Here is a 55,290-nt window from a genome sequence, read left to right as displayed (position 1 = left end):
GTGGTCTGCGGCTGCTCAACCCGGGCTCTCCGACCGACCGTCGGCGGCAGCCCCACTGCACGTACATGACTGCAGAAGTGGTCGACGGGCGGCTGGCTGAAGTTCGCCTGCATTGCCTGTGACCCGGAAAGAACGCGGCGTGCTGGGCAATCGCCCTCATCGAAATTCAGCCAGAAGCGCCGGGCCGACTGTGCACAATCGACAGTCTCGAGAGCCGTTTCCTCGCGCCCGTGCCCTCGGGGCACGGCGGAGTGGGACATCCCAGTTCCACCATGAATCGACCACGACCGGGCGCAACCCCTCAGGGAAGTTCTGCTATTGAGGCACCGCCGATGCATGCACGCCGGCATTCAGTCGCCATTTCGATCGCTGTTTTTCGGCCATCACACACGGCAACCCTTCATGAGCGACGAGTGGTGATCATCACAGGCCGGCAGCGTGAGGCCTCCGCGAGCGGTGCGCTAACGTCATCGAGCAGCGCATCCGATGTCCGGGACTCCATGAAGCGGGACCAGGCCGGACCGGCGGTGAAACCAGAATGTATTGAGGCCTTCACCGGAAACCAACGCGACACAGATAGAGGTTTCCTGACACCTGTTCACCTTCCATCGCCTCGGTGCGCCGCGTGAAGAAGAAACCATCAGGAGAGGTTTGTGTACAACAGTCGCTTGGAGTCCATCGGGGTGTATCTCCCCCCGGCGGTCATGAGTACTCCGGAACTCCTCACTCGCATGGAGAAAGCGCCGGAATTCGACCTCTTCAAAATTACCGGAATGGCCGAGCGCCGTGTCGCGGACGACACCGCTGACGTTCCCGAGGACTGCCTCACCATGGCAGTCTCGGCAGCCCGCGACTGCCTGGACCGCTCGCGCTACGCTCCCGAGGAGATCGACATCGTGATCTCCTGCTCCATCAGCCGCACGACGGACGGCCGACGCCAACAGTTCGAGCCGTCGCTCGCCCACCGGGTCGCTCAGGAGCTCGGCGCGAGCAGTGCCATCCACTTCGACGTCTCCAACGCCTGCGCGGGCATGATGACCGGCGTCTATCTGCTGGACCGGATGATCCGTGCCGGCGAGGTACGCAGCGGCCTGGTGCTCAGCGGGGAGCACATCACCCCGATCGCTCTCACCGCCGCGCGCGAGATGGAGGACAGCCGGGATCCCCAGTTCGCGTCCCTCTCCGTCGGCGACTCGGCCGTCGCCGTGGTCGTCGACCGGGCCACCGACGACGCGGACGTCATTCACGACGTCGAGCTGATGACCTGCTCGGAGTACTCACATCTGTGTCTGGGCATGCCCAGCGACGACACCGGCGATATGGCCATGTACACGAACAACCACGAGATGCACGCCGAGGACCGCCTGTCGCTGTGGCCGACGTTCCACCGCGACAAGCTGGCCGACGGCGGTCGTCAATTCGCCGACGAGGGATACGACTTCATCGTCCAGCACCAGGTCGGCAGCCGGTTCATCGACTTCATGAACCGCGTGGGCGAGAACATCTTCGGCACGCCGATGCCCCAGTCGCTCTCGGTCGTCGAGAGGTTCGCCAACACCGCGACCACGTCCCACTACCTGGTGCTGCATCAGGCACTCGCGGAACGCCGTATACCCAAGGGGTCCAAGATCCTCCTGGTGCCCGCCGCCTCGGGCGTGGTGACCGGATTCCTCTCCGCGACCGTCTCCTCCCTGGAGGTATGACCATGGCCACCGTCATCACCTCCACCGCACTCGTCCCGGCCGACGACAGCGGCAGCGCGATCGGGTACGCGGCCTCGGCCGGCAGCGCGTGCCTCCAACACGCCGGGCTCACGCCCGCGGACGTCGACGTTCTGATCAACGTCGGTGTCTATCGCGATTCCAACATCTCCGAGCCGTCCGTCGCGGCTCTCATCCAGAAGCGCATCGGCATCAACCTGGACTACCTGCATGCCACCGACAGTCGGGCCGCGTTCTCGTTCGACCTGATGAACGGTGCGTGCGGCGTGCTCAACGCAGTCCAGGCCGGCAGTGCGCTGCTGGCAGCCGGCAGCGCCCGTCGGGTGCTGGTGGTCTCGGCCGACACACACCCCTCGATGGACCCGGCCAAGGCGGGCACTACCGAGTTCCCGTACGCGAGCACGGGCGCGGCACTGCTGCTGGAACGCAGCGACGACGCCCGGGGCTTCGGCCGGGTGCACCACCGCTCGCTGCCGGGCGCGCTCGGTGTCAACGGGTACCTGCCACTCCACGAGGCCGCCGGCGAGGGCCGGAACACCGTTGTCGTCCACCGCGACGGCGGGGTGCTGGAGCGGATGCTCGATCTGGCCGTCCACTCGGTACGCGGTGCCCTGGCAGCCGAGTGCGGCGGGGACGCCGCGCAGGCTCCGACGGCCCTGGACCGCACGCTGCTGATCACCTCTCAGCCGTCGCCCGACTTCGCGTCCCGCCTCTCCAAGCGCCTGGGACTGGCCTCCGATGCCGCCGTCACCGTCGAAGGCCTCACAGGCGACCCGCACACCTCGGCACTCACCTACGGCTTCCGGCAGGCGCAGGACTCAGGCAGGTTCGCGGGCCATGACCGGATCCTCTTCCTCGCCGTCGGCGCGGGCCTGAGCTCGGCCGCCTCCCTCTACCGCCTGACCGGCGACACCGAGAAAGTCGCGCACTGATGCCCGGCACCAGGACCGGAGTGCGCCCGGACGCGTCCTTGGCCGAACTGCTCGCGCGGCACGCCGGCCGTACGCCCGACAAGGCAGCCGTCATCCATCCCGACGACCGGCCCGCGTCGGCCGGCCGAGGCACCTACACCTCGATCGACTACGCCGGGCTCGCCGCCCAGGTCACCTCGTGCGCCGCAGGTCTCAGGGCCCACGGCATCGGCCGCGGTACCCGTACAGCCCTGCTGGTGACTCCCGGCGCCGACCTGCTCACCCTGGTCTTCGCGTTGATGCACATCGGCGCGGTTCCGGTGGTGGTCGACCCCGGCATGGGGCTGGGCCGCATGCTGGACTGCATCCGCCGGGTTGGGGTCCAGGCCTTCATCGGCGTAGCGTCCGCACACGTCCTGCGGCGTCTGCGCCCACGTGCCTTCGCCGGAGTGCGGAGCCTGATCAAGGTGGGCCGCGGGAGCGGTAACGGCCTCGAGAAGCTGATCGCCCTCGGTGCACGCATGCCGCAGCTGCCTCCGCCGGACTCCGGGCCGGACGACCTGGCGCTGATCGGCTACACCACCGGCAGTACCGGCCCGGCCAAGCCGGTCGAGATCACCGTCGGCATGCTGCAGGGAATGGCGTACGGCATCGAGGCCGGCCACTTCACCGCCGACATGACCACCACCCTGGTCACGCTGCCGCTGATGGGTGTGTTCGACCTCGCGGCGGGCCGCACGGTGGTGGTGCCGAAGATGAACATGGGCCGGGTCGGCGCCGCCGATCCCGCGCTGCTCACCGACGCGATCCAACGCTTCGGCGTGAACGCCATGTTCGCCTCCCCAGCAGTGCTGGGCCCGTTCTCGGCCCATCTGGCGGGGACGGACGCCCGAGTGCCCTCACTGCGCCTGATCGTCTCCGGTGGCGCTCCCGTGACACCTGGGCTGATGAGCGCGCTTCGCGCCGTACTGCCGGACGAGGCACGGGTGTTCAGCACCTACGGCTCCACCGAGGCGCTCCCGATGGCACTTGTCGAGAGCAGGGAGGTCCTGGCAGGACCGGCCGAAGGACCGGCGGAGGGCCTGGGGGTCTGTGTGGGCCGGCCCGCACCCGGCACATCGGTCCGCACCATCGAGGTGAACGACGGGCCGGTCCCCCACTGGACGCCCGAACTGGCGTTGGCAGGCGATGAACTGGGCGAGATCGTGGTCAGTGGACGGGCGGTCAGCCCGCGCTACTTCCAGTCCCCCGAGGCCGACGCCGAGCACAAGATCCGGGACGGCGGGCGCCGTTGGCACCGCACCGGTGACGTCGGATGGATCGACGGTGAGGGACGCATCTGGTTCTGCGGACGCAAGAGCCACCGTGTCCGCACCGCGAGCGGCGACCTGCACACGGTGCGCTGCGAAGGCGTCTTCCATACCCATCCGCAGGTGAAGCGCACGGCACTGGTGGGCTTCGGCCCGCACGGCGAGCAGCGGCCCGTGCTGTGCGTGGAGCTCGCACCGGGCACCGAGCGGGAGCAGTGGCCCCGGATCGAGGGCGAGTTGCGGGCGTTGGGCGCGAACAACGCGGCGACCAAGGCGATCTCGGACTTCCTGCCGCACCCCGCGTTCCCCGTCGACGTCCGCCACAACTCCAAGATCCGCAGGGAGTTGCTGGCCGGCTGGGCCGAGGACCAGCTCACCGGAAGCCGTCGCCCGAGCGCCACCGACCGGGCACTGCGCGTCGTCCCGTTGCTCGGGTGGGCCTACCTGGCGGCCTGGCCCCTGCTCCCCTGGGACCATGTGGCGCTGACCGCCCTGTGGTGGGTCGACGCCTTCCTGAGCGTCGTCGTCCATGCGGCCCAGATACCGTCCGCGCTGCGCGCGGAGCAGGAACTCGCGACCGGCCGCAGGCCAGGGGCGACGGCCGCGCTCACGATGCTGTTCGGAGCGACGTGGTGGCGCCGGCGCGGCCGCACGGCAGAGGAGGTTGCCGCGTGAAGGTGCTGGTGACGGGCGCGTCCGGATTCCTGGGCAGCCACATCGTCGATGCCTGCGTACGCGCCGGCGACGAGGTGCGGGTCCTTGTCCGCGAAGAGAGTGATCCGAGCTATCTGCACACCGTCCCCGGCGTCGAGTTCGCGTACGGGGATCTGCGTGACGCCACATCCCTGCGCCGGGCCACGGACGGCATCGATGCCGTGCACCACAGCGCGGCCCGGGTCACGGACCGGGGCACCCGGGCACAGTTCCGGGACGAGAACGTCGCGGGCACCGAGCGCCTCATGTCGGCGGCTCAGCAGGCCGGGGTACGACGCTTCGTGTTCATCAGCAGCCCGAGCGCACTGATGGGCATACGCGGCGGCGATCAGCTGGACATCGACGAGAGCGAGCCCTTCCCCGCGCGCCACCTCAACCTCTACTCCGAGACCAAGGCCGCCGCGGAGCGTCTGGTCCTGGCTGCGGATCGCCCGGACTTCACCACTGTCGCGCTGCGCCCCCGCGCCGTGTGGGGCCCGCGTGACCACTCCGGCTTCATGCCACGCCTGATCGCGAAGATGATGACAGGAAGTCTGCCCGATCTCTCCGGCGGCAGACCGGTGTACGCCTCACTGTGCTACTGCGAGAACGCCGCCGATGCCTGTGTGCGGGCGGCGCGCGTCGACGGTGTGGGCGGCCGGGCGTACTTCGTCGCCGACGAGAAGCCGGTGGAGATCTGGAGCATGCTCGCGCTCCTCGCCGACCGTTTCGGCGGCAGGCGGCCGACCCGACAGGTTCCCCAAGGTCTGCTGCGCGCGCTCGCCTTCACGGCGGACATGGTCTGGAAACTGCCGCCGCTCGCCAAGCGCTCCTCGCCACCGCTCTCCCGTTACACGCTGGCCCTGCTGACCCGTTCGGCGACGTACGACACATCGGCGGCGCGGCGGGATCTGACTCCGCCGCTCGTGGACCACGAAGCCGGGATGGCCCAGCTGGAGTCCTGGATCGACAGCATCGGCGGCGTCGGCGAGTTCATCAGAAAGGTGCAGTAGTCATGAGCGCGCAGCATGCCGTCACGGGCAGCGGTACCGGCGTCCGGGCCGGCTTCCGCCGGCCTGTCTCCGCGACCGAGTGGTCCTATCTGGCCGCCACCCGCCTGGGTGAGCTGCTGGTGCTCCAGCTGGTGGTCGAGGGCACCGGGCCGATCGACGCCCTCGCCCTGAGCCGGGCCGTGGCCGAGGCCTCGGCGACCTGCCCGGGATCGCGGCTGGTACGGCGCGGCAGGATGTGGGTGGACAGTGGACGTCCGGCCCGGGTCGTGGTGGCCGAGGGCAGGGGCTTCGACCGCACAGCACTCACGGGACTTCCGGAACTCACCGGCCCGCTGGCCGAGTCGGAGGGCAGCCCCGGATGCGAAGTGCTGCTGCTCGCGGGAGAGCCGAGCACCGTGATCTTCCGCGCCTCCCACGCCGTGATGGACCTCAAGGGTGCGGCAATGTGGGCGGCCGAGGTGTTCCGCGCTCTGCGCGGTGAACCGCTGCACGGCGCCGCGGACTTGCTGGCCGACTACGCGTTGCTGGACAGGGTGGGCCGGACCGGGTGGCGGCCTCGCCTCGGGCTCGACCAGCGCTCACCGCTGGGCGGCCGCGCGGGGAACGGCTCGGTGTGGCGGCGGCGTACGGTTGCGGGCCGGCACTCGGCCCTGGCCGCGAAGGTGGCGGCCGCGGTCGCCGGAACCGTCACAGGCCCGGCGGCCCGGATCATGGTCCCGGTGGATCTGCGGCGTCATGCTCCCGGCGTGTCGTCGACGGCCAATCTGGCCCTGCCGGTTTTCCTCGACATCCCGGCCGGCCAGAGCACGGACGCGGTCCAGGGGCGGTTGCTCACAGCGCTGGCGTCCCGGCAGGAACTGGCGGCCGGGGCGGAAGCGGCACTGGCCCGCCTGCCGCTGCCCGCGGCCGCGGCGTTGGTCGGCGCCTCGCGTGCCGCAGCCTCGGCACGGCACCGGTATCTGGCATCGGCCATCGTGTCCAACGCCGGCCGGCTGGCACCCGCGGATTTCAGCACCGGGGAGTTCATCGCGAGCACCGTGTACGCCCTTCCGGTGCATGCGCCCCTGATTCCGGTCAGCATCGCGCTGCTGGAACTGCCCGAGCACACCGAGCTGGTGATCTCCGCCCGGGGGGCGGCGGACGTCGGCGAGCGCTGCGAGGTGCTGCTGGACCGCATCGAGTCCGCGCTGGGCACCGCCGCACCCGCCCCGTACCCACGGCCCATGGCACGGCAGCAGGAACCCGGCGCTGCCGAACTCCTGCTCGCACCCGGCCCCGGCGGGTTTCCTTCGCTGGACACCACAGTGGTGCGGCTCTTCCGGGAACAGGCCGCCCGCCGTCCGGACGCACCCGCTGTGCTCGGCGACGACCTGCAATGGTCGTACACGGATCTGGATCGCCGCTCCGACGCCGTCGCGGCCGAACTGCTCACCCGGGGAGTCGGGCGCGGCGAGGTCGTCGGTGTCCTGGCGGACCGGTCGGCGCTCGGTCTGGCCGGAGTGTGGGGCGTTCTCAAAGCCGGCGCGGCCTTCCTTCCCATCGACGTACGCAATCCCGCGCGCCGGGTCGAGGAGTTGCTGCACGACGCGCAGGCCCGCTTCTGTCTCGCGGAGGCGAGCGCGTGTGCCAAGGCTGGGGGAAGCGACTGCACGACGATTCTCCTCGAGGACGTCGCACGTGCCGACGCGACCGTCGACGAGCGACAAGGAGCGATCCTCACGGCTGCCGCTCCCGGCCCGGACGATCTGGCGTACGTCATCTACACCTCGGGTTCCACCGGCAAGCCCAAGGGCGTCCAGATCGAGCACCGCAGCCTGGTCAACGTCGTCGGCTGGATATCCCCCTTCATGCGCTGTGACGAGGAGACCCGGGCCGCGTACTCCTTCTCCCCCGGCTTCGACCTCTCGGTCATGCAGATCTTCCCGCCCCTGCTGCACGGCGGTGCCGTCGTACCGGTGCCCGGCGAACTCGACCACGTCAAGCTGCGCGAGATGTTCTCCGGACGGCAGGCCAACACCCTCGGGTTGACACCGACCCACCTCGACCTGGCCGCACGCCTCGGCATCCGCCCCGCGGGCATCCGAGCCCTCCAGGTCGGCGGCGAGAACCTCACGACCGCCGCCGGCAGCCGGGCACGCGCGTCCTTCGGACCCGACTGTCTGTTCGTCAACATCTACGGCCCCACCGAAGCGACGGTGGCCTGCACTGTCGCCGTCGTCGGCGACAGCACCGGGCGCGCGTCCACACCGATCGGCGTACCGGTGCACCGCACCTCCGTGGCCGTACTGGACGAGCAGGGCAACGAGGTCCCGGACGGCGAGTTGGGCGAACTCCATGTGACCGGCGTCCAACTGGCTCGCGGCTACCTCCGCCGCCCCGACCTGACGGCCGACCGGTTCGTGCACCTCCCGGACGGTCGGCGCGCCTACCGCACGGGCGACCTGGTGCTCCGCCTGCCCGACGGGCAGCTGGAGTACGCGGGCCGGATCGACTCCCAGGTGAAGATCCGCGGTCACCGGGTCGAGCCGGGCGAGGTCGAGGCAGCGCTCACCGCTCTGCCGGACATCGCGCAGGCCGCGGTGGTCGCCCGCCGCAGGAACGACACCGGCGCGCAAGCGCTGTGCGCCTTCGTGGTGCCGGCCGGTGGTGCGGCTGCCCTCGACGAGGCGGCCGTACGGGCGGATCTGGAGCAGTCGTTGCCTTCCCACCTGGTGCCCTCGGTGGTGCGTGCGCTCCCCTCGCTGCCGGAGACATCCAGCGGCAAGACGGACCGCAATGCGCTGCCGAATCCTTTCGACGCGGTCGCCGAGCCGGACACGTCCCACGCCGGGGAAACGCCCGATACGGCACCGAAGCCTCCCCGGGCCGACGACGGTCCGGGACCCGGGATCGCAGCGGTGACGGCCGTGATCTGGGCCCGCATCCTGCACTGCGAAGCGACGGACCTCGATTCCTCGTCCGACTTCCACACGCTGGGCGGCGACTCACTCGCCGTCCTGGAGATGCTGTCGGCAATCGGCGAAGAGTTGCTGGGGCGAGACGTGGAGCAGCAGTTCCTGGTCCAGCTCGGGTCCCTCAGTGAGAAACTGACGCTCGGCCGGGTCGTCGAGAGCGTCGAAGCGCTGCGGAGCACGTCGTGATCTTCGTCGGAGAGGGCGCGCTGCTCTGGCGCGCCGTGCAGCACACACTCGACAGCAACCTGCCCGTGGACCTGGTCTGCGGCCCTCCATCCGCCGCACGGGCCGCTCGGCCTGATGTTCCCTTTCGTGCGGTCGCGAACGTCAATTCCATCGCCGCCGAACTGGTCGCCGCCGGCACGGACGGCGTCGTCTGGTCGCTCAACAACCGAATGATCTTCCGCGCGCCGGTGCTGTCCTCCGGACTGCGCATCCTCAACATCCATCACGGCCCCCTGCCCGCCTATCGGGGGCTGCCCGAAGTGGCGCTGGTGTACGCGATGCTGAACGGTGAGCGGGAGTTCGCCGCGACACTCCACCAGGTGGACGAGGGCATCGACACCGGCCCCACTCTGGCCGCGGACTCCTATCCGATCGGCCCGGACGAGCCGTACCACGTGGTGCTGCGCCGCGGACTGCGAACCTGCCACCGGCTTTTCGAGCGCTGTATGCCCCTCGTGGCGGCCGATCCCGCCTGGGCCGGCGAGCCCACCCGGCCCGTCGGCGCCGACGACGGCGGCTACTTCGGCCGCAAGGCATTGGACCGCCTGCCCCAGCACCGCAGCCACCCGAACTTCACGCGCGCCACCGACCTGGGTTTCCTGGCCGGGTACTTCCCGGAGCTCGCCACAGCCCTGCGATGAACTGGGGCTCTGCCGGCTCATATCGAACGGCTGAGGAACGAGCCGGACGTCGAAAGGCGGTCCCGGCGGGTGGACTCGGAGAGCGTCCCCACGACCCGGGTGTGGCCGGTATGGCGCGGGCGGGCAGCCGGAAGCCTGTTGCGCCGGCTGCGGCCGGGCGTACGCACCATCAACGGCATCGTCCGGCGGCAGCTGCGGCACCGCCCGCACACAGCCGCGGGCCGACGGCCGCGGGCGGGGACGGCGGCAGACCGTTGCGACGCGGTCAGGGGCGGACTACTGGAGGGGTCCGCCGGGCCGGTGACCCTGTGCGCGGTAGAGGTCGCGGATCAGGGCGATCTCCGCTCCGTGGTGCAGCAGTTCCTGGTTGACCCACCAGACGATGTCCATGAAGAGGTCGTCCGGGTCACTGCCGTGGGGGTAGCTGCAGTGCCCGACGGTGTCGAGCGCGGCGTCGTCGACGCCCAGCAGCGCGTTCCGCCACGCCGCCGCGCCCTCCTCGAAGGCTGTGATCGCCCCGGCGGCGGCCGCCCTGACGTGATAGTCGTCCCGTGTCAGCGTGGCGCTGCCGGCCGTATGGTCCGCGCGAAGGGTCAGCAGTTCGCTGAGGTGGCTCAAGCGCCACGCGATGGTGGTGAACGGCGGCGGCGAAGGGTGTGGGGCGGGCGTGGCATCGCGTCCCCATTCGCCCGCGCCGACCAGGACGGTCGCGCGTGGTCCCGGCCCTGCCGAGCGTCGGCGGACCGACCAGCAGTCGGGCACCGGTTCCCAGAGGTACTCCTCGTCCGTCATGAGGCCGACTTCGACATCCACGCCGTTTCCGCTGTCCATGACCGGACCGCCCATACGGTCGACGAGTCGCTTGCGTGCGAAGTCGAACTGCTCCAGCAACGGGATCAGGCGTGGCGGTGTCGACATCGGAGGACTCCTGTGGTGGCCGGCCGGGCTGGAGGCGCTCTTGATCTGCCCGTCCGCACCCTGTCACAGCAGCTTCGACACCGCGCTTCATTTTCTGCCCACCGGCCATCGCCCCGCTGGGTCAAGGATGCTGACGCTCACTCAGGTGCGCGGGGCGGTCCTACGAGGCGTCGTCCACCGGTTCCACGACGAACACCGGGATCTTGCGGTCCGTCTTGTTCTGGTAGGCGGCGTAGTCGGGGTACGCGGCGACCGCGCGCTCCCACCACAGGGCCTTCTCGTCTCCGCTGACCTCCCGGGCGATCATGTCCTGGCGCACCGGGCCGTCCTGCAGTTCGACCCGGGGGTCGGCGACCACGTTGTGGTACCAGACGGGATGTTTCGGCGCGCCACCGAGCGACGCGACCACCGCGTAGCGGCCGTCGTGCTCCACCCGCATGAGCGGCGTCTTGCGGATCTTGCCGCTCTTGGCGCCACGGGTGGTCAGCACGATGACGGGCATGCCCCGCATCGTCGTCCCCTTGGTGCCGCCCGAGCTCTCGTACAGCTCGACCTGATCGCGCACCCACTTCTCGGTGCTCGGCTCGTACTCACCCTCGAGAGGCATGACATGCTCCCCATCGGTTGTCGGAGACGGTCATTCTAGGTTCGTTCACGGCCTGAGGCTGCCGACCACGTCGGCGGTGGCGGCGATGCCCTCCTGGATGCTCGGCGCCATGCTGGTGCCGGCGAGGAAGAAGCCGAGCAGGGCGCAGACCACCGCATGCGACATCTTCAGGCCGCCGTTACGCAGAAAGATCACTGCGAGTACGAGCAGGAACAGCACCAATGAGATCGAAATGGCCATCGCCAACCTCCTTTGCCGCGTCGGGAATGCGGCATTCGGCGGCCAGTGTCGCGTAGTTGAGGGCCCGTACGGCCGACTGGCGTGTCCGCCGTACGGGTGACTGTTCTCAGTGGTCGTGGACGCGCAGGAAGGTTTCGAGACCGGCGAGGTCGTCGGTGTTGAGGTGGTCGACTCCAGCGGCGAGCAGCTCGAGCCACAGCGCGTCACGTTCGGGTCCGGGCGCGTCGGGGGTGGCCCAGAAACGGACGCGCCGGCCGTCGGCGTGGGCGGTGTCGACGAGCGTGCGCAGCTTCTCGCGCTCGGCGGCCGGGAAGGGGCCGCTGCCGAGCCAGCTGAAACTCTGCGTCCAGTTGCTCGAGATCAGCGGAATGAAGGAAGCCGGTGCGGGTTCGGCGGCGGTCAGGTCGTCGAGGCGGCCGTCGTAGAACGCGTAGCGGACCGGCTGCGCCTCCATGGGAGCGCGGGCCGTGCGGTCGCCGGAGACGACCGCGGTCACTGCGCCGAGGCGGACGTGCCCGTACGCGTAGCCGCTCAGCATCCTCCGGTAGGAGCGCAGCTGACGGTCGAGTTCGAGGTAGGCGGCGACCCCGTCGGTCTTGATGTCGATCAGCAGCTGCACGGGACGCCGGTAACCGCGGTGAACGAGGCCGTGGTTGGCGCGAACCCGGGCGAGCAGCGGGTCGAGGTAGAGGGAGCGCAGGGTGCGGGTGGGGTCGAGGCCGGCCGGTTCATGGGCGACGAGCAGGTCCCCGTTCACCAGGAAGATGTCGGCCTCGACGCTGGTGAAACCGTGTGCCAGGGCGTTGTGCAGGGGCCGTTCGTGCAGATAGTCGTTGTGCGCGTGGGCCCGGCGCAGGGGCTGCGGGCGGGCACTGCGGTCGCTGCGCTCGGCGGCCTCGGCGTAGGCGGGCGCTGCGACTGCTCCGGCCAGCGCGGCGGCGAGGGTGGTGACGACTCTGCGACGGGTGGTCAGCACGATGGTGCCTCCGGGCTCTGCGGGTCGGGAGGGACATCGGCGAGTATCCGACGGGAGCGGCCCAAGGGGCAGGGCAGCGCGAAGAGTTCGGCCATCTGTCATGTGCCGGCGAACTGCGCACGGCACGTGTGGGGGTCGAGCACGACGCAGGCCGCCGCACTTTGTCGGTGCGGCGGCCTGCGGAGTGGTGAGTCGCTCGGCTACGGGGCCTGGAGGTCGACGAGACCCGCAAGCGTCTCCTTGTGGCGGCCGGGCGTACCCAGTGCGATCTCGGCGGACTTGGCGCGCTTGAGGTAGAGATGCGCGGGGTGTTCCCAGGTCATACCGATGCCGGCGTGCAACTGCACGCACTCCTCGGCCGCGTGCACCGCGACCCGGGAGCAGTAGGCCTGTGCGACGGAGACCAGCAGCGCGGCCTCCGCACTGCCGGTGGCCAGTGCGTCCGCGGCGGCGCGGGCGGCCGCGCGGGCCGAGACGACCTCGAGCCACAGCTGCGCCATCCGGTGCTTCAGCGCCTGGAAGGAGCCGATGGGACGGTTGAACTGATGGCGTTCACGGGTGTACCGCACCGTCTCGTCCAGGCACCATTCGGCGACACCCAGTTGCTCGGAGGCGAGCAGACCGGCACCGGCGAGCAGACCGCGGCGTACGGCAGCCTCGCCCGCCTCCGCGTCCGCGAGCCGGACGGCGCCCGTGAAGGCGCCCGGTGAGATCGCGGCGAGCGGCCGGGTCAGATCGAACGCGGTCTGCGGCTCCACCGTGATCCGTGAGGTCTCCACCGCGTACAGTCCGTCGGACTTCAGCACCAGGAGTACATCGGCGGTCACCGCGTCCGCGACGCCGGTGATCCGGTCGGCGTCGACGGGCAGCGGGCCGTCCGCGCAGGCGGAGAGCGGGACGGCGAGCACGGCGGTACGGCGGCCGGCAGCCAGCGCGTCGAGCAGTGCTGCGACGTCGTCCGTCTCGGTGTTGAGTGCGAGCAGCGTCTCGGTCGCGATGACGGAGCTGGTGAGGTACGGCACCGGGACGACGCTGCGGCCCAGTTCCTCCAGCACGACGGCGGCCTCGCGGTGGCTCGCGCCCTGGCCGCCCAGCTTCTCGGGCACCAGGAGACCCGCGGCGCCGACCTCGGCGGCGAGGGACGTCCACAGTTCGGGGTCGTACGGCGTGCCGCTCTCGATCCGGCCCCCGACCAGGACGGCCGGGTCGGCGCGTGCGGTGAGCAGCGAGCGTACGGCGGCCCGCAGATCGGTCTCGTCCTCGGAATACAGCAGATCAGTCATCGCGCGAGATCCTTCCAGGCGATGTCCTTGTCGCTGCGCGGCTCGGCGGGCAGGCCGAGAACGCGCTCCGCGACGATGTTCAGCAGCACTTCGTTGGTGCCGCCTTCGATGGAGTTGCCCTTGGAGCGCAGATAGCGGTAGCCGGCCTCACGTCCGGTGAAGTCGACGAAATCGGGCCGGCGCAGGGTCCAGTCGTCGTACAACAGCCCTTCCTCGCCGAGGAGTTCGACCTCCAGGCCACTGATCTCCTGGTTGAGGCGGGCAAAGGCGAGCTTCATGCCGCTGCCCTCGGGGCCGGGCTGACCCGCGACGAGCTGCTGGCGCAGCCGTTCTCCGGCGAGCCGGGCGACCTCCGCCTCGACCCACAGCGTCAGGAGCCGCTGGTGGAGATCGTGGGTGCGCAGGTCGGGGCGCTCACGCCAGGTCTCGGCGATCGGGCCGATCATGCCGCCCTCGCGCGGCAGGCGCATGCCGCCGATCGAGACGCGTTCGTTCATCAGGGTGGTCTGGGCAACCCTCCAGCCCTCGCCGACCTCGCCGAGCCGGTGTGCGTCGGGGATACGCACATCGGTCAGGAAGACCTCGTTGAACTCCGCCTCGCCGGTGATCTGCCGCAGCGGCCGGACCTCGACACCGGGGTCGGTCATATCGCAGATGAAGTAGGTGATGCCCTGGTGCTTGGGCAGGTCGGGGTCGGTGCGTGCGATGAGGATCGCCCAGCGCGCCACATGGGCGCTGGAGGTCCACACCTTCTGCCCGTTCACGATCCAGTCGTCGCCGTCGCGCACTGCCCGGGTGCCCAGCGCCGCGAGGTCGGAGCCGGCACCGGGCTCGCTGAAGAGCTGGCACCACACCTCGTCGCCGACCCACAGGGGCTTGAGGAAGCGCTGCTTCAGGTCGTCGGAGCCGTACTGGAGGATCGTCGGCGCCGCCATACCGAGGCCGATGCCGAGACGGCTCGGATCGTTGTCGGGCGCGCCCGCGGCGGCGAGCTCGGCATCCACGACGGCCTGCAGGGAGCGCGCGGCGCCGAGACCGCCGAGGCCCTCGGGGTAGTGCACCCAGGCAAGTCCTGCGTCGAAGCGGGCCTTGAGGAAGTCGCTCCGGTCGGTCTCGGCCGGCGGGTGAGCTGCGAGCAACTCCTGGGTACGGCTGCGCAGTTCGGCGGCGTCCGTCATCGGGTCACCTCCTTGGGAAGAACGACGAGGCGCCCTGTGGTCGTGCCGTCGGCGACGCGCTGAACGGCGCCGGCCGCGTCCTTGAAGGCGACGCGCTCGCTGATGTGGGGCTTGATCAGGCCCTTCGCCGCGTACGCGGTGAGCGTCTCGTGGCAGCGCAGGATCGAGGCCGGGTCCTTCACGGCGTACAGACCCCAGTGCAGGCCCATGATCGAGTAGTTCTTGACCAGCGCGTGGTTGAGCGCGGGGGCGGGGATGTCGCCGCTGGCGAAGCCGACGATGACGATACGTCCCTCGAAGGCCACGCATTTGGCGGACTTGGTGTAGGCGTCGCCGCCCACCGGGTCGTAGATGACGTCTGCGCCGCGTCCGCCGGTCGCCTCCTTCACGGCGGCGACGATGTCGTCGCTGCGCCGGTCGATGACGACGTCGCAGCCGAGCTCGCGCGCCACGGCAGCCTTCTCGGCGCCGCCGACGACACCGATGACCGTGGCTCCGGCCGCCTTGCCGAGCTGGACGGCCGCACTGCCGACGCCGCCGGCCGCGGCGTGGACGAGGAGTGTCTCGCCCTCCTTGAGGCCGGCGCGGCGGTGCAGTCCGAACCAGCCGGTCTGGTAGCCGATGTGCATTGCGGCCGCTTCGGCGTCGTCGAGGGCCTCGGGTGCGGGCAGCAGGGCGGCGGTGTCCGCCACGATGTACTCGGCGAGGCCGCCGTGCGGCAGGGCGGGGTTGGCGATCACCCGGCGGCCGTCCTCGGTCTCGCCGCAGATCTCCACGCCAGGGGTGAAGGGCAGGGGCGGGCGGACCTGGTACTGGCCGCGGCACAGCAACGCGTCGGGGAAATTGATGTTCGCGGCCAGGACCTTGATCAGCGCCTGCCCCTCGCCCGGCGTGGGCCGGTCCACCTCTTCGAGCCGCATCACCTCGCTCGGCTCACCGTTCCGGTGCACTCGCCATGCCTGCATTTCAGGGCCTCCACAAACCGTAGGCGGTACTCGCTCCGCGCATACTAAGCGGTCGCTTGCCATCCGGGAAGACCCCTCACCCGCGCCCGGCCATCGCCCGCACGCGCGTCCCCTCCCCTGCGGACCGACCGGACTCGGCGACGCCACCGGCGCGTCGCCCGTGGGCCCGAATGCACGGCACCCTTGTGTCGGACTCAGCGGCCGAACAGTTCGAAGGTGACGGCGGGCCGGCCGCCGAAGCGCGCAGCCGCGCCCTGGGCCATGCCCGTCAGGAACCGGCGGCAGTACTCCTCGGGCGCCTGGTCCGTCAGTGCCTCGATATAGGTGCGGTGTGCCAGCAGAGAGCGTACGGAGCGTTCGAGGCCGGGGCTCGCGTCGACGGCGTGGGTGGGGTTGCTCGATCCGGCGACCGCCACCCATCGCACGCCGTTCCACGGCTCGAGGCCCTGATCGGAGATGAGTTCGGGGAAGATCCAGCGGTTTCCGGCGTCGCCGGCGGCGTCCAGTGTCGCCCGGCCCACCGCACGGTGGTCCGGTGTGTTCCAGGCCGTGCCGCCCCAGGTGTCCCGGTGGTTGAGCGTGATCACCAGCTCCGGGCGGTGCCGGCGGATGGCGGCCGCGATGTCCCGGCGCAGCCCGGTCCCGTACTCGATCACACCGTCCTCGTGGTCCAGGAACTCCACCGTGGAGACGCCGACGACCGCCGCGCTCGCCAATTGCTCGCGCTCGCGCAGCGGCGCACAGTCGGTCGGGGTGATGGTGTCGATGCCCGCCTCGCCCCGGCTGGCGAGGACGTAGACGACCTCCCGCCCGCCGTCGGTCCAGTGCGCGACGGCGGCGGCGCATCCGTACTCGAGGTCGTCCGGGTGCGCGACCACGGCCAGCGCGCGCTGCCAGTCGGCGGGCATCTCGTCGAGCTGTTCGGGCAGGTGGTCGCTCGCGTGATCGGTCATACGCGCAGGATACGTTCCCTGATCACCTGTCAGACCTCGCCCCGGGCAAGGGAAAGCAGCCGGTCGAGCACCCGCGGCCCGCCTGCGCGCACCCCGTCGTGCTCGTACTCGTCGGTGACCCAGGTGCGCAGACCGCGGACCGCGCGTGCCGTCTGCAGCGAGTGGGCGGTGTCGACGTACATGTCGTCGTGATACACGGCCGCCGCGACAGGCACCTGGTTGGCGGCCAGCGGGGCGGGGTCGTACAGCGGCGCCCAGTCGGTGCGGGCCGCCAGGATTTCAGCGCTCTCGCCCAGCGGGCGCAGGGCGGGGTCGACCTCGAAGTGCCAGGGGTGGATCGTCTCACCGGTGAACAGCAGCGGGCCGTCGCCCGACAGGGCCGCTGCCGCGTCGAACTGCGGGAACTCGGCCCGCACCCGCTCCGCCGCCCACCCCGTCGGCCTGCCGCCCTGGGCGTAGATCGCCTCGTGCAGCAATGCGTACAGCGGATGCCCGGCGAAGGAGAGGGTCGCGTGTACGGACTCCTGGAAGGCGTCGGAGAGCTGGTGGCCCGAGCCGGTGCGCACAAAGGCGTCCTCGAGCAGATAGTGCAGCCGGTGGGTGCCCTCCTCACCTCCGAGCAGAATCCCGAGGGACTGGAACGCCTCGGGGGTGAGCACATAGCCGCCGGGCAGAACGGTCTTGTGCTCCGCGAGGTGCACGGCGATGCGCCGTGCACGCTCCACGTCCTGCGGATAGCGGTCGTAGTGGGCCTCGACCTTGCGCTGGATGCGGGGGTAGGCGGCCCGGTAGACGTCGTCGGCGTGGGCGTCGAGGGAAGGCAGGCCGCCCGCGATCAGGACGGTGCGCAGTCCTTCCGGGGCGGCCACCAGATAGTGGGTGGCACAGAACCCGCCGAAGCTCTGGCCGAGTACGGTCCAGGGGGCACCGCCGGTGAGTTGCGGCCGGATCACCTCGCAGTCGCGCACGATGCTGTCGGTGCGGAAGAGCGCGAGCCGGTCGGCCTGGGCCTGCGACGCGCCCCACTGCGGCAGCGTCTGGCGGTTGAGCGGCGTGGAGCGGCCGGTGCCCCGCTGGTCCAGCAGCAGTACGCGGTACTCCTGCACCGCCCGCCCCAGCCAGGCCTGCCTGCCGACGAACCGCCGGGCGCCATGGCCCGGGCCGCCCTCGAGATAGACCAGCCACGGCAGGTCCGCACCCGCCCGGCTCGCGCCGACGACCTCGCGCCCGTACAGCTCGATCTGTTCCCCGGCCGGGTTCCGGTGGTCGAGCGGGACGGTGAAACGACGGTCGGTGAGGACGACTCCCGGCTGGCGGTAGCTGCTCAATGATGCTCCTGCTGCTGTTCCTGTGCGCCCCCGCCCGCCCAGTGGATCACAGTCGGGGGACGGGGACGCATCAGGGCCCGGCGCGCAGGCTCATCCCGCGGGAAACCGGTAGGCGTCCGGATCCGGTCGCGGACCGGACGCCGGCGGGCTTGAACGCGTCCGCGGCCCAGGCGCCGGGAGGCACCCGCGCGGGCGCCGGTCAGCAGGCCCCGGGCACGCCGAGCCGGCCACCCGGGCACACGGGCCGGCCGGCGCGTACCGTGGGCGGGTGGGCGAGACATGGGAGCCCGGCCGCGCCGGAGTGCTGCGGCTGCCGTCCGGGCGGCTGGTGAGGGGGCGGGCGCTGCGTGGCCCCGTTCCGGCGGGGGCGACGCCCGGCTTCGCCGTGCATCTGCTCGGCAGGCGGCCCCCGGACGTCCCCTGGGAAGCACGGTGGCTGCGGTGGCCCGACTTCCGGCTGCCCGCGGACCGGGCCGAGGCCCGCGAGGTGCTCGGCGAGGCATGGGAGCGGGCCGGGGCCGAGCGGGTCGAGTTCGCCTGCGGGGGCGGCCGTGGACGGACCGGAACCGCGCTCGCGTGTCTGGCCGTGCTCGACGGGGTACCCGCCGAGCGCGCGGTGGAGTTCGTACGCCGGCACTACGACTGTCACGCCGTGGAGACCCCCTGGCAGCGGCGGTACGTACGCCACTTCGCCGACTGACGTCCGCCGCCCCCGACCCCTGGAGTCGCACGTGTGCGGTGATCGGCGACCGCGTTGATCTTCTTGCTCTCCTCCCCCGATGCACCAAAGGCGGTTTTCATGGCCCTGTTCGACCTGCCCCTCGAGGAACTGCGCGGCTATCGCAGCCTGTCCGCCGAGCCCGCGGACTTCGACGCCTTCTGGACCAAGACGCTGGACGACGCCCGCGAACACGACCTTGACGCGCGTTTCGAGCGGGTGGACAGTGCACTGGCCTCGGTCCAGGTGCACGATGTGACGTTCGCGGGCTTCGGCGGCCACCCCGTGAAGGGCTGGCTGGTACTCCCCGCGGGCACTCGTGAACAGGTGCCGGTAGTGGTCGAGTTCCTCGGCTACGGTGGCGGCCGCGGGCTGCCCCACACACATCTGCTGTGGGCGTCGGCCGGCTTCGCGCACTTCGTCATGGACACCCGCGGCCAGGGCAGCGGTTGGGCGAACGGCGACACGGCCGATCCGGTGGGCAGCGCTCCCGCCGTCCCCGGCTATTTGACCCGGGGTATCGAGGACCCGCACGAGTTCTACTACCGACGGGTGTTCACCGACGCGGTCCGCGCCGTCGAAGCGGCTCGTGCGCATCCGCTGACGGACGCGTCGCGCACTGCGGCGGTGGGGATGAGCCAGGGCGGCGGCGTCGCGCTCGCGGTCGGCGGCCTGGTACCCGATCTGGTGGCGATCGCCCCGGATGTGCCGTTCATGTGCGACTTCCCGCGCGCCACGACCTTCACCGACCGGCCTCCGTACCGGGAGGTGGGTGACTACCTGAGGACGCACCGGGGGCGGACGGAGCAGGCGGCTCGCACCCTGGCGTACTTCGACGGGGTGCACTTCGCGGCGCGCGGGCGGGCGCCGGCGCTCTTCTCGGCGGCGATGGAGGACCAGACCTGTCCGCCGTCGACGGTGTTCGCCGCGTTCAACGCATACGCCCACGAGGACAAGCAGATCGAGGTGTACGACTTCAACGACCACGAGGGCGGGGGGCCGTTCCAGGAGGCAGTCCAACTGCGCTGGCTGCCCGGTCGACTGACTGCCTGACACGTCCCCGGCTACGGGGCCGGCCCTGACCCTGCCGTGGGTCGCGCCCGGGATCCCCGGAGAATGCGCTTGCCGGTGATGCGCTCGGCACGGCGAAGGGGCGGCCGTGGTGAACCGGAGCGACGCTTGCTCCTCTCTGCGACGGTCGGACCAGCCCCCTCTCGGAGTGTCGCGGCCGCGCGTCGACGAGTGGCGGGTCGCGGAGGAACCGCTCGGAGGCGATCCACGCTCAGCGAGGATGCCCATGCCACACATGGCGGCCCGGGGCCTGCAACCCAGTGCCAGGACGCCCCCGCCGGGGCGCTCGGGGGCGGGCTCGCTCTCGACGCACCCTGCGCGTGAAACGGACATAATTGGGCAGAGCGGTCAAGGAGGGGTAATCACTCACGGAGAAACAGAGGCGAACCACCATGTCGAAGAAGCAGCGCGAGCCCTCGGACGACGAGAGCACAAGCCGGTTCAAAGGATCTGACCAGCATGGATGGTCACCCGACCTGAACGAGTCGAGCCAGGACAATCCCAGCGCGCGCCGCTCGTTCCATCCCGAAACCGATGCACCAGGGCCGGTGAAGAGCCGCCGCTCCTCCCAGGGGGAGAAGGACGCCTCGGCCGCCGGTACGCCGGTGGAGAGCGACAGCCGCCGGGGCGAGGAGTACAGCGACAAGTCCAAGGAACCGGGCCACCACGACAAGGGTCGCCGCGGACGGTCCCAACGTCCCAGCGGATCCAAGGACAGCTCGGCTTTCACCGGCGTGGACCCGCAGGACCCACCGACCGAACACTCGGGACGCTGAGTGACCACTGAGCGCACAGAGCTTCGGAGGACCGACATGGGCGAACGCCCGAACGGCGCATGGAGCGGCCGGCGCCTGTTGGGGATCTATCTCAATGATCATTTGGCTGGGGCGACCGGTGGCGTGGAGTTGGTGCGCCGCATCGCACGGGTCCATCGCGACGCCCCCTTCGGGCCGGTACTGGCCGAGCTGGCCGACGAGGTGGCGCAGGACAGGGCCACGCTGGTGCGCTTGATGAGGCAGTTGGACGTGCCCCCGCAGCGCGTCAAGGTCTGCCTCGGCTGGCTCGGCGAGAAGGCAGGCCGGATGAAATTCAACAGCCGCCTCGTGTCCCGTTCGCCGCTCAGCGACGTGCTGGAGCTGGAGATGATGCGCCTGGGCGTCGAAGGCAAGACATCGGGCTGGCGCACGCTGCGTGCTCTGGCCGACACCGACGAACGCCTCGATGCCGAACTGCTGGACGAACTGCTGGGGCGGGCGGAGCGGCAGGCGGAGATCCTCGAGACGCTGCGAACGTCCCGGTCCATCGACGTCTTCACGGCGTGACGAGAACGCGGGCATTCCGTCCTCGCCCGTTGTCGCGGTGATGGCGGTCGTTCTGCCTGGTGCCATGCGCTGGGAGCGGTCGCGTAGAACCGCAGATCACGGCGTGCTGCCCCCAGCTGGAAGCGGGACGCCCGGCCCGCGGTCGTGTTGTGGGGCCGGGCCGGCACCATGTGTCAGCGGGCGCTCACGCGTGGCGCCCGGACCCGGCCGGCTGAACAGCTCGCGACCAGCGCATCGGCAGTCGCGAGACGCGGTGCACATCGGCGTTCCGCCGCTCGTGCCATGAGGCTGCTCGGGCGGCGGGACCCTCGGTCGCGTCGTACGGCAAACAATGCCGGCCGTTCAGCAGATGCGGGGCAGCTGCTCCCCGATCGGCATGTCGACCACACGTGTGCCCCCGAGCCCTGTGCGGGCCACCACCATGCCGGGGTGCGCCTCCACCGCCTCGCCGATGATCGCCGCCTCCCTGCCCAGGGGGTGCGAGCGCATGGCCGCTAGGACCGCGTCGGCCTGCTCACGGGGTACGAACGCGACGAGTTTGCCCTCGTTCGCGACGTACATTGGGTCCAGCCCGAGCACGGCGCAGGCGTTGGCGACGGCCGCAGGCACCGGAACACCGCGCTCCTGGACGACGACCCCCGCCCCCGAGGCCGCTGCGATCTCGTTGAGCGCGGCGGCCAGCCCGCCCCGTGTCGGGTCGCGCAGCACATGCAGGTCATGGGTGACGGCGAGCATCGACTCCACCAGGCCGCCGAGTGCGGCGCAGTCGCTCTCGATCTCCACGCCGAACTCCAGGCCCTCGCGCACGCTCATGATCGCGACGCCGTGGACGCCGATCGGGCCGCTGACGATGACGACGTCGCCGGGTACGACGCGCTGCGGGCGCAGATCGACGCCTGGCGGGATGAGCCCGATGGCAGAGGTGTTGATGAAGATGCCGTCGCCATGGCCCGCCTCCACGACCTTGGTGTCGCCGGTCGCCACCTCGACTCCTGCGCAGCGGGCCGCCGCACCGAGCGCCTCTGCCACGCGCGATACGACGGCCAGCTCGACCCCTTCTTCGAGGATGAATCCGCAGGACATGTAAGCGGCTCTGGCACCGCTCATCGCAAGGTCGTTGACCGTGCCGTTGACCGCGAGGTCGCCGATGCTGCCGCCCGGGAAGAAGAGGGGCCTGACCACGAACGAGTCGGTGGAGAAGGCCAGTCGCGCACCGCCCAGCTCGACGGCGGCGGAGTCACCCATCTGCGCCAGTGCCGCCCCGCCGAAGGCGGGCGCGAACACGTGCTGGACCAGTTCGGCGGACATCGCCCCGCCACCGCCGTGGCCCATGACCACGCGGGACTGGTCACGCAGCGGGGCCGGGCACGTCCAGGCCATCACGTCCGGTGTGCCGGACGCCGGGAGCACGCTGTCGCCGCGCCGCGGCGCGCGGATGGTCTCAGACAACGGGAGCCCCTTCCAGGGAAGCGGTCTTCAGGTCCAGGTCCAGCCGCCGGTAGAGGTAGTAGGCGGCGCAGGCTCCCTCGCTGGAGACCATGGTGGCTCCGAGCGGGTTACGCGGTGTGCAGGTGGTGCCGAAGGCTTCGCACTCATGGGGTTTCAGCAAGCCCTGAAGGACCTCGCCGCTGCGGCACTCGGCCGGTTCGCGGGTGTTGATGCCCGTGACGGAGAAGCGGAACTCGGCGTCGTACTCCCGGTAGCGGGAGGACAGCCGCCATCCGCTGTCGGGAATCACGCCGATGCCTCGCCAGGCGCGGTCGGTGACCTCGAAGACGTCCGCCAGCATGGCCTGTGCCGCGGGGTTCCCCTCCGGCCGGACGGCGCGCGGGTAGGCGTTGTCGACGGTGTGCTCACCGCGCTCCAGCTGCTGGACCGTCCGACGTACGCCCTCCAGGATGTCCAGGGGCTCGAATCCCGTCACCACGATGGGCACGCGGAACCGCTCGGCGAGTTCGGGGTACTCGCCCACGCCCATGACACTGCACACATGCCCGGCGGCGAGGAATGCCTGCACCCGGCAGCTCGGCGACTGCATGATCGCCTCGATGGCCGGGGGAACCCGTACATGGGACACCAGCAGGCTGAAGTTCGAGAGGCCCAGCTTGCGCGCCTGATACACCGTCATGGCATTGGGAGGCGCAGTGGTCTCGAACCCGATACCGAAGAAGACGACCTGACGGTCCGGATTCTGCTGGGCGACGCGCAGCGCATCGAGCGGTGAGTAGACGACCCGCACATCGCCGCCCTCCCCGCGCACCTGGAAGAGATCGCGACCGGTTCCGGGGACACGGAGCATGTCCCCGAAGGAGCAGAAGATCACTTCGGGGCGGGAGGCGATGTCGAGTGCCTTGTCGATGACCTCAAGCGGGGTGACGCATACCGGGCAGCCCGGACCGTGAATCAACTCGACTTCGTCCGGCAGGAGTTGGTCGATGCCGTGGCGGATGATGGTGTGGGTCTGGCCGCCGCAGACCTCCATCAGCGACCACGGCCGGGTCACGGTGGCCCGGATGTCGTCGAGCAGTCGCCGGGCCAGCGCCGGGTCCTGGAATTCCTCGATGTACTTCAACGCTTCGCCTCCTGCACCGCGGTGCCGTCCTCGGCGCCGGCGGGCTGTTCCGTTCGTCCGTTCGCTTCGGTCGCGGCCAGTTCCCACGGGTCGCCGAACTCTTCCTGGAGGATGCCGAGGTTCTCGAACAGCTCCAGCGTCTTGCGGGCCGACTCCTCGTCCAGGCGTTGCAGGGCGAACCCGACGTGGACGATGGCGTATTCACCGACCTGCAGGTCCGGCAGATACTCCAGGCACACCTCCTTGACCACACCGCCGAAGTCGACGGTGGCCATCCGGGTGCCGTCCCGGTCCTCAATGCCCAGCACCTTGCCGGGTACCGCAAGGCACATGCGTTTCTCCTCGCTGTCGTGATGGGTCGTCGCGCGCGTGCTGTGTCGCGTCCTGTTGGGCGTCTGTCGTCATCCGTCCTCGGCCGCGACCTGACGGGCGGCCACGACGAGTTGGCCGAGCGCCAGCCCTCCGTCGTTCGGGGGGATCCGGTGGTGGCGCAACACGGTGAAGCCGTCCTGGCGCAGCGCTTTCGCGCATGCCGAGGAGAGCAGCGCGTTGGCGAACACTCCCCCGGTCAGGGCCACGGTCTGCAGACCGTGCTGCTCGCGGGCCGTGACGCAGGCTGCGCGCACAAGGTGTGCGACCGCGGTGTGGAAGCGCGCTGCGACGACGGCTCGCGGGGTGTCCGCGCGTACGTCGTCGACCACTTCTGCCAGGAGGGACGACGACTCGGCGGTCAGGGCGGCGCCGCTGCCGGGTACCGGCCGACGCAGTGTGAAGGCGTAACCGCTGCCGTCCGTTCCGCTGTCCGTCGTTGCGGCGGCTTCGAGTTCGATGGCGGCCTGCGCCTCGTATCCGGCCCGGTGGCATACGCCGGCGAGAGAGGAGACGGCATCGAAGAGCCGGCCCATGCTGGAGGTGGGGACGCAGTTCAGGTTTCGCTCCAACTGCTGTTCCAGCAAATGCAGTTCATCGGGCGGGCAGGCCTTCACGCACGGCAGATCACCGGACCAGTCGATGCCCGCCGCTCGCAGATGCGCGAGGGCCATGCGGTACGGACGCTGTACGGCCGCGTCGCCGCCGGGCAGCGGGGCGTACGCGAGATGCGCGTACCGGCTGAATCCGTCGTAGTCCGCCAGCAGGAACTCCCCGCCCCACACCGCGCCGTCGTCGCCGTAGCCGGTGCCGTCGAAGGCGACGCCGATCACCGGCGCGCTGCCGTCCAGACCGTGCTCGGCCATGGTGGCCGCGACATGTGCGTGATGGTGCTGCACACGCACGACGGGCCTGCCCCCGCTGTTGCGCACCGCCCACTTCCCGGAGCGGTAGCCGGGGTGGCGGTCGGCCGCCAGCAGGCCGGGGCGTACTCCGGTGATGGCCTCCAACTGCTCCTCGGCACACGCGAAGGCGTGCTGGGTGGCGAGGTCGTCCATGTCGCCGACATGGGCGGACAGCCATGCCTTGCGACCGCTGCCGAGGCAGAAGGTGTTCTTGAGATCGCCTCCGGCGGCGAGAGCCGGTTCCACGGACACCGGCAGAGTGAGCGGCAGCGGAGCGTAGCCGCGTGAGCGGCGCAGTGTCAGCGGTTCCCCGTCGCAGACCCGCACCACCGAGTCGTCGCACGGCACGTGGATGGGGCGGTCGTGCAACAGCCAGGCGTCGACCAGTTGGGCCAGCCGGTCCAGTGCCTCGGTGTCGTCGGTGACGATCGGCTCACCGGCGAGGTTGCCGCTGGTCATGACGAGGAGCCGGGGCGCGGCCTGCTCGTCGCCGGGGAGCCCGAGCAGCAGATGATGCAGCGGGGTGTAGGGGAGCATGACGCCGAGGTCGGGGCTGCCCGGAGCGACCGCTTCCGAGGGGCGGGGCGCACCCGGTCGCGCGAGTGGTTCGGCGCGGCGGCGCAGCAGCACGATGGGCCGTACGCTGCCCGTCAGCAACTCCCGTTCCGCGTCGTCCACATGGACGAGGTGGTCGACGTCGGCGATGTCCCTCGCCATCAGCGCGAACGGCTTGTCACCGCGGGCCTTGCGGCGGCGCAGCAGGGCGACCGCCGCGGAGTTCGTCGCGTCGCAGGCGAGGTGGTAGCCGCCGAGTCCCTTGACGGCGAGGATCGCTCCCTCGGACAGCAGCGCGCGGGCCTCGGCGACCGGATCCGCGCCGTTCGGACCGCCCAGGGTCCGGTCGTCGGGCCGGGCCGCGATCACCTGCCGGGGCCGTAGCCCCGGGGCCACTTGCGCCACGACCAGCCGCAGCCGGGGCCCGCAGAAGGGGCAGGCGACCGGCTGCGCGTGAAAGCGCCGATCGGCCGGATCGGCGTACTCCCGTGCGCAGTCGGCGCACATGGGGAAGTCGGCCATCGTCGTGTGGTCGCGGTCGTAGGGCAGGCCCGTGACGATGGTGAAGCGCGGCCCGCAGTGCGTACAGGTGATGAAGGGGTGCCGGTGGCGCCGGTCTGCCGGGTCGGCGAGCTCCGCGAGACAGTCCGAGCAGGTGGCCGTGTCCGGGGAGACCAGCGTGCGGACGGGCCCGTCCGTACGGGAGGCGATGATGGTGAAGCCGTTGCCTCCTGTGACGGGAACCTCGTGGTCGTGGACCGACTCCACCAGGGCCAGCGGCGGCGCCTCCTCGGCGAGGCGTGCACAGAACCGGGCCACGTCGAGCCGCGCGCCTTCGACCTCGGCGACGACCCCGTCCCCCGTGTTGGTGACGTGCCCTGTCAGGTCCAGCCCGGTGGCGAGGGTGTACACATAGGGCCGGAACCCGACGCCCTGCACCACCCCCCGCACAGTGACCCGACGCCGCTGCACGCTTCCCACGGCGACACGGCCCGGCGGTGTGGAGATCACGCGTGGGCCCGCGCCATGACCGGCGCGTGGACGGCGGTGCCCTCGGCCGCCGCACGTGCCCGGTCGAGCAGGGCCCCGGCACCCTGCCCCGTACGCACGGAGGTGAGGAGCACGTCCACCCCGGGGTTGACCTGCTGCACATGGCGGCGGAAGGCGGCCTCGTCGAATCCGACGGCCTCTGCGATGTCGGTCTTGGTGACCACGACGAGGTGCGCGAGGCCGAAGGCCGTCGGGTACTTCAGGGGCTTGTCCTCGCCCTCGGTGACCGAGGCGAGGACGACCCTGAGCGACTCGCCGAGATCGTAGGAGGCCGGGCAGACGAGGTTGCCGACGTTCTCCACGAACAGCAGCCGGGTGTCCTCGGGGAGCCAGCCGTCCAGGTGGCCGGCCAGCATCCCGGCTTCCAGATGGCACAGCCCGTCGGTGAGCACCTGCTTGACCGGAACACCGGACCTCGCCAGGCGTACGGCGTCGTTCTCGGTGGCCAGATCGGCCGTCAGGGCGGCGACGCGCACGCCCCGCTCCCGCGCCAGCAGCAGTTCGCCCTCGAGGAGGGCGGTCTTCCCGCTGCCGGGGCTCGACAGGAGATTGACGATCATGGTGCCGCGGGCGGCCAGTTCGGAGCGCAACGTGTGCGCTGTCGCGTCGTTCTTGGCGAGCACCGCCTGCTGCAGATCGACCACTCGGCACATGGGTCAGCTCTCCTCGGAGATGGGTTCGCGGATGTCTGCGTCCGCCCGGTCGGCGTTCCACTCCACGGCGGTGATCCGCAGTTCACGGCCCGCGATCAGCTCTGCGGTCGCCTCTCCGCACCCCGGGCAGCACAGCTGCGGAGGCATGCCGACCGCCCAGTCGCCCGCGCACGACTCGCAGCGGGCACGACCGGGGACGGATTCCGCGATCAGCTCTGCACCGTGCAGAACGGTGCCGGCACAGGCCAGTTCGAAGCAGAAGGTGAGCGAGTCCGCGACCACTCCCGCCAGTTCACCGACCTGGAGCCGTACGGTCTTGACCGTGGTGGCGCCGTGGGAGCGTGCCGCTTCCTCCACCTGGTCGACGACGGCCAGCGCGATGGACATCTCGTGCATCGGTCTCCGTCCTGCGCTGTGGTCGGCCCGTTCGGCCCCATTACAGGGCGGCGCCACGGGCCCGGCGCACCGGCACGCCGACACGACGCGGTTGCGTCCGCCGTTCGGTGCAGCCACAGCCACCGGGTGGCCGCACCGGCGCGGCAGACGCCCTCGTCACATCTTGCGGATGCGCAGATAGCGCTTGATGTCGGGCAGGATGCCCTTGACCAGGGCCGCCATGGCGGTGGCAGCGGCAGCGCCGCCGATGATGCTCTTCTTCATGGTCGTTCTCCTCATCTCACGAGTTCGTGCCGGACAAGATCCGTGACCATACGCACGGCCTCCGGCAGCACGCTTGCCACCTGGGGACTGAGACCGATGCCCTCCTCCACGCTGGCGGGTTCGCATCCCACCACCAGGGTGCGGCGCGGCGGGGTGCCGCCGGTGCCGGCGCACAGGGTGTCCAGCAGGGCCAGGACGGCGTCGGGCGACATCCCGTGACCGTCGAGCGGCGTGCTCTGCGGTGCGGCACTGTCCGGGGCCCCGGCATCGATCAGATACAGCGTTCCGGGCTCACCGCCGCGCGCGGTGGCGTCGACCAGGACGAGCGTGTCGTACCCGTCGAGGAGTTGATACGCGAGGTGGACGCCCCGGACGCCGATGTCCACCACCTCGACATGGTCCGGCAGTTGCTGCTCCCTCAGCCGGCGCACCGTCTCGACGCCGAATCCGTCGTCCGAGAGAAAGATGTTGCCGATACCGGCGACCAGGGTCCGGGCACGGCCCTGTACGGGGCTGCTCATGCCTCCTCCACCTCCTCCACGGGCTGGACCTCGTCGGGCTGGAAGTACAGGAAGCGGCCCTGTTCACGGCGAATGTCGGCGCCCGGATCGCTGTCGACGGTCACCGCGAGGTGCATTCCCCCGTCCACGTCGTGGATTACGGCCTCGACCAGCGCGCTGCGGCCGTGCAGGAACAGATCCTGGGCATCGCTGCGGCGCAGGCCCGGTCGCAGCAGCACCCTGCTGCCGGCGCGTACCGGCGTTGCGCCGACGAGCACTTCGTCACGCTCCGGGTCGACGGCGGTATCGGAGCCCGGATCCCACCAGGGGGTCTCGGGCCGGGCTGTGCCGTGCTCGTCGAAGGGACGGTCGCCTCCGGTGACCTCCCGCAGGGAGCGCACGGCACCGTGCAGGCGCTCCAGGACCTCGGGGGGCATCGAGTCGGCCAGGTCGATCACTGCGGCGGCCCGTGCGTCCGTCCCCCGGGCCTCACGCTTCTCCTCGTCGGTGAGGGCCGCGGTGCGCAGGGCGAGGATCTCGTCGATCTCGGTGGAGTCGTAGAGGGCCCCGGGGCTCTCCGGCGCGATGGCCGGGTGGTCCTCCAGGATGATCGGGGACGACAGCACCAGGTCGGCGCGGCCGGGCTCACCCGCGAGGACCGGCCAGGTGTGCAGGTTCCGGCAGGATCGGACCGCTGCCTTCGCCCATTCCGGCGGGTCCGTCATGGACAGGAACGAGCCGGCGCTGAGGCACAGCAGCAGGTGAGCGGCGACGAGGGAGTGCGGCAGGGCGGCGTCGCGGTCGCCACCGGGCTGGGGCAGCCAGGCGCTGGTGTTCTCCACGACGGCGGTCAGCCGCATCGCCCGGTAGGGGCCCGCGAGTTCCTCGGTACGCAGGCGTACCGCGCCGCAGAGCTCCTCGCGGCGGCGGACGAGCCGCCCCACCACAGCGCCGGTGTCGTCCATGACCGGCTCGGTCTCCTCGCCCGCGGGCCGGCTGAACGTGACGGTGAGCCCGTCCCCGCCCAACTCGGCCACAGGCACGGACACTTCGACTCGTTCCTCCACGCCTTCGTCCCAGGGCACCAGGACACGGTCGGCGAGGTGCAGTTCGGGCACGGTCTCGAAGGCGTCGTTCGCGCGGGCCTGTTGTACGGTCCGCCGCTGTGCCTGCAGGAAACGCACCTCGACCGCGAGCACCGCGTCGTGCTTCGGTTCCATCAGGACTTCGGTGTGCTGGAAGTCGTGCTCGGAGCCGTCGGCGGTCCAGGCGGGCGGCACGAGTACGCCGAACTGCCAGCGCAGCCGGTTCTTTGCGGCCGAAGCCCGGTACGGGTAGAGGACGTAGCCCTCGAACAGGACGGCGTCGGCCACCTGCCGTGCGAAGGCGAGCCTTGCTTCCGTCTCCGGCAGGAACGTGGCGGTCGTCATCGTGCCGTCGTCCTCTCGTCCGCCGGTACCGCTTGCGCAGTCAGCAGTTCTCGTACGGTCGCCTCCCAGGACGGCAGGGCCCGGCGGGAGCGGTAGGCGAGCAGGGCGTCCATGGTGTCGCGGGGCAGCCGGATCCAGCCGCATCCGGGGAAATGCTGCTCGAGCATCTCCTGCCAGACCTTGACCGGCATCCGGCAGGACGCCTCGCGGTCCCAGGGCACCGGCTCGACGCGGAACCCGCCGGCTCCGGTGAAGGCGGTGCCGGAGAACAGCATGAGCAGGGGGACTTCGCCGTCGGACAGCGCCTGGAGGTAGCGGGTCGCGGCGATGTCCATGTCATAGGTGCAGGGCACGACGAGGTCCGTCTCGGTTTCCCCGGTGAAGCCGGGGACCGTGAGCGAGACCTGTGCGAACTGCACCGGGTGGACGGTGCTGCCCCAGCGTGAGCGCTCCCCGAACAGGTCGGCGAGCCCGTCGGCTTCGGCTTTGTCGTATCCACGCCGCGCCGGTTCGATACGGATCTGGCAGCGCAGCGCCAGCGCGTGCACCTGGGCCTGGTCCGAGGCGGTGATGCGCAGCCGGAAGACGAGGGTCGGCCCGGCGGCGTACGGGTCGGCGCGTACGCCCGTGCAGGTGAAACCGAGTTCGGTCATGGCCGGCTCCCCTGCGGTGTGCGGGCCCGTCGCCGGACGTCGTCGAAGAACGCCTCGAGGTCGGCGCGGGCCTCGGCGCCGCCGTCGAAGCCCTGCCACAGCAGACGCATCCGGCCCACCAGCGAGTAGCAGATGTCGATCGGCACCAGATAGCACTCGGTGCGTTCGTTGGTGCGGCGCACCAACAGGGCTTCCACGTCGGGTTCGAGCTCGTCGGCGAGCAGGGTCGCCCTCAGCACGGACTGCCGGACCGAGGGCTCGACCTCGCTCTCGGTCGCCCCGGCCGGGCTGGGGTAGAGCGCGACCAGCCGGCCGAGGGCGGCGTTGTGGAAGAAGAAGGCGACGCCGACCGGGATCTGGAGGAGTTCCCAGGCACCGTCGTCGAGCCGGTGGTCGGGGTCGGCCAGGTAGCGGTCGGGGACCGCCCGGAAGCGGGCGCGGGAGGCGCCCGGTCGTGCCATCAGCTGCGCGCACGGAGAGCAGGCGCACGCCAGCGCGCGCTTCTCGGTGTCGACCAAATGCCGGTGGCCGTCTTCGGGCACCGGCACACCGCACAGTTCGCACCGCTCCTGCTGCGGTGGGCGAGGCATGGTGAACCGCCGCAGGCCGCGCCGTCCTTGGACGGCGCGGCCTTCCGGCCGGGCCTGTGGCGCGCTCATCGCGCCGTGACCGACGACGTGCGGGCGGTGGGCGGGCGGGTCCCGATCTGGAGCAGGGCCGCCTCACGTGCGCCGCCCGCGCCCTGGAGTTCCACCCCGGACACCTCGGGGGCGAAGCAGGCCAGCGCATCGACGGCGGCCTGCCGGGCCGCCTCCTGGGTGCTCGGGCAGCCACAGCCCCCGGACCCGGTGGCCTTCAGACGCAGTACCCCCGTGGCTTCGTCGAACCCGGCCTTCTCGACACCGAGGCCGGCAAGGGTGTCCATGGCACGGTCGATACGGGTCATGAGGTCCTCGGGGTGCAGGTCGTGCAGCGCCAGCAGGCTCGCCACGAGCTGGTCGCCGAGCAGGCCGCCGAGCGGGTCGGCCCCAGGACCCGGGTGCGTGGAGCGGCGCAGCAGATCCACGGTTCTCGCGAGCCCGGCGCCGTAGAAGTCCATCAGGACCCGCACCAGCTCCTCGGCGGCCGCGCAGGCCTGCTCGTCGCCGGAGGCGGCGAGATGGTCGAGGATCTCTTCGACGCGTCGGCCGGCCTGTTCCGCGGTTACGGGCCGTGCCGCGGCACCGGACCGTGCCGTTGCGGTGTGCACTGCCGCGCTCATCCCGCCAGGCCGCTCAGGCCGGTGGGCACATGCATCGTCTTCACCGTCTTGCCCCCGCCCACGTACATGTGGACGCCGCACGGCAGGCACGGGTCGAAGCTGCGGACCGTCCGCATGATGTCGATGCCCTTGAAGTTCTCGGGCGAGTTCTCCTCGAAGATCGGGGTGTTCTGCACGGCGTCCTCGTAAGGGCCCGGCGTGCCGAAGGTGTCCCGTGTACTGGCGTTCCACGGAGTCGGCGGGTACGGGTGGTAGTTGGCGATCTTGCCGTCCCGGATGACCATGTGGTGCGAGAGGACGCCGCGCACCGCCTCGGTGAACCCACAGCCGATGGACTCGTCCGGCACCTCGAACTTCTCCCAGGTCTGGCTGCGTCCGGCGCGTACCTCCTCGAGGCCCAACTCCGCGCAGTGCAGGGCGATGGCCGCCGCGTACGCCTGGAAGTAGGTGCGGGCCCGGTTGCGCTCCAGCGCGTTGCTCCACCGGGGGATCTTCCACTCGAACGTGGTCTCGGGCTTGGTCATCGTCCGGGGCAGGTTGATGACGACGCTGTTGCCGGTGGCCTTGACATAGCCGACGTCGACGAGCCCGGACAGGGCCGTGGACCACAGCCGGGCGATGGGGCCGCCGCCGGTGTCGAGTGCCAGATGGTCCTTGCCGTCGAACCAGCGGGGAGACATCACCCAGCTGTACTTGTCACTGAAGTCCCGCTTCTGGGGCGCGGGAATGGTGTGCTGGTTCCAGGGGTGGCGCGGGTCGACGGGATTGCCGAGCGGATCGTGCGTGACGAACTGCTCCATGCCCTCCCAGTCCTCGTAGTACGAGCCGCCGAGCAGGATCCGGATGCCGAGGTTGATCTCTGTGAGGTCGTTGGTGACGAGCTTGCCGTCGACGACGATGCCCGGGGTGACGAACATCCGCCGGCCCCAGTCGGTCATGTTGGCGTAGGTGAAGTCGCAGTACTCGGGGTCGTTGAGCGCTCCCCAGCAGCCCAGCAGTACGCGGCGGCGGCCGACCTCCTCGTACCCGGGCAGCGCCTCGTAGAAGAAGTCGAAGAGGTCGTCGTGCAGCGGGACGACGCGCTTCATGAACTCCACATAGCGCATGAGGCGGGTCATGTAGTCCGTGAACAGCTGGACGGAGGCGATCGTGCCCACGCCGCCCGGGTAGAGCGTGGAGGGATGAACATGGCGGCCCTCCATCAGGCAGAACATCTCCCGGGTATAGCGGCTGACCTGGAGTGCCTCACGGTAGAACTCGCCCTCCAGCGGGTTCAGCGAGCGCATGATGTCGGCGATCGTGCGGTAGCCGTGGTCCGCGGCGTGGGGTGCTTCGGTGCGTTCCGCGAGTTCCAGGACTCCGGGGTTGGTCTCGCGGACCATTTTCTCGCAGTAGTCGACCCCCACCAGGTTCTCCTGGAAGATGTTGTGGTCGAACATGTACTCGGCGGACTCGCCGAGGTTGATGATGTATTCGCCGAGGTGAGGCGGCTTCACGCCGTAGGCCATGTTCTGCGCGTACACCGAACAGGTGGCGTGATTGTCGCCGCAGATTCCACAGATGCGGCTGGTGATGAAGTGCGCGTCGCGCGGGTCCTTTCCGCGCATGAAGACGCTGTAGCCGCGGAAGACCGACGAGGTGCTGTAGCACTCCGCGACGCGCTTCTGCTTGAAGTCGATCTTTGTGTGGATGCCGAGGCTGCCCACGATCCGGGTGATCGGATCCCAGGCCATCTCCACCAGGCCGCTCCCGTCGGGGGCCGCCTTCGTCGTCGGTGCCATGGTCTGTCGTGCCCTTCGTCAAGGTCTTCACGGGGGAGGTCGAATCGTCAGGCAGGGGCCCCGGGTCGCCAGGTCGTGACCGGGTGCGCCCGGGGCCGGGTCAGGGGCGGTTCACGCGGTTCACCACGGGGCGCGGTATCCGGTGGTGATCTTTTCGCCCGTGTGCCGCCACTTCGGCTCCTGGTCCACGGTCTTGGCCGTGATCGACCGGAGCTTGCGGATGACGGAGCCGTACAGGCCGCTGGCCGTGCTGGAGAGCTTCGCGCCAGGCGGTTCGTCCATGAACGGCATGAACTTGTCGGGGAAGCCGGGCATGGTGCAGGCGATGCAGATGCCGCCCACGTTCGGACAGCCGCCGATGCCGTTCATCCATCCCCGCTTGGGCACATTGCACTTCACCACGGGACCCCAGCAACCGAGCTTGACCAGGCATTTGGGCGAGTCGTACATCTCGGCGAACTCGCCCTGCTCGTAGTAGCCGGCCCGGTCGCAGCCCTCGTGCACGGTCGCGGCGAACAGCCAGGCAGGCCGGAGCTTGTCGTCCAGCGGGATCATCGGGGCCGACCCCGCGGCCTGGTAGAGCAGATAGGTCAGCGTCTCCGAGAAGTTGTCGGGCTGGATCGGGCAGCCGGGCACACACACGATGGGAATACCGGCCTTGGACTTCCAGTCCCAGCCCAGATAGTCGGGTACGCCCATGGCGCCGGTCGGGTTGCCGGCCATGGCGTGGATGCCGCCGTACGTGGCGCAGGTACCGATCGCGACAACGGCCAAAGCCTTCGGCGCCAGCCGGTCGATCCACTCGCTGGTCGTGATCGGCTGGCCGGTCTCGGGGTTGTCACCGAAACCGCACCAGTACCCCTCCTGCTTGATCGACTCGTTGGGGACGGAACCCTCGACGACCAGCACGAAGGGGTCGATCTCGCCGCGCTCACCCTTGAAGAACCATTCGATGAACGTGTCGGCACCACCGACCGGGCCGCATTCGAAGTCGATGAGCGGCCAGTGCACGGCGACCTTCGGCAGGCCGGGGAGCGCACCGAGCACGATTTCCTCGATGCTCGGCTGCATGGCGGCCGTCAGGGCGACCGAGTCGCCGTCGCAACTCAGTCCCGCGTTGATCCAGAGAATGTGGATCGGGGCCTGGTCCGCGGCTGCCTCGCCGGAAGATTCCCCGGTGTCGACCGCGTTCGGCGTTGCTGCTTGCATGAGGAGGCCTCCTGGGGCACTCGAGCGACAAACCCCCGAAAATCGACGTACATGGTTCTTGCTAACAGTCGGCCGGGCCGCCTGCCACCGTGCGCTCCCCCCGCTCCTTGCGGACAAAAGCCCGGCGCAGCGCGTGGTACGGCGCCGCGGGATCGGAAAAGGTACGGCGCATCCGGGTGAGCTCCTCCTCCCGGTAGGAGGCCAGGGGCCTTGTGGCCTCGGCGCGCTCGCGGTCCGCCTTCTTCGCGGCGATCCGCTGCCCCGTCGCGGGAAAAACGGCCAGCCGTGAGGCCAGTCGGGTGACTTCGCCCGCGAAGTCCTGTGGGGCGCAGTCGACGACCCGGTCCACCAGGCCCAGTCGCAGCGCGGCTGTCGCCGTCAGCGGCAGTGCCTCCTCGGTGAGCCGGCGCGCAACGTCTGCACCCACTCTGCGGGGCAGGGTGTACGTCCAGTACTCGGAGCCGTACAGCCCCATCAGCCGGTAATGCGGGTTGAGTACGGCCCCCGCCCGGCACCAGACCTCGTCCGCCGCCGCGGCCAGCATGACCCCTCCGGCGGCGGCGTTGCCGCCGACAGCTGCGACCACCAGCCGGTCGGTGGTGGTCAGGACGGCCTCCACCAGGTCGTCCATGGCGTTGAGATTGGCCCAGGACTCCGCTGCGGGGTCGGCCGCCGCCTCGATGACGTTGAGGTGGATGCCGTTGGAGAAGAAGTCCCGGGCACAGCCCAGGACCAGCGTCGAGGTGGGGCGGGCGCACGCCAGGCGGTAGGCGTCCAGCAGGCGCCGGCACTGCGCCGTACTCATCGCACCGCCGGGGAACGAGAACGAGAGGAACCCGACCTGGCCCTCCTCCCGATAGCGGATGTCGGCCCAGGTACGCCCTTGTTGGTCCATGTCCCGCGGCGGCGGAATCTCCGGCAGCGCGGGCAGCCGCCCGGCCAGCACGGTGGTGGCGGGAAGCTTGAAGGTGGCGGGCTTCCCCGGCTCGCGCCGCTTCCGCAGCTGAGGGATCCACACCGCGCCGTCGGTCGTGGCGCGGCAGATCGCGCCGGCGCGGGTGGCTAGCAGATCGCCCGGTCGACCGCGCAGCGCGTCCTCGGCATGGCCTCCGTGGAGGAACCACTCACCGCCCAGCAGTTCGTCCAGCACCCCGGGCTGGGAGTCGGCCGCGCGCAGTTTGCGCACCACCGATTCGGTGGAGTCCGATTCCCAGGAGATACGCCGGAGCCCTTGGCGAAGACAAGGCCGTTCGTGCACGCTTTCGCCCACGCCGCCCTGCGGCCGCGGTGCGTACGTACCGCCGGCGTATCGGTCGACAGCCAGAAGCACGGCTGTGACCGCCGCGTCCGACACCTCGTTCCGGTACAGATCACTCTTGGCGGCGGGCGGCAGGACACACGGGACCGATGCCCATACGGCACCGGCGTCCATCTCCTCCTCGGCCTGCAGGACGGTGACGCCCCATGACGTCGCGCCCTCGTGAATGGCCCAGTCCAGCGACGACGGGCCGCGGTCGCCCACCGGCCCCGGGTGGACGATGAGGCAGGTGTGCGCCGCCCATACATCGTGCGGGATGGCGGACTTCAGCATGGGCGCCACCACCAGCTCGGGGTGATACCGGTGGACAGCGTCCCGTACGGAGGCATCGTCCAGCACCACTTCCACGGCCACGGTGTGTCTGCGGTCCCGGAGTTCGGCGTGTACCCGCTGGGTGAGGCTGTTGTACGCGCTGGCGACGAGCAGAATGTGCATGGCGGCCTTCCACCGGATTCGGCGGCTTTCGGCCGGAACGTCTACAAGTGAAACCGGCCACCGCGATCCTCGGACATTCCGGCCCGCCGGACCGGCACAGTGCCGCGCGTGTCACTCGAAAGCGAACAAGGGGGCGACCACTCGGCGGGTGAGAGCCGACGACGCCGGTCCGCGAGCAAGGACTTCGTACGGCGGCAGACCCTTGACCTGGCCGGCCTCGCCGCCTCGCCGGCTTGCCCTCTTGCTCGCCTTGCCGTCGGCGTCGCCCGGGGGCGCAGCGAGCGGGGGCGCAGCCACCCACCCGGCTCGGAACACGAGCGGACGGTGGCCGCGCCCCCGCATCTCCGGGCGCGCGCGTCGGCGGTCAGCCCGGGGTGACGCGGCCGCGCCACGCCCCGGATTCACCGCCGCGCTGCTCGATGTACTCCTTGAACCGCCGCATGTCGCTCTTCACACGGCGATCGATGGTTCCTGTCAGGGCCGCGGACGTCTCCGCCACGCCGCTCGGTTCGACGTCCATCACCAGCTCCACGCGGGTGTCCGTCTCCCCCAGCCTCTGGAAGCGGACCATGCCCATCTGCTGTGTATCGCCGCTGACGGTGCGCCAGGCGATCCGTTCGTCCGGGAGCTGGTCGATGATCTCCGTGTCGAACTCCCTGCGCACGCCACCGATCTTGGTGGTCCAGTGGTTGTGGGTGTCGTCGAGCTGTGTGACCTCCTCGACGCCCTCCATGAAGTTCGGGAACTCCTCGAACTGCGTCCACTGGTTGTAGGCGGTACGGACCGGGACGTGAACGTCCACCGACTCCTTGACCATGCTCATCGCGCCTCCTTTCGGTGACAACCGCTGACAGCGGGCCCGCCGCGCGGGAGAACGGCGCAACGGGACCCGGCTGCCGCGTCGCCTACCCCGTGCGGGATCACGTATCCGGATCGATCGCCGAGGGTGTGCGCCGACGTTGCGCACACCTGCTCAGGGCTTCAGCAGGGTCTTGATCATGCCGTCCTGCTTCTGCTGGAACATCTCGTACGCCTTCGGACCGTCCTCCAGGCTCATGGTGTGGGTGGCGAAGCCCTCGACCCCGAGCACGTCCTGGTCGTCGAGCAGCGGAAGGATGTCGTCCACCCAGCGCTTGACGTTCGCCTGACCCATGCGGAGCTGGATCTGCTTGTCGAACATGGTCAGCAGCGGGAGCGGGTCCGCCATTCCGCCGTAGACGCCGGCCAGCGATATCGTCCCGCCCCGCCGAACGACGTCTATCGCGGTGTACAGCGCGCTCAGCCGGTCCACCCCGGCGTGTTCCATGAGCCGTTCGGCGACCGCGTCGGGCAGCAGACCGGTCACCCACTGCGCGGCCTTCGCCACGGGCGCACCGTGCGCCTCCATACCGACGGCGTCGATCACGGCGTCCGTCCCGCGCCCGTCGGTCCGGGCGCGGATGGCATCGCCCACGTGCTTGCCGTGTTCGCGCAGGTCGAGCACCTCGATGCCGTGCGCCTTGGACCGGGCGAGCCGTGCGGGCACCAGGTCCACACCTACGACCAGGCTCGCGCCCCGGTGCAGGGCGATACGGGCGGCCATCTCCCCGACCGGCCCGAGCCCCAGGACCGTCACCGTGCCGCCGGGCGGGATGTGCGCGTACTCGACGGCCTGCCACGCGGTGGGCAGGACGTCGGAGAGATAGACGAAACGTTCGTCGGGCGGCCCGTCCGGCACCTTGATGGGAAGGCTGTCGCCGAAGGGCACGCGCAGGAACTCGGCCTGGCCGCCGGGAACCTGGCCGTACAGCTTGGTGTAGCCGAAGAGCGCGGCCCCCGTTCCCCGTTCGCGGACCTGAGTGGTCTCGCACTGGGAGTGCAGGCCCTGTTCGCACATGTAACAGTGACCGCACGAGATGTTGAACGGGATGACGACCCGGTCGCCGGCAGCGAGCACGGTGACGGACGAGCCCACCTCCTCGACCACGCCCATGGGCTCGTGCCCGAGGATGTCCCCGGGGTCGAGAAACGGCCCCATGATCTCGTAGAGATGCAGGTCCGAGCCGCAGATGCCGGTGGAGGTGATCCGGACGACGATGTCCGAGTCCTCCTTCAGGATCGGATCCTGCACCGTGTCCACCCGCACGTCCCGCTTTCCGTGCCATGTCAGCGCGCGCATGCCTGCCTCCTCGAAGACGCTGGACTGTCTCGGTGCAGCCCGGGTCCCCCGGACGCGTGGAGTCACGCACGCGGGCGCCCACGCGCCTCTTCGACCGGGGAGAGTCGGACGCTGCCGCCAGGGACAGCGCGCGGGACGGCTTCGACCGGTCCGGTCGGCACGAGCGCCTCGGCGTGGAAGATCACGAGCTCTTCCTTCTGCTCGCCCGGGGCGATCAGCCCCTCTTCCTCCAGCCACTGTCTCCGCGAGCTGAGCACCGGCCCGAAAGGCACACAGCGGCGGTCCGCCACCACCGCGCTCAGTCCTGCCCGGTTCAGACGCTCCAGGGTCGGTGCGACGCCGCAGAGAGCCGAGTGCACGAGCAGCAGCACCCCGCCGGGGCGGAGCGCATCTGCGGCCCCGTCACAGATCCGGTCCACCAGAGCCCGTCCGTCGCAGCCCGCGTCCCAGGCCAGAGCGGGGCCGAACCTGGGCAGCCCGGGTTCCGGAGCCGGTACATAGGGTGGATTGCTGAGGATGAGATCGAAGCGGCGGCCCTTGACCGGGGCCAGCAGATCCCCGCGCAGCACGTCGACCTTCAACCGGGCCAGGGCCGCGTTGACCCGTGTGGTCAGTACCGCACCCCACGCCCGGTCGACGGCGGTCACGCGGGCCCCGCGCCGGGCGGCCGCGAGGGCGAGAGCTCCTCCTCCGGTCCCCACATCGAGGACATCGGAGCCGGGTGGGAGGCGTTGGGCTGCCAGTGCCTGCGCAAGCAGCCGAGTGTCCTCCTGGGGCGTGTACACCCTGGGCGGGACCAGTACAGGCTCTCCCCACTCATCCCTTTCCAGGATGCTGAGCATGCGCGTCACCTCTGCCGCTTGTGGCCTCATGCCCTCGATCAGGCTGCCGACGGAACGCAGCGCGATCAATGCGGGCTCCCCATGGCACGGTTCGTACTGGTCACCTGCCAGGTCCTTCACGACGTGCGGGTGCCCGCTACGGGGGACCTCACGCCAAGAGGTGAGATTTCATACCATTCCGCCCATTACTGCTGGTCGCGGGTATTTCCCCGCCCGCCGTTTTGCCCGGCCTGTCGGGGGGAGTCGCAGAGCACAGGCCATGTGCCCAACGCTCCGATCCCGGGGCGCGCGGCACGTCCGCCTCGCAGAGGAAGGCAGGCAGTCCCGTGGACAGAGCGATCGACGACCCTGGAGAGGCGCTGAACCCTCCCCCGCCCATGGAGACCCTGCCCGGCGCGGACTCCGTGGCATCCGCCAGGCAGGCTCTGGTCTCGGACGGTGCCCACGTCATGGCCGCCGCCGCCACGAAGTCGTGCCTCGGCGCGGAGAGCGGGGCGTGGGAGCGTTTCGCCGCCCACTGGGAGACGCTGAGCCCGGACACGTACGCCTCCGAGCGGGGCACACGCCGACTGCGCCGCTACGGACAGTTCTCCTTCGTACCGGCCACCGGGGAGGTGAATCTTTTGCCGCAGGCCCCCTTCGTACAGCCGGAGAGCAGCAATCCGCTCTATGTCTCCGTTGACCGCGTGTTCGAGCCTTTGACCAGTTCTTTCGCTGCCGACCCCGTGCTTCACGCGGTCCTGCGGCTGCTGGGACGGCTGGCGAGCGCCCTGGACGAGCCCACTGTGTGGAATGCGAAGGTGCACCCTTTCCGTGTCGTCGCGTCAGGGGACGCGTACGGCCTGCCCACCCCGGAGGGCAGGCACCGCGACGGTGTCACCCTCGTCTCCTCGCTGCTGGTCGGCCGGCGCAACGCCGCGGGCGGTGAGAGCTCGGTGTACGACCTGGACGGGAGGAAGCTTCTGGCGACCACGCTGAGCGAGCCGGGAACACTGCTCGTCGGAGACGACCGTCGCACCCTGCACAGCGTCTCACCGGTCCGTCCGGTGGACGACGAGCGTCCTGCCTACCGCGACGCACTGGTCGTGACGTTCACGCCGAGCTGAAGCCCCGGCCTGCGTCGAGTGAGATTCCCGGTGAGGCGAGCCCGCTGCCCTCGGTGCGCGCGACGAGATCGTCCACGACCCCGCTGAGCCCGCGCGGTGAGCCGGCCGCAGAGCGCTGCCGCTCGGCGCCCGAGCCCCGCGTGGACAGTCTCCGCAGGAAGGCAGCCACCTCCTCGAAGTCTCCGTGCTCCTCCAGCACGGGACGGACCTCGTCGACAAGCCGTCCGGCCTGCACGGCAGTGGGAAGGATCCGCCCGGTCAGCGCCTCCACTCCGCTGCCGGACCAGCCGTCGCGCGCGGCGCGCCAGCACGCCGCGCGCAGCAGCTCCCCGCAGATGGGCGGGCCCGGATCGCCGTGTCCGACTCGCGCCGCCGCGGTCACCACGAGCGCTCTGATCAGCACCGTCAGGGCCACCGCGTCCTCCGTTTCCGGCAGGACGTCCATCGTCCGGATCTCCAGCGTCGGCAGGCGGGGGTTCGGCCGGATGTCCCAGAAGGGGAGGCTCGCGTCCAGCATCGCCTCGGAGTCCGCCATGGCGGAGGCCAGCCGCTCGTGGTCCTCCAGTGATGCGGCATACGGCGGCGGACCCAGACAGGGGAACCTGCTTCTGATGACCGATCGCCAGCTGGCGTAGCCCGTGTCGTGCCCTCGGTGGAAGGGGGAGTTGGCGCTCAGCGCCACCAGGAGCGGGAGCCACGGTCTGAGGTGATTGCCGACGAGTACGGCAAGCTCGCGGTCCGGCAGATGCACGTGGACATGGAATGCGCAGACGGTGAAGTCGTCGAGCATGGCGCGGTACTGATCCACGCCGGCCCGGTAACGCCAGTGATCGCCGATGAGGACGGGCCCCGTGCCTGCGAGCACGGGTGAACCCGACGCGCACAGGCGCAGGCCTTCGGCCCGGGCGGCCATGGACAGCGCCCCTCGTATCCCGGCCAGACGGGTGCGCAGCTCCACGGAGCCGGTGCACGGCGGGGTCTTGCCCTCGATCTGGTATTCGGTGAACTCACCGGAGACGAGGGCGCCCAGGGTGCCCGAGGCACGTGCGACCACCTTGGAGCCGGACGCTTCGACGGCCCGGGTACCGGGGTGCACGAGGAGGTACTCCTCCTCCACCCCCACGGTCGGCGCTCGCGCACCCGCGGCCGGGCGGCCGGCTCCCTTGCCCAGGTTCTCGCTCATGGGCGTCCTTCGTTCGATTCCCCCATGTCTCCCGACTTCCTCACAGGGCGGAACTCACACCTCCCGGGTCAGGCCCCGCGTGAGCGGCACGGGATGGCCGGTCTCACCGGCCCCGCCGAGCCCACGAAATTCGACGGGGGATCCGGGCGCCTGGGGCATGTCGAGGGGAGACTGAACGTATCGCCTGCCCGGCCCCCGAGGAGTACCGTGCCAGTCCCGATCATCATCGACTGCGATCCCGGACACGACGATGCCATCGCCATCATGCTGGCGGCGGGAGATCCGGCGATCGATCTGCTCGCGATCACGACGGTCGCGGGGAACCAGACGGTCGAGAAGACCACGCTGAACGCGCGCAGGATCTGCACCGTCGCCTCGATCACCGGCGTTCCCATCGCCGCCGGCTGCGCGCGGCCGCTCGTTCAGCCCCTGCTGGTGGGGGACGACGTGCACGGCGAATCCGGTCTGGACGGGCCGCGGTTCCCGCAGCCCACGGTGGACGCTGTTCCCGAGCACGCCGTGGACCTCATGTACCGCATTCTGACCGGGCATCCGGAACCCGTCACACTGGTTCCGACGGCGCCGCTGACGAATGTCGCCGTGTTGCTGACGCGGTACCCCGACAGTGCCGCGCACATCCGGGACATCGTGCTCATGGGCGGCTCCACCAGGGGCGGCAACACAACCCCTGCCGCGGAGTTCAACGTCTACGTGGACCCCGAGGCGGCGGACATCGTCTTCCGCAGCGGCATCCCGGTCACCATGTGCGGGCTCAACGTGACCCACCAGGCGCTCGCAACGCCCGAGGTCCTGGCCCGTCTGGAGAACCTCGAAACCGAACTCTCCCGTATCTGCACGGAGTTGATCACGTACTTCGCATCCGCGTACCGGCGGCTGTGGGGGTTCACGTCCCCGCCCCTGCACGACCCCGTCGCGGTCGCCCGGGTCATCGACCCGGCCATCGTCCAGTGCGTCGAGGCGAGTGTGGCGGTCGAACTGCGCGGGCAGTACACGCGGGGGGCGACCGTGGTGGACATGCACCACTACCTGGACCGGCCCGTGAACGCACGTGTCGCGCTCACCCTGGACAGCGAGAAGTTCTGGGACCGGGTGATCGCGGCGATCGATGTGCTCGGCAAGCGCAAGGCGTGACAACACGCGGACCCACGACCTGGACCCGCCCGCGAGCGCGCGGGGCCGGCCGGGCGCACTCGCAGACACAGGCATCGGGGCCGGTCCCCGGACCGGCCCCGATGCCTGTGTCTGCGAAGGGTGACCACCTTCAGGAACTGGTCCCCGACTGCCCCCGCAACTGCAGCGGGCCCCTGCGTCACGCACCGCTCCCCTTGGGCTTCAGCGAATGCCCACGCCGCCCGTACGCCGCGGGAGCGGCATGGTGTCGGCCGGTGTCATCGGTGTGGGCGGCGACCAGGACGTCGAAGAGTGCACGGGCCTCGACCATCGCCCCGCGCAACTCCTCCGTGCTCGCCTGCCCCCGGGTGGCGCGGTGCAACCTGCGGTACCCGCCGACCTGTTCCGCATGGTGCACGGAGAGCGCGGCGAGCTGCTCGTCATGGTGGGTGGGCTCCGGGAAACCACGGTCGTGCGCCAGGCGGGCCAGCAGGTGGTCGGCCTCCGCGACCGCCCTGTCCGGGGCGTCGACGAAGTGTTCCTGGAGACCGGCCCACTGGGCTACGTACTGCGCACGGCTCTCGTCGGCCAGCGGCTTGGGCCTCAGATCGCCGTGGCGTTCGACGCGCTCGCTCAGTTCACGCTCCGCGGCCTTGGTGTCGCCGTCGTGGCCGGCGAGGGCACGGTCGTACTCGGGGCCGAACCGCTGCTCGAGCCCCCTTCGGCCGCGTCGCCTGCCGGCTCCGGAGTAGAACACCGCGGCGACGACGACCGCCAGCACCGCGAGCACAGCAACGATGATCAGGACTGTGGACATGACTGCCTTTCCGGTTCACGACTCGTTGTGCCGAATCGGTAGGACTGTTCTCGCGGGTTGCCCACAAAACGGCGGCCAAACAGCCTGCCCTCGGGGCGGGGCTGTCAGCGCTTGGCGGCGCGGCGTACGTTCTCGACGTCGCCGCAGCCGGCCGACAGCTGCTCGGCCCGTACACGTTCGAAGGCACGGCCCAGTTCGACGCGGCGCTCGTCGGAAACGTTTGCCCTCGCGTCGTTCAGGATCGTGCGCTCTTCCTCGTCCAGATGGTGGGCCACGGCCTTGACCAGCTTCTCCAGTTTCTCGTCCCACTCCTCGTCGCCGACCTCATCCACCTCCATCAGGTCGAGCAGCGCCTCGTTGCCGTCGGTGTGCTCTTCCTCCCCGTGCTCGACCTCGTCGCTGTCGATGTCCTTGTAGCGCTTCAGGGCCGGATAGACCTCGGCCTCCTCGGCCACCTCGTGCGCGATCAGAAGACTCGCGAACTCGCCCAGGGCATGCGCCCGGTCCTCGTCGGCACTGCGCATGCGACGGAGAAGGTCCTCCATCGTGCGGTGGTCCTTGAGGATCGTCTCGACCACATCGTGGGCTACCACTCACGTCACTTCCCTTCGTAGGCAACGTTTCAGGCCGACGGGCACGGTTGCAGCGCTCGCTCGATCGCCGACCTGACGCAATCCGGCTTCGGCTCTCGTTTCCCCCGAGATCCGACCGGTATTCAGGCGTGTGACGGATGCCAGGCGGGGCAGACGCAACCACGGAGGTTGACAGCCATGGTTGCCCTGCTTCTCGTTCTGCTGCTCGCACTGATCCTTTTCGGGGCGGGCTTCGCGCTCAAGGCTTTGTGGTGGATCGCGGTCATCGTGCTTGTCGTGTGGCTGCTCGGGTTCCTGGTTCGCCCTGCGGGCGGCGGGGGCCGCTGGTACCGCTGGTAGGCGGACAAGAGCGAACTGGTGGTGGTGAACGGTGCTCGAACCGATCACAGGACCGAATCGTGGAAAGTCGGACGACTCAGGGCCGACGGAAGCACGGAGAACATCGCGGTCACCGGCGAGGACCCCCCGCGTCACTCCCGTTCAGGGCGGTCCGCTCCTCGTCGAAGGACCCGTTGAGATCGTGATGCCGGACGGGAGCGTCCAGCTGTCGGAGCGCCCGACCGTGGCTCTGTGCATGTGCAGGCGCAGTCAGCGATTCCCGTTCTGCGACACCAGCCACCGGCCCCGTGTGAGGCCCGAGGGCGGACGGAGCGTGAGGGCCGACGGCGGACGGGCGAGCTGACCTCGAACGGCCTTCCGGGGTGCTTGAGGTCTCAGGACTGTCGCTTGGACACCCCGGTACCCGGGACGGTGGCGGAGTTGATCCCGATCGCTTCGTCGACCGCCGCGCTCGATGCCGCGGCTTCCTTGGTCCGCTCATGCGGGGCGGCCGCGTCCCCCCGCCCCGCAGGGCGCTGAGATGATGCCGGTAGTTCTGCCGGTTGTTCGCCGGTCACCACGATCGCGTTGCCGTCGACGTGGTGTTCCATCACGAAACCGGCGTCCGTCAGAGCAGCGAGCACCGCGATGCTCAGGGCTTTGTGTATTCCCGGGTACGGCGCAGTCATCTCGTGACCAAGCCCGGGTTCGCCGGAAGGGGACGGGCCGGTCGGTTCGGTCCATCCGATGAGGACGCCGTACGGTTGCGCCTGCACGGTCAGCCCTGACACCTCTTCGTCGTCGTGACCCGAGATCTGGAAACCCGCGTCGGCGAGGGCTTGGCGGACGCCCTGGCACAACGATGCGGGTCCGCTCCCGGCGCGAGCGCCGGGCGGCAGAATATCGGGGGCCAGAAGTTCCAAGGTGCCCGTCACCTCCATCAGTCTGCGTATCTGGGAGCCCGCGTTCCGTAGGGCCACGGTCCGCCCGGAGGCCAGGGCCCGGCTTCGGACCTCCAGGAGAGCGTGCAGACCCGAGGAGTCGCAGAAGGTGACGCCGGCGAGGTCGAGGTCGAGCCCGCCCCCGGCCCGGAGGGCGGCGGTCAGAGCATGGAGCAAGTCAGAGGCGCCCTCGATGTCGATCTCGCCGACGACGACGGCAAGGGAGGCTTCTCGGCCGCCGCCGGTCACGGTCACCGCCAGGCGGGGGCCGCAAGCAGTGGCGCCCCAGGGGGGTTGGAGCGGCGGCGCCGCAGAGGACGCCGTCCTGGGGCGGGACCCGTCGCGGCCGTCTGAACGAGAGGTCATGAGAGCACTCCCTTTTGCCTGGGCAACTTGCCTCCTCATGTTCGTACGCAGCCCACAGACACGTCAAGAGATACATGAAATGGGATTCCGCCTTTGAAAAACGCGTATCTGGAGCCGTACGATCAGGACATGAATGCGCCCGTGCCACCGCGCAGTACGTGGACCTTCCTGACCAACCACACCCGCGTGCTCTCGGCGATCGCACGTGATCCGTGGGCGAGGATCCGCGACCTCGCGTCGGCGCTCGGCCTGACCGAGAGGACGGTTCAAGCCCTGGTGTCCGACCTGGAGGAGGCCGGGTACCTCACGCACACGCGCGAAGGCCGCCGGAACAAGTACCAGGTGGTACTCGGCGGCAAGTTCCGCCACCCGGCGGAAGGGGACCGAGCCATCGCCCCGCTGCTGGAGATCCTCGCCGACCTGCCGGACGCCGAATCCCCTCGAGGCAGTGACGGTCCGTGACCGCAACACGTGATGGGGCGCGGGCACGCCCATCGACGCAGAGTCGCCGAGCACAGAGTGGGGCGACCGGTCCCGCCCGCAACGCCCGGAGCCCGCAACCGCGATGATCAGCGGTCGCCCGGCTCCTCCTGGTCCGGGAGCTCGTCCGTGATGTGCATCGCGGCTTCCTCCGCCGATGCCGCGCCGCCGTCGATGCCCACGTCGTGAGCCACCACGTCGGTCGGGCGGCGCGAGGCCGGCTCCGGCGGCTGAGTCAGGCGGCCGGCTCGGACGGTGCCGGCCTCCCCATCGACCGGTTCGCCCTCGCCGTCGGCGAGATCGCCGATGCCGTCGCCCTCGGACGGCACGACGTCCGGTACCTCCTGTGCGAGCCGCTCGTCGAGGGACTCGCCCTCGCGCTGCTCCGCGCCGGTAGTGCCGTACTTGCCGACACCGAGCGGGCGCTCGGGAGGCGAGTAGCCCTCGTTCATCATCTCGTCCAGACCGGGCTCGTCGATCACATTCTCCAGATCGAGGTCATCGCTCGGCGGGTTCTGCACGTCCGAGTTCTCGGGCTGGTAGACGTCGTCGCCCCGCCCCTGGCTGCCCTGCGCACTCTCGTCGGACATGGTTGGATCCCCTTTCTGGGCGGCTCGCGGCTTCGGAGCCGGAGAGCCTCACAGGGTCAGGGCGAAAGCAAGGAAGAAAGCCGCGATCATCTCGCCCGGTGGCACCGATCCCCCAGGCTCAGGGCCGGTCGTGTCGCGCGGATCAGGATCCGGATTGTTGGTAGCCATATGAGCCGAGTGCCCGAAATCCACCGACCCAACAGTAGGGCTGTCAGGAACCGCCGTGCTGATGCTGCTCGGGCAGATGGCTCTCCGGGTGCACCCACAGCAGGACATTGCCGGGCTGCTCGCTGCCCGCCGCCGTCCACTCGTTGCGGAAGAACGTGAGGACGTCGTGGTCCGAGTGGCGCAGACTGAAGTGGGTCAGGACGAAGAGCGTCTGCGGATGGGCCTCGACCACCGGCCGCAGCCGGCTCCACACCGTGTGCCCGACCCGGTCCGCCCGGTCCAGCTCCGTGTCGTCGAGGTAGGTGCACTCGGTGATGACGACGGGGTACTCGAAGAGCCAGGGGTTGCGCTCGAAAACGCTGACATGTGTGTCGCCGAGGAAGGCGAACAGCGGTCGGAGGACCTCCCGTTCGACCGCGGCACCCTCCTTGCGCTTCCGCGCCACGATCTGCCCGAACTCCGCGCCCCGGCCCTCCCGGACGAGGGAGCGCCGCAGCTCCTCGTACTCCGGCAGCAGCGCCTTGCGGCGCTCGGAGAAGGCGTATCCCACACAGGGCACCTTGTGCACGCACTCCACCACCCGCACATGGTGTCCACCACGTCCGAAGGTGAACTCGTCGCCGGGTTGTACACCATGCAGGCGGTGGGTCCCGACGAGAGACGGGTCGAATGCCGCACCGTGGTTCAGTTCGGCTGACGCCCGCACGTAGGACTCGACGTACGGCACCGCCGCGGCGGGCAGATGGATGTCGGTCCCCGAGGGCTTGGACGCCAGGTGGTCCAGGTCCTTGGAGTGGTCATGGTGGGTGTGGGTGAGGAAGACGGTGTCCACCTGCCGTCCTTCGCACAGCCCCGCGTCGAGGCTGCACCGCAGCTCGGGGATGTGGAAGAAGGTCTTGTCGTTCGCACGGGAGTAGCCGGTGAGGGTCAGCTCGGTGCCGGGGATCCGCCACGTCTTCCACTGCCGGAACGGGTGTCCTCGCTCCAGCCGCTCGGGGTGGTCGGTCTGCCGCTCGGGGGTCTGCGTCATCGGTGTCCTCCGTCGACAGCCGTGGGAGCAGCGGTGTCGGACCGCCGTGATCAAGTCGGGGCGCCCGATGGTAGCGGTCGCCGGCTCGCCGGCGCTCGGGGATATGTGACCGCGCCGAGCCGTCGGATCCAGCCGGGGTCCTGCGTGCCCGCGGCCCCTGCCGAACTCCGGGCCGTCGAGCACACAAGCGTTACGCCTCGTGCCTGCCTCACTGGTCCGGCAGTGTCAGGAGCGCCGACTCGCCCGGCCCGACGGACACCGCTCTGTCGGGCAGCCGTACGTCGATCGGTGATCCGGCCGAGGCCGGCACACCGATCTGCAGCTCTCCCGGGCGCACGCGTACAGCCACGCCCCAGTGCTCGTGGTAGCGGATGGAGAACCCGTACTCGGACAGCTGCTGCGAGGGCACCGGATCGAGCCAGAGAGCCCCGCTGCGGGTCTCGAGACCGGTCAGCCCGCGCTGGACGAGGTCGAGCGTGCCGGCCATGGCTCCCAGGTGCACTCCCTCTCCTGTGCTGCCGCCGTGCAGGTCGGCGATGTCGCTCTCCAGCGCTTCCTGGAGATACGTCCACGCATCCTCGCGCCGTACCCGGGCCAGCACCCAGCCGTGGACCAACCCGCTCAGTGTCGACCCGTGGCTGGTGCGGTTGAGGTAGTAGTCGACCGTTCGGTGCCAGGTCGCATCGTCCAGGTCGTAGCCGAGCCGGCGGAACAGGCCGCTGAGTTCGGCGGGTGAGAAGAGGTAGCCGAGCATCAGCACATCGGCCTGTTTGGAGGCCTGATAGCGGTTGACCGAGTCACCCTCCGCTTCCAGGATGCGGTCGAGGCGGCGGATGTCGCCATAGCGTGCCCGGTAGCTGTCCCAGTCGAGTTCCGCCAGGTCGCCGAACCCGGCGAACTGGCTGATGACGCCCGAGTGGAACGGTACGAACAGCCGGTGGGAGACCTCTTCCCAGCGGGTCAGCTCCCCGGTGTCGAGGCCGGTACGTTCGAACAGTTCCCGGCGGCGTGGTTCGGGCAGTTCGTGCACCACGTCGAGCGCGCGGGCGAGCACCCAGGCCGCGGTGACATTGGTGTAGGCGTTGTCGTCGAGGCCCGGTTCCCAGGCGTCGGGGTACGCCTCGTGGTACTCGTCCGGCCCGACGACGCCGCGGATCCGGTAACGCCCCATGTCCTCGTCACACGTGGCACAGTCGGCCCAGAAGCGGGCGATCTGCGTCAGTATCTCGGCGCCCTCGGTGTGCAGGAACTCCGCGTCGCCGCTTGCCTCGCAGTACTGCCAGACGTTGTAGGCGATGGCCGATCCGACGTGGTGCTGCAGCCGGGAGTGGTCGGGAACCCAGCGTCCCGAGCGGGGGTTGAGGTGCAACTGCTGGGTTTCCTCGCGGCCGTCGCTGCCGCTCTGCCAGGGAAACCAGGCCCCCTGCTGTCCGGCGTCACGCGCGCGGCTGCACGCCATTTCCAGTCGCCGGTACCGGTAGAGGAGCAGCGCCCGGGAGACTTCGGGGAAGTGCAGGTTGAGGTACGGCAGCACGAACAGCTCGTCCCAGAAGATGTGGCCCCGGTACGCCTCGCCGTGCAGCCCCCGGGCCGGGACACCGACATCCAGGTCGACGGTGTGGGGCGAGAGCGTCTGCAGAACGTGGAAGAGATGCAGCCGCAGGATGTGCCCCGCTTCCCCCGGCACGTCCAGCTCCGCCCTGCGCCACAGTTGCCGCCATGCCGCGCGGTGGGACCGCAGGAGCGCCTCGAACCCCGGAGCCCGGCCGACGCGGTCCACAGCTGCGTGCAGGGGATCGCTGATGGCGGGGTCGTGGGAGGTGTGCAACGCCACCGTCTTGTCGACGGTGCGCGGCTGTCCGGAGGAGAGCGACAGCCGCAGAACCTGGACGGCACGCAGCGGCTCGTGCGCCGGATGGATATGAACCGTGGGGTCGTCGACGGTGATACGGGCGGCCATACCGATCCGGATGTCGGAGGTGGTGGTACGGCAGCGCAGCCACACCGTGTCGGGGGCTCCGTTCCCGGCGTTGACATGGATCAGATGGTTGCCGCTCAGCTCCTGATACCGCACCACCCCACTGTTGGTGACCGCTCCGTCGAGGGCGGCCTCCACCTCGATGTCACCGGACCATCCCTCGGCAGTGAACTCGGTACGCAGCACGGCGAGATGCGGGTCCCCCATATGGACCAGGCGCAGTTGCCGGACGGCGAGTGCGCGGCCGTCCTCGGCCACGTATCGCAGGCTCCGCTGCAGCGTTCCGGCGCGCAGGTCCAGGCTCTGGCGGTGTTCGCGCAATGCCGTGCTGTCGGGTGTGAACCAGGGTGCGTCCCCGTCCTGGCCGTGCATCCTGAAGCGCACGGGCAGCCAGTTGGGCAGGTTGACCATGTCCTCGTTCTCGACCTGCCGGCCGGCGACGGTCGAGGTGAGGCGGTTGTAGCAGCCGGCGGCGTAGGTGCCGGGATAGTGCACGGAATCGGCCGTGCACTCGGGTGCCGCCCCCCGGGTGGCGAAGTAGCCGTTGCCGAGGGCGCACAGCGCCTCCCGAAGGCGCTCCCGGACGGGGTCGTATCCCTCGTACGTCCATGTCCACTTGGGCATCGTCACTCCTCGGGGTCGTCGGCGAGGAGTTCGGCAAGGTCCCGGACGATGTCGGCGCGCGCGAGCAGCGCGGCGTCGGCTCCGTGAGATGCGGACCGGTCCACGCCGCGTCGGCCCGCTTCGACGCCGGCCGGCGAGTCCTCGACGGCCACGGATCGGGCCGCGGGGGCGCCGAGCCTGCGGGTCGCCTCCAGGAAGAGGGCGGGATCCGGTGTGCCGACAAGCCCGAGTCGGGCTGCCTCGCCGCCGTCCACCACGGCGTCGAAGAGGCTCGGCACCTCCGCGCGGGCGAGCAGATCACGAGCGTGGCGGGACGCCGACACCGCGGCCAGGGGAATGCCCCGGGTGCGCAGCAGCCTCGGCGCCGCGGCGCAGGCCTCGATCCCGTGTGCGCGCAGCTGCTCGGTGAACGCCTGCTCCTTGCGAGCCGCCACGGCTGCGACCGTGCCCGTGCCCGGGGGGTCGTCGAATCCGCCGGGCGTGAGCTCCAGATCGCGCGGGGCGAGGAACGAGGCAGCACCGTCCAGGCGCGACCTGCCGTCCACGGAGCGCAGGTGGTCGTCCGTCACGTCGAAGGGACGTCGCGACGTCGGGTCTTCGGACGGGTGTGCGAGCAGGCAGGCGTCGAAAGCCGTCTTCCAGGCAGCGGCATGCATCCGCGCGGAGTCGATGATCACGCCGTCGGTGTCCGGGACGACGGCCGCGACGCCGCGCCTTGGCAATCCGTCGGCCCCGTCCATGGTCATATGCCTGTGGCGGTGATGCGGCTCGGCGCCTGACGGGCGACGCGCACAGTCATCTCGCATCGCCCGGTCTGCGGCTGCCGGTCATCGCTGCCGACGCTGTGCGCCCGTCCGACGGACCAGCGCCCATCGCTTCGAGATCCCGGTCCGCCCATCGCATCAGCTGCCGGGCGAGGCTGCTCATCGCCCGGCCGGCAGCGAGTTCGTCACCGATCTCGGGGACGTCGATGTCCTGCGGGTTGCAGTGGGCGGTGCCGTGGCCGGTGAGAGTCGTAGCGCCCGTGTCCAGGACAGCCCGGGCCTTTGTCGTGCCGTCCTCCTCCGACAGAAAGAGTCCGACCTTCCACTCCAGCGTCCTTGTCATGGCATACCTCCTGACGCGCCGGCGGGGGCGTAAAGCCCACGCGGCGCGGTCCTGACTTCAGGATCCAGCCTTGCGACCGCTTCGGCGACGGGACGCGAACGGATCCTCGGATGCGGCCCGCACCGCCGGTGGACGGAATGAACGGCCGCTCGGCATGCGGTGCACGGCCCGCCGGAGCAATCTGGTCCTGGAGCTGCCTGTCCCTCCGGCCGGCAGCCGGCCGGAAAGGGTTGGCAGCGATGTTCGTGAGACTGAGCACCTATCAGGGATCACCGGTTCCCGCGGAGGGAGACCTGACCGCGAACTGGGAGGCGATTCTCGGGCAGGTCCGGGAGGTTCCCGGTTTCCGGGGCGTGTACTACCTCATCGACCGAGCCTCCGGGAAGGCCACGTCGCTGACCTTGTGGGATGACGAACAGAGCATGCACGCCAGCGAGCACACGGCCACCCGGCTCCGTGAGGAGATCGCCCGGAGGGAAGGCCAGCGGATTGTCTCGGTCGAACGCTTCGAAGTGGGATTCAGCCACCTGGAGCCGTGACAGCGCTGCCGTGACCGCACAGCCGGGGCGGAGTGCCTGTCGTACCTCGCAGAGGCTCGCTCATGGGGTACCCGGCTGCTCGGGTCCGTGATCGATCAATGCCGACTTGCGCTCATCGGCTCGCTGAGGGCACCCAGAGAGCGATATTGAGCCATTCGTGTTGTGATCGATGGCGAAGGACACAACGCTGTACAGGACGGGAGGAAACCATGGCTGAGAAGCTGCGAGCCCGCGACATCATGTCCAGTGGTGTGCAGTGCGTCGGTGCGCACCAGTCGCTGTTCGACGCGGCGAAGATGATGCGTGATCTGGATGTCGGCGCCCTGCCCATCTGCGGAGACAACAACAGGCTCACAGGCTTGATCACCGACCGTGACATCGTCATCAACTGCTGCGCCGAAGGCATCGACCCGGCGACCGTACAGGCCGGATCGCTCAACTCCGAAGTGCACTGGATCGATGCCGACGCGGACGCCGCCGAGGTCCTGAGGACCATGGAGGAGCACCAGATCAAGCGACTGCCGGTGATCGACGTCAAGGGCGGCCACCGTCTGATCGGCATGATCACAGAGGCGAATCTCGCGAGGAACCTCAGCGATCAACAGATCGCGGAGTTCGTGAGCCGCGTGTACGCGACCCCGTTGGCCGGTCAGTCGGCCGGCTGAGGTCGCCTCATCGATCCTCGCCACGAGCAATGCTCGTGGCGGAGATCCGCGGCATCCTGCGTCACGGAGGAGATCGGCTCCGCAAGACCCCGCCCCATGACCGGGACGGGGTCTTCGGGGTTGCCGGGGTCCGACGCCGCCCGGGTTCCTGCGCCACGTACGCGCGGTACATACGCCGAGGTGATTCCTGCCGCCAATCCCCCTTACCGGCAAGCAAGTTGGGCCTCAGCCAATCTGTCCCCCCGGATACGGATCGGGGGGTAGTCTCCCCACGACGGTGCCGGGCACCGCATACAGGGAGAGGCGGAGAGCACGCTTTGGTCGATGACAGTCAGCCCGAGACGACCGCGATACCGTTCGATGTGCCGACCTCGGCACGGGCCTACGGATGGATGCTGGGAGGCAAGGACAACTACGACGTCGACCGCAGCTTCCTCCTCACCACGCTGCCGGACTTCCCCGAGTGCGTCGACATCGCAAGGCAGAACCGACAGTTCCTCTTCCGGGCTGTGCGCTACCTGACGCAGGAGGCCGGCATCCGCCAAATCCTTGACATGGGATGCGGGCTGCCGACCGACAACAACGTCCACCAGGTCGCCCGGCGCTTCGCCCCGGACACCCGTGTCGTCTACGTCGACATCGACCCCATCGTGCTGGCCCACGGCCGGGCGCTGCTGTCCGATGACGCCTCCACCACCGTCATCACGGCCGACATGCGGGATCAGCAGTCCGTCCTCGAGCATCCCGAAGTACGGCGGCTGATCGACTTCGGCGAGCCGGTGGGGGTGCTGTTCCTGTCCGTGGTCCACCACCTCACCGATGCGGACGATCCGCGTCGGATCCTGCGCACGGTCATCGACGGGGCGGCACCGGGCAGCCACCTGGGCCTGTCACAGGTCGTCTCGAACGACCCGGCCAGGGGCGCCGAGATGACCGCTCACATCTCACAGAGCGGAATCCCCTGGCAGACCCGCACCCCGGCCGAGCTGGACGGCCTCCTGGACGGGCTGGAGCCGGTGAAACCGGGACTGGTCAACCTGGCCGACTGGCGCCCGGACCCCGATCAGCCACCCCTGGCCCCGGTGCACCCGGACCTGGCCCCCTACATCGGCGCCACCAGGAACAGCAAGGGCATCTACGAGTACGGCGGGATACTCCGCAAGCCATAGGCACCCGTGGGACCGGGAGGTGTTCACCACACGCCGCGCGCGTCCTGCCGGGCGGCGCTCAGCGGATCGTTCGCCCCTCCCGTCCCCCGCCCCGCAGCACTCCTCACACACGTATGCGCGGATAATGCATATATGCCTCGACTGTGAGCACCTTGACAGGTACATCTGTACCTTCTACGTAGATTGTGGAGAAAGGTCTGCTCCGTGTCAGCAGGTGAGAGGGTTGTGAGGTGAGGGCCGCGGCGTCCGCCACTCCCCCGTGCCGGGCGCCGGGTCCACCGCATCCAACATTCAAGGGGTGGGGCCTGCTGTGGGAGTGGACCACGGCCGGAGGAGAAGACCATGGCACGTGCAGTGGGTATCGACCTCGGTACAACGAACTCCGTCGTCAGCGTTCTGGAAGCCGGCGAGCCCACCGTCATCACCAACACCGAAGGCGCCCGGACCACCCCCTCGGTGGTCGGCTTCGCAAAGAGCGGTGATGTGCTGGTCGGGGAGGTCGCCAAGCGGCAGGCAGTGACCAATGTCGATCGCACCGCGCGGTCGGTCAAGCGCCACATGGGCGAGGCGACGTGGCGTTTCCCGGACAGCGGCGACATCGACGGCAAGCGCTACACCGCGCAGGAGATCTCGGCGCGGGTGCTGCAGAAGCTGAAGCGTGACGCCGAGTCCTACCTGGGCGAGGACGTGACGGACGCGGTCGTCACCGTCCCGGCGTACTTCAACGACGCACAGCGCACCGCGACCAAGGAGGCCGGAAAGATCGCGGGGCTCAATGTCCTGCGTATCGTCAACGAGCCGACGGCCGCGGCGCTCGCCTACGGCCTGGACAAGGAGAACGACCAGACGATCCTCGTGTTCGACCTCGGTGGCGGCACCTTCGACGTGTCGCTGCTGGAGATCGGCGAAGGTGTCGTCGAGGTCAAGGCCACCAACGGCGACACGCACCTCGGCGGTGACGACTGGGACCAGCACGTCGTGGAGCACCTGGTCAAGCAGTTCAAGAACGCGTACGGCGTCGACCTGTCCAAGGACAAGATGGCTCTGCAGCGTCTGCGCGAGGCCGCGGAGAAGGCGAAGATCGAGCTGTCGTCCTCGACCGAGACG

At 69.9% G+C, this 55,290-nt stretch carries 56 protein-coding genes and 1 pseudogene (1 of these 57 only partly in view); 20 read left to right on the top strand and 37 right to left on the bottom strand.

What is annotated here, in order from left to right; all coding sequences use genetic code 11:
* The 7 genes from ACFYWI_RS36100 to ACFYWI_RS36070 form a co-directional block, all read left to right on the top strand.
* Positions 1-122: the final stretch of a metallophosphoesterase family protein gene (locus ACFYWI_RS36100; protein ID WP_389240023.1), read on the top strand. The gene continues 370 nt to the left of window position 1, outside the view; only the last 122 of its 492 coding nucleotides appear in the window; its start codon lies off the left edge, out of view; it ends in the stop codon at positions 120-122.
* 651 nt (positions 123-773) lie between these two features.
* Complete coding sequence (locus ACFYWI_RS36095; protein WP_389240022.1) at positions 774-1,703, top strand: 3-oxoacyl-ACP synthase III family protein; 930 nt, start codon at positions 774-776, stop codon at positions 1,701-1,703.
* Positions 1,704-1,705: 2 nt separating this feature from the next.
* Positions 1,706-2,653 carry a hypothetical protein gene (locus ACFYWI_RS36090; protein WP_389240021.1) on the top strand — a complete coding sequence of 316 codons (948 nt, stop codon included), beginning with the start codon at positions 1,706-1,708 and terminating at the stop codon, positions 2,651-2,653.
* A complete protein-coding gene (locus tag ACFYWI_RS36085; protein WP_389240020.1) occupies positions 2,653-4,617 on the top strand; it encodes a fatty acid CoA ligase family protein in 1,965 nt (654 codons plus the stop codon). Before ACFYWI_RS36090 ends, ACFYWI_RS36085 begins: the two co-directional genes overlap by 1 nt.
* The gene (locus tag ACFYWI_RS36080; RefSeq protein ID WP_389240019.1) at positions 4,614-5,648 is read left to right on the top strand and encodes an NAD-dependent epimerase/dehydratase family protein; all 1,035 of its coding nucleotides are present in this window, start codon (positions 4,614-4,616) and stop codon (positions 5,646-5,648) included. The genes ACFYWI_RS36085 and ACFYWI_RS36080 overlap by 4 nt, the downstream gene beginning before the upstream one ends.
* Positions 5,649-5,650: 2 nt before the next feature.
* Positions 5,651-8,788, top strand: a complete 3,138-nt coding sequence (locus ACFYWI_RS36075) for a non-ribosomal peptide synthetase (protein WP_389240018.1) — start codon at positions 5,651-5,653, stop codon at positions 8,786-8,788.
* Positions 8,785-9,468 carry a formyltransferase family protein gene (locus ACFYWI_RS36070; protein ID WP_389240017.1) on the top strand — a complete coding sequence of 228 codons (684 nt, stop codon included), beginning with the start codon at positions 8,785-8,787 and terminating at the stop codon, positions 9,466-9,468. The genes ACFYWI_RS36075 and ACFYWI_RS36070 overlap by 4 nt, the downstream gene beginning before the upstream one ends.
* A 276-nt stretch (positions 9,469-9,744) precedes the next feature.
* On the opposite strand, the gene ACFYWI_RS36065 is transcribed toward ACFYWI_RS36070, so the two are convergent.
* The 9 genes from ACFYWI_RS36065 to ACFYWI_RS36025 all read right to left on the bottom strand — a co-directional run bounded on the left by ACFYWI_RS36065 (position 9,745) and on the right by ACFYWI_RS36025 (position 17,916).
* A complete protein-coding gene (locus tag ACFYWI_RS36065; protein WP_389240016.1) occupies positions 9,745-10,386 on the bottom strand; it encodes a DinB family protein in 642 nt (213 codons plus the stop codon).
* Positions 10,387-10,546: 160 nt separating this feature from the next.
* Positions 10,547-10,993 (bottom strand): nitroreductase family deazaflavin-dependent oxidoreductase, encoded by a 447-nt coding sequence (locus ACFYWI_RS36060; RefSeq protein WP_389240015.1) that lies wholly within the window; start codon positions 10,991-10,993, stop codon positions 10,547-10,549.
* A 45-nt stretch (positions 10,994-11,038) separates the two neighbouring features.
* Entirely contained in the window at positions 11,039-11,233 is a 195-nt protein-coding gene (locus ACFYWI_RS36055; protein ID WP_389240014.1) for a hypothetical protein, read from the bottom strand.
* Positions 11,234-11,339: 106 nt separating this feature from the next.
* Positions 11,340-12,212 (bottom strand): phosphatidylinositol-specific phospholipase C/glycerophosphodiester phosphodiesterase family protein, encoded by an 873-nt coding sequence (locus ACFYWI_RS36050; RefSeq protein WP_389240027.1) that lies wholly within the window; start codon positions 12,210-12,212, stop codon positions 11,340-11,342.
* A 197-nt stretch (positions 12,213-12,409) separates the two neighbouring features.
* Positions 12,410-13,492 carry an acyl-CoA dehydrogenase family protein gene (locus ACFYWI_RS36045; RefSeq protein WP_389240013.1) on the bottom strand — a complete coding sequence of 361 codons (1,083 nt, stop codon included), beginning with the start codon at positions 13,490-13,492 and terminating at the stop codon, positions 12,410-12,412.
* Positions 13,489-14,670 (bottom strand): acyl-CoA dehydrogenase family protein, encoded by a 1,182-nt coding sequence (locus tag ACFYWI_RS36040; protein WP_389240012.1) that lies wholly within the window; start codon positions 14,668-14,670, stop codon positions 13,489-13,491. The genes ACFYWI_RS36045 and ACFYWI_RS36040 overlap by 4 nt, the downstream gene beginning before the upstream one ends.
* Positions 14,667-15,635, bottom strand: a complete 969-nt coding sequence (locus tag ACFYWI_RS36035) for an NADPH:quinone oxidoreductase family protein (RefSeq protein WP_389240011.1) — start codon at positions 15,633-15,635, stop codon at positions 14,667-14,669. The genes ACFYWI_RS36040 and ACFYWI_RS36035 overlap by 4 nt, the downstream gene beginning before the upstream one ends.
* Positions 15,636-15,829: 194 nt before the next feature.
* Entirely contained in the window at positions 15,830-16,588 is a 759-nt protein-coding gene (locus ACFYWI_RS36030; protein ID WP_389240010.1) for a PIG-L deacetylase family protein, read from the bottom strand.
* A gap of 29 nt (positions 16,589-16,617) precedes the next feature.
* Complete coding sequence (locus ACFYWI_RS36025; RefSeq protein WP_389240009.1) at positions 16,618-17,916, bottom strand: alpha/beta fold hydrolase; 1,299 nt, start codon at positions 17,914-17,916, stop codon at positions 16,618-16,620.
* A 268-nt stretch (positions 17,917-18,184) separates the two neighbouring features.
* Here ACFYWI_RS36025 and ACFYWI_RS36020 point away from each other — a divergent pair, with 268 nt between their 5' ends.
* The 4 genes from ACFYWI_RS36020 to ACFYWI_RS36005 all read left to right on the top strand — a co-directional run bounded on the left by ACFYWI_RS36020 (position 18,185) and on the right by ACFYWI_RS36005 (position 21,027).
* Positions 18,185-18,616, top strand: coding sequence for a protein phosphatase (locus ACFYWI_RS36020; RefSeq protein WP_389240008.1), 432 nt, complete (start codon positions 18,185-18,187; stop codon positions 18,614-18,616).
* A 99-nt stretch (positions 18,617-18,715) separates the two neighbouring features.
* Positions 18,716-19,687 carry an acetylxylan esterase gene (locus ACFYWI_RS36015; protein WP_389240007.1) on the top strand — a complete coding sequence of 324 codons (972 nt, stop codon included), beginning with the start codon at positions 18,716-18,718 and terminating at the stop codon, positions 19,685-19,687.
* A gap of 410 nt (positions 19,688-20,097) precedes the next feature.
* On the top strand, positions 20,098-20,481 hold the full coding sequence (locus ACFYWI_RS36010) for a hypothetical protein (protein ID WP_389240006.1): 384 nt from the start codon (positions 20,098-20,100) through the stop codon (positions 20,479-20,481).
* A 36-nt stretch (positions 20,482-20,517) separates the two neighbouring features.
* Entirely contained in the window at positions 20,518-21,027 is a 510-nt protein-coding gene (locus ACFYWI_RS36005; protein WP_389240005.1) for a hypothetical protein, read from the top strand.
* A 342-nt stretch (positions 21,028-21,369) separates the two neighbouring features.
* Here ACFYWI_RS36005 and hypE read toward each other — a convergent pair whose 3' ends face one another.
* The 18 genes and pseudogenes from hypE to ACFYWI_RS35915 form a co-directional block, all read right to left on the bottom strand.
* Positions 21,370-22,407, bottom strand: a complete 1,038-nt coding sequence (gene hypE / locus ACFYWI_RS36000) for a hydrogenase expression/formation protein HypE (RefSeq protein ID WP_389240026.1) — start codon at positions 22,405-22,407, stop codon at positions 21,370-21,372.
* 61 nt (positions 22,408-22,468) lie between these two features.
* The gene (gene hypD / locus ACFYWI_RS35995) at positions 22,469-23,599 is read right to left on the bottom strand and encodes a hydrogenase formation protein HypD (protein ID WP_389240004.1); all 1,131 of its coding nucleotides are present in this window, start codon (positions 23,597-23,599) and stop codon (positions 22,469-22,471) included.
* The gene (locus tag ACFYWI_RS35990) at positions 23,596-23,931 is read right to left on the bottom strand and encodes a HypC/HybG/HupF family hydrogenase formation chaperone (RefSeq protein WP_389240003.1); all 336 of its coding nucleotides are present in this window, start codon (positions 23,929-23,931) and stop codon (positions 23,596-23,598) included. The genes hypD and ACFYWI_RS35990 overlap by 4 nt, the downstream gene beginning before the upstream one ends.
* A 69-nt stretch (positions 23,932-24,000) precedes the next feature.
* Complete coding sequence (gene hypF, locus ACFYWI_RS35985) at positions 24,001-26,436, bottom strand: carbamoyltransferase HypF (RefSeq protein ID WP_389240025.1); 2,436 nt, start codon at positions 26,434-26,436, stop codon at positions 24,001-24,003.
* Positions 26,436-27,131 (bottom strand): hydrogenase nickel incorporation protein HypB, encoded by a 696-nt coding sequence (gene hypB / locus ACFYWI_RS35980; protein WP_389240002.1) that lies wholly within the window; start codon positions 27,129-27,131, stop codon positions 26,436-26,438. The genes hypF and hypB overlap by 1 nt, the downstream gene beginning before the upstream one ends.
* Positions 27,132-27,134: 3 nt before the next feature.
* Positions 27,135-27,527, bottom strand: coding sequence for a hydrogenase maturation nickel metallochaperone HypA (hypA, locus tag ACFYWI_RS35975; protein WP_389240001.1), 393 nt, complete (start codon positions 27,525-27,527; stop codon positions 27,135-27,137).
* Between the two features lie 156 nt (positions 27,528-27,683).
* Complete coding sequence (locus ACFYWI_RS35970) at positions 27,684-27,791, bottom strand: DUF6893 family small protein (RefSeq protein ID WP_389240000.1); 108 nt, start codon at positions 27,789-27,791, stop codon at positions 27,684-27,686.
* 11 nt (positions 27,792-27,802) lie between these two features.
* On the bottom strand, positions 27,803-28,312 hold the full coding sequence (locus ACFYWI_RS35965) for a hydrogenase maturation protease (RefSeq protein ID WP_389239999.1): 510 nt from the start codon (positions 28,310-28,312) through the stop codon (positions 27,803-27,805).
* Positions 28,309-29,721 carry a hypothetical protein gene (locus ACFYWI_RS35960; protein WP_389239998.1) on the bottom strand — a complete coding sequence of 471 codons (1,413 nt, stop codon included), beginning with the start codon at positions 29,719-29,721 and terminating at the stop codon, positions 28,309-28,311. Before ACFYWI_RS35960 ends, ACFYWI_RS35965 begins: the two co-directional genes overlap by 4 nt.
* On the bottom strand, positions 29,718-30,374 hold the full coding sequence (locus ACFYWI_RS35955) for a DUF6084 family protein (RefSeq protein WP_389239997.1): 657 nt from the start codon (positions 30,372-30,374) through the stop codon (positions 29,718-29,720). Before ACFYWI_RS35955 ends, ACFYWI_RS35960 begins: the two co-directional genes overlap by 4 nt.
* Entirely contained in the window at positions 30,371-31,033 is a 663-nt protein-coding gene (locus tag ACFYWI_RS35950; protein WP_389239996.1) for a DUF5947 family protein, read from the bottom strand. The genes ACFYWI_RS35955 and ACFYWI_RS35950 overlap by 4 nt, the downstream gene beginning before the upstream one ends.
* The gene (locus ACFYWI_RS35945) at positions 31,030-31,635 is read right to left on the bottom strand and encodes a hypothetical protein (RefSeq protein WP_389239995.1); all 606 of its coding nucleotides are present in this window, start codon (positions 31,633-31,635) and stop codon (positions 31,030-31,032) included. The genes ACFYWI_RS35950 and ACFYWI_RS35945 overlap by 4 nt, the downstream gene beginning before the upstream one ends.
* Positions 31,632-33,416 carry a nickel-dependent hydrogenase large subunit gene (locus tag ACFYWI_RS35940; protein WP_389239994.1) on the bottom strand — a complete coding sequence of 595 codons (1,785 nt, stop codon included), beginning with the start codon at positions 33,414-33,416 and terminating at the stop codon, positions 31,632-31,634. The genes ACFYWI_RS35945 and ACFYWI_RS35940 overlap by 4 nt, the downstream gene beginning before the upstream one ends.
* A gap of 120 nt (positions 33,417-33,536) precedes the next feature.
* On the bottom strand, positions 33,537-34,625 hold the full coding sequence (locus tag ACFYWI_RS35935) for a hydrogenase expression protein HypE (RefSeq protein WP_389239993.1): 1,089 nt from the start codon (positions 34,623-34,625) through the stop codon (positions 33,537-33,539).
* Between the two features lie 61 nt (positions 34,626-34,686).
* Positions 34,687-36,378 carry a hydrogenase maturation protein gene (locus tag ACFYWI_RS35930; protein ID WP_389239992.1) on the bottom strand — a complete coding sequence of 564 codons (1,692 nt, stop codon included), beginning with the start codon at positions 36,376-36,378 and terminating at the stop codon, positions 34,687-34,689.
* 364 nt (positions 36,379-36,742) lie between these two features.
* The gene (locus tag ACFYWI_RS35925) at positions 36,743-37,201 is read right to left on the bottom strand and encodes an SRPBCC family protein (RefSeq protein ID WP_389239991.1); all 459 of its coding nucleotides are present in this window, start codon (positions 37,199-37,201) and stop codon (positions 36,743-36,745) included.
* 150 nt (positions 37,202-37,351) lie between these two features.
* Positions 37,352-38,536 (bottom strand): zinc-dependent alcohol dehydrogenase, encoded by a 1,185-nt coding sequence (locus ACFYWI_RS35920; RefSeq protein WP_389239990.1) that lies wholly within the window; start codon positions 38,534-38,536, stop codon positions 37,352-37,354.
* 170 nt (positions 38,537-38,706) lie between these two features.
* A pseudogene (locus ACFYWI_RS35915) lies at positions 38,707-39,378 on the bottom strand (HemK2/MTQ2 family protein methyltransferase); the annotation flags it as partial.
* Between the two features lie 326 nt (positions 39,379-39,704).
* Between ACFYWI_RS35915 and ACFYWI_RS35910 the strand changes: the two are divergent.
* Positions 39,705-40,484, top strand: a complete 780-nt coding sequence (locus tag ACFYWI_RS35910) for a 2OG-Fe dioxygenase family protein (protein WP_389239989.1) — start codon at positions 39,705-39,707, stop codon at positions 40,482-40,484.
* Here ACFYWI_RS35910 and ACFYWI_RS35905 read toward each other — a convergent pair.
* Positions 40,471-41,667, bottom strand: a complete 1,197-nt coding sequence (locus ACFYWI_RS35905; protein WP_389239988.1) for a glutamate--cysteine ligase — start codon at positions 41,665-41,667, stop codon at positions 40,471-40,473. The two genes, ACFYWI_RS35910 and ACFYWI_RS35905, sit on opposite strands and share 14 nt — an antisense overlap.
* Before the next feature lie 207 nt (positions 41,668-41,874).
* Here ACFYWI_RS35905 and ACFYWI_RS35900 point away from each other — a divergent pair, with 207 nt between their 5' ends.
* Entirely contained in the window at positions 41,875-42,819 is a 945-nt protein-coding gene (locus ACFYWI_RS35900) for a nucleoside hydrolase (RefSeq protein WP_389239987.1), read from the top strand.
* 178 nt (positions 42,820-42,997) lie between these two features.
* On the opposite strand, the gene ACFYWI_RS35895 is transcribed toward ACFYWI_RS35900, so the two are convergent.
* Together ACFYWI_RS35895 and ACFYWI_RS35890 are read right to left on the bottom strand one after the other, a co-directional pair.
* Positions 42,998-43,615 (bottom strand): hypothetical protein, encoded by a 618-nt coding sequence (locus ACFYWI_RS35895; protein WP_389239986.1) that lies wholly within the window; start codon positions 43,613-43,615, stop codon positions 42,998-43,000.
* A gap of 104 nt (positions 43,616-43,719) precedes the next feature.
* Positions 43,720-44,208: a hemerythrin domain-containing protein gene (locus ACFYWI_RS35890; protein ID WP_389239985.1), complete on the bottom strand. Its 489-nt coding sequence runs from the start codon at positions 44,206-44,208 to the stop codon at positions 43,720-43,722.
* A gap of 177 nt (positions 44,209-44,385) precedes the next feature.
* Between ACFYWI_RS35890 and ACFYWI_RS35885 the strand changes: the two genes are divergently transcribed.
* Positions 44,386-44,547, top strand: coding sequence for a hydrophobic protein (locus ACFYWI_RS35885; RefSeq protein ID WP_389239984.1), 162 nt, complete (start codon positions 44,386-44,388; stop codon positions 44,545-44,547).
* Positions 44,548-44,578: 31 nt separating this feature from the next.
* Positions 44,579-44,890, top strand: coding sequence for a CDGSH iron-sulfur domain-containing protein (locus ACFYWI_RS35880; RefSeq protein WP_389239983.1), 312 nt, complete (start codon positions 44,579-44,581; stop codon positions 44,888-44,890).
* 31 nt (positions 44,891-44,921) lie between these two features.
* Here ACFYWI_RS35880 and ACFYWI_RS35875 read toward each other — a convergent pair whose 3' ends face one another.
* Positions 44,922-45,833, bottom strand: a complete 912-nt coding sequence (locus ACFYWI_RS35875; protein ID WP_389239982.1) for an STAS domain-containing protein — start codon at positions 45,831-45,833, stop codon at positions 44,922-44,924.
* Positions 45,834-45,962: 129 nt separating this feature from the next.
* On the opposite strand from ACFYWI_RS35875, the gene ACFYWI_RS35870 reads away from it, so the two are divergent.
* A complete protein-coding gene (locus ACFYWI_RS35870) occupies positions 45,963-46,295 on the top strand; it encodes a helix-turn-helix transcriptional regulator (protein ID WP_389239981.1) in 333 nt (110 codons plus the stop codon).
* Between the two features lie 107 nt (positions 46,296-46,402).
* On the opposite strand, the gene ACFYWI_RS35865 is transcribed toward ACFYWI_RS35870, so the two are convergent.
* The 6 genes from ACFYWI_RS35865 to ACFYWI_RS35840 form a co-directional block, all read right to left on the bottom strand.
* A complete protein-coding gene (locus tag ACFYWI_RS35865; protein ID WP_389239980.1) occupies positions 46,403-46,903 on the bottom strand; it encodes a DUF5709 domain-containing protein in 501 nt (166 codons plus the stop codon).
* 48 nt (positions 46,904-46,951) lie between these two features.
* A complete protein-coding gene (locus tag ACFYWI_RS35860; RefSeq protein ID WP_389240024.1) occupies positions 46,952-47,071 on the bottom strand; it encodes a DUF6480 family protein in 120 nt (39 codons plus the stop codon).
* A gap of 43 nt (positions 47,072-47,114) precedes the next feature.
* Positions 47,115-48,101, bottom strand: a complete 987-nt coding sequence (locus ACFYWI_RS35855) for an MBL fold metallo-hydrolase (protein WP_389239979.1) — start codon at positions 48,099-48,101, stop codon at positions 47,115-47,117.
* A 208-nt stretch (positions 48,102-48,309) separates the two neighbouring features.
* Complete coding sequence (locus tag ACFYWI_RS35850; RefSeq protein ID WP_389239978.1) at positions 48,310-50,703, bottom strand: glycoside hydrolase family 65 protein; 2,394 nt, start codon at positions 50,701-50,703, stop codon at positions 48,310-48,312.
* Between the two features lie 2 nt (positions 50,704-50,705).
* Positions 50,706-51,443, bottom strand: coding sequence for an HAD family hydrolase (locus ACFYWI_RS35845; protein WP_389239977.1), 738 nt, complete (start codon positions 51,441-51,443; stop codon positions 50,706-50,708).
* Between the two features lie 55 nt (positions 51,444-51,498).
* The gene (locus ACFYWI_RS35840; RefSeq protein ID WP_389239976.1) at positions 51,499-51,810 is read right to left on the bottom strand and encodes a DUF1876 domain-containing protein; all 312 of its coding nucleotides are present in this window, start codon (positions 51,808-51,810) and stop codon (positions 51,499-51,501) included.
* Between the two features lie 239 nt (positions 51,811-52,049).
* Between ACFYWI_RS35840 and ACFYWI_RS35835 the strand changes: the two genes are divergently transcribed.
* The 4 genes from ACFYWI_RS35835 to ACFYWI_RS35820 form a co-directional block, all read left to right on the top strand.
* Entirely contained in the window at positions 52,050-52,349 is a 300-nt protein-coding gene (locus tag ACFYWI_RS35835; protein WP_389239975.1) for a hypothetical protein, read from the top strand.
* Positions 52,350-52,558: 209 nt separating this feature from the next.
* A complete protein-coding gene (locus tag ACFYWI_RS35830; protein ID WP_389239974.1) occupies positions 52,559-53,014 on the top strand; it encodes a CBS domain-containing protein in 456 nt (151 codons plus the stop codon).
* Positions 53,015-53,331: 317 nt separating this feature from the next.
* Complete coding sequence (locus ACFYWI_RS35825; RefSeq protein ID WP_389239973.1) at positions 53,332-54,183, top strand: SAM-dependent methyltransferase; 852 nt, start codon at positions 53,332-53,334, stop codon at positions 54,181-54,183.
* A 342-nt stretch (positions 54,184-54,525) separates the two neighbouring features.
* Positions 54,526-55,290: Hsp70 family protein (locus tag ACFYWI_RS35820; RefSeq protein WP_389239972.1), on the top strand; the 765-nt coding region annotated here is incomplete at its 3' end.

It is taken from the genome of Streptomyces sp. NPDC002889 (genome assembly GCF_042888425.1).
Classification (GTDB): Bacteria; Actinomycetota; Actinomycetes; order Streptomycetales; family Streptomycetaceae; genus Streptomyces.
This window is presented reverse-complemented; position numbering and strand designations above follow the sequence as displayed.

What these genes read in the sequence shown, in the direction of transcription:
- ACFYWI_RS36095 (WP_389240022.1), top strand. Translation starts at nt 774, where the DNA reads ATGGCCGAGCGCCGTGTCGCGGACGACACCGCTGACGTTCCCGAGGAC.
- ACFYWI_RS36090 (WP_389240021.1), top strand. Translation starts at nt 1,706, where the DNA reads ATGGCCACCGTCATCACCTCCACCGCACTCGTCCCGGCCGACGACAGC.
- ACFYWI_RS36085 (WP_389240020.1), top strand. Translation starts at nt 2,653, where the DNA reads ATGCCCGGCACCAGGACCGGAGTGCGCCCGGACGCGTCCTTGGCCGAA.
- ACFYWI_RS36075 (WP_389240018.1), top strand. Translation starts at nt 5,651, where the DNA reads ATGAGCGCGCAGCATGCCGTCACGGGCAGCGGTACCGGCGTCCGGGCC.
- ACFYWI_RS36065 (WP_389240016.1), bottom strand. Translation starts at nt 10,386, where the DNA reads ATGTCGACACCGCCACGCCTGATCCCGTTGCTGGAGCAGTTCGACTTC.
- ACFYWI_RS36060 (WP_389240015.1), bottom strand. Translation starts at nt 10,993, where the DNA reads ATGCCTCTCGAGGGTGAGTACGAGCCGAGCACCGAGAAGTGGGTGCGC.
- ACFYWI_RS36055 (WP_389240014.1), bottom strand. Translation starts at nt 11,233, where the DNA reads ATGGCCATTTCGATCTCATTGGTGCTGTTCCTGCTCGTACTCGCAGTG.
- ACFYWI_RS36045 (WP_389240013.1), bottom strand. Translation starts at nt 13,492, where the DNA reads ATGACTGATCTGCTGTATTCCGAGGACGAGACCGATCTGCGGGCCGCC.
- ACFYWI_RS36040 (WP_389240012.1), bottom strand. Translation starts at nt 14,670, where the DNA reads ATGACGGACGCCGCCGAACTGCGCAGCCGTACCCAGGAGTTGCTCGCA.
- ACFYWI_RS36035 (WP_389240011.1), bottom strand. Translation starts at nt 15,635, where the DNA reads ATGCAGGCATGGCGAGTGCACCGGAACGGTGAGCCGAGCGAGGTGATG.
- ACFYWI_RS36030 (WP_389240010.1), bottom strand. Translation starts at nt 16,588, where the DNA reads ATGACCGATCACGCGAGCGACCACCTGCCCGAACAGCTCGACGAGATG.
- ACFYWI_RS36015 (WP_389240007.1), top strand. Translation starts at nt 18,716, where the DNA reads ATGGCCCTGTTCGACCTGCCCCTCGAGGAACTGCGCGGCTATCGCAGC.
- ACFYWI_RS36010 (WP_389240006.1), top strand. Translation starts at nt 20,098, where the DNA reads ATGTCGAAGAAGCAGCGCGAGCCCTCGGACGACGAGAGCACAAGCCGG.
- ACFYWI_RS36005 (WP_389240005.1), top strand. Translation starts at nt 20,518, where the DNA reads ATGGGCGAACGCCCGAACGGCGCATGGAGCGGCCGGCGCCTGTTGGGG.
- hypE (WP_389240026.1), bottom strand. Translation starts at nt 22,407, where the DNA reads ATGGCCTGGACGTGCCCGGCCCCGCTGCGTGACCAGTCCCGCGTGGTC.
- ACFYWI_RS35990 (WP_389240003.1), bottom strand. Translation starts at nt 23,931, where the DNA reads ATGTGCCTTGCGGTACCCGGCAAGGTGCTGGGCATTGAGGACCGGGAC.
- hypB (WP_389240002.1), bottom strand. Translation starts at nt 27,131, where the DNA reads ATGTGCCGAGTGGTCGATCTGCAGCAGGCGGTGCTCGCCAAGAACGAC.
- hypA (WP_389240001.1), bottom strand. Translation starts at nt 27,527, where the DNA reads ATGCACGAGATGTCCATCGCGCTGGCCGTCGTCGACCAGGTGGAGGAA.
- ACFYWI_RS35970 (WP_389240000.1), bottom strand. Translation starts at nt 27,791, where the DNA reads ATGAAGAAGAGCATCATCGGCGGCGCTGCCGCTGCCACCGCCATGGCG.
- ACFYWI_RS35965 (WP_389239999.1), bottom strand. Translation starts at nt 28,312, where the DNA reads ATGAGCAGCCCCGTACAGGGCCGTGCCCGGACCCTGGTCGCCGGTATC.
- ACFYWI_RS35960 (WP_389239998.1), bottom strand. Translation starts at nt 29,721, where the DNA reads ATGACGACCGCCACGTTCCTGCCGGAGACGGAAGCAAGGCTCGCCTTC.
- ACFYWI_RS35955 (WP_389239997.1), bottom strand. Translation starts at nt 30,374, where the DNA reads ATGACCGAACTCGGTTTCACCTGCACGGGCGTACGCGCCGACCCGTAC.
- ACFYWI_RS35950 (WP_389239996.1), bottom strand. Translation starts at nt 31,033, where the DNA reads ATGAGCGCGCCACAGGCCCGGCCGGAAGGCCGCGCCGTCCAAGGACGG.
- ACFYWI_RS35945 (WP_389239995.1), bottom strand. Translation starts at nt 31,635, where the DNA reads ATGAGCGCGGCAGTGCACACCGCAACGGCACGGTCCGGTGCCGCGGCA.
- ACFYWI_RS35940 (WP_389239994.1), bottom strand. Translation starts at nt 33,416, where the DNA reads ATGGCACCGACGACGAAGGCGGCCCCCGACGGGAGCGGCCTGGTGGAG.
- ACFYWI_RS35935 (WP_389239993.1), bottom strand. Translation starts at nt 34,625, where the DNA reads ATGCAAGCAGCAACGCCGAACGCGGTCGACACCGGGGAATCTTCCGGC.
- ACFYWI_RS35930 (WP_389239992.1), bottom strand. Translation starts at nt 36,378, where the DNA reads ATGCACATTCTGCTCGTCGCCAGCGCGTACAACAGCCTCACCCAGCGG.
- ACFYWI_RS35925 (WP_389239991.1), bottom strand. Translation starts at nt 37,201, where the DNA reads ATGAGCATGGTCAAGGAGTCGGTGGACGTTCACGTCCCGGTCCGTACC.
- ACFYWI_RS35920 (WP_389239990.1), bottom strand. Translation starts at nt 38,536, where the DNA reads ATGCGCGCGCTGACATGGCACGGAAAGCGGGACGTGCGGGTGGACACG.
- ACFYWI_RS35905 (WP_389239988.1), bottom strand. Translation starts at nt 41,667, where the DNA reads ATGAGCGAGAACCTGGGCAAGGGAGCCGGCCGCCCGGCCGCGGGTGCG.
- ACFYWI_RS35895 (WP_389239986.1), bottom strand. Translation starts at nt 43,615, where the DNA reads ATGTCCACAGTCCTGATCATCGTTGCTGTGCTCGCGGTGCTGGCGGTC.
- ACFYWI_RS35885 (WP_389239984.1), top strand. Translation starts at nt 44,386, where the DNA reads ATGGTTGCCCTGCTTCTCGTTCTGCTGCTCGCACTGATCCTTTTCGGG.
- ACFYWI_RS35875 (WP_389239982.1), bottom strand. Translation starts at nt 45,833, where the DNA reads ATGACCTCTCGTTCAGACGGCCGCGACGGGTCCCGCCCCAGGACGGCG.
- ACFYWI_RS35870 (WP_389239981.1), top strand. Translation starts at nt 45,963, where the DNA reads ATGAATGCGCCCGTGCCACCGCGCAGTACGTGGACCTTCCTGACCAAC.
- ACFYWI_RS35865 (WP_389239980.1), bottom strand. Translation starts at nt 46,903, where the DNA reads ATGTCCGACGAGAGTGCGCAGGGCAGCCAGGGGCGGGGCGACGACGTC.
- ACFYWI_RS35860 (WP_389240024.1), bottom strand. Translation starts at nt 47,071, where the DNA reads ATGGCTACCAACAATCCGGATCCTGATCCGCGCGACACGACCGGCCCT.
- ACFYWI_RS35855 (WP_389239979.1), bottom strand. Translation starts at nt 48,101, where the DNA reads ATGACGCAGACCCCCGAGCGGCAGACCGACCACCCCGAGCGGCTGGAG.
- ACFYWI_RS35850 (WP_389239978.1), bottom strand. Translation starts at nt 50,703, where the DNA reads ATGCCCAAGTGGACATGGACGTACGAGGGATACGACCCCGTCCGGGAG.
- ACFYWI_RS35845 (WP_389239977.1), bottom strand. Translation starts at nt 51,443, where the DNA reads ATGGACGGGGCCGACGGATTGCCAAGGCGCGGCGTCGCGGCCGTCGTC.
- ACFYWI_RS35840 (WP_389239976.1), bottom strand. Translation starts at nt 51,810, where the DNA reads ATGACAAGGACGCTGGAGTGGAAGGTCGGACTCTTTCTGTCGGAGGAG.
- ACFYWI_RS35835 (WP_389239975.1), top strand. Translation starts at nt 52,050, where the DNA reads ATGTTCGTGAGACTGAGCACCTATCAGGGATCACCGGTTCCCGCGGAG.
- ACFYWI_RS35830 (WP_389239974.1), top strand. Translation starts at nt 52,559, where the DNA reads ATGGCTGAGAAGCTGCGAGCCCGCGACATCATGTCCAGTGGTGTGCAG.